This is a genomic window from Actinacidiphila alni, assembly GCF_900112845.1.
GTDB classification, from domain to species: Bacteria; Actinomycetota; Actinomycetes; order Streptomycetales; family Streptomycetaceae; genus Actinacidiphila; species Actinacidiphila alni.
Map to the genome: position 1 here is coordinate 569618 of NZ_FONG01000002.1, position 57671 is coordinate 627288.

40 protein-coding genes (2 of these 40 running past the window's edge) are annotated in these 57671 nt (G+C 70.6%); 27 read left to right on the forward strand and 13 right to left on the reverse strand.

Going from position 1 to position 57671, the window contains the following annotated elements:
- Nucleotides 1-2959 carry the 3' portion of a hypothetical protein gene (locus BM076_RS05395; protein ID WP_143120523.1) on the forward strand. The gene continues 803 nt to the left of window position 1, outside the view, so the window shows 2959 of its 3762 coding nt (coding positions 804-3762); the start codon falls outside the window, past its left edge; the stop codon is at nt 2957-2959.
- A 51-nt stretch (nt 2960-3010) separates the two neighbouring features.
- Here BM076_RS05395 and BM076_RS05400 read toward each other — a convergent pair whose 3' ends face one another.
- Complete coding sequence (locus tag BM076_RS05400; RefSeq protein WP_245795730.1) at nt 3011-3976, reverse strand: hypothetical protein; 966 nt, start codon at nt 3974-3976, stop codon at nt 3011-3013.
- A gap of 275 nt (nt 3977-4251) precedes the next feature.
- Here BM076_RS05400 and BM076_RS05405 point away from each other — a divergent pair, with 275 nt between their 5' ends.
- Together BM076_RS05405 and BM076_RS05410 are read left to right on the forward strand one after the other, a co-directional pair.
- On the forward strand, nt 4252-5892 hold the full coding sequence (locus BM076_RS05405) for a hypothetical protein (protein WP_093712147.1): 1641 nt from the start codon (nt 4252-4254) through the stop codon (nt 5890-5892).
- On the forward strand, nt 5889-8264 hold the full coding sequence (locus tag BM076_RS05410; protein ID WP_093712148.1) for a tetratricopeptide repeat protein: 2376 nt from the start codon (nt 5889-5891) through the stop codon (nt 8262-8264). Before BM076_RS05405 ends, BM076_RS05410 begins: the two co-directional genes overlap by 4 nt.
- A 13-nt stretch (nt 8265-8277) precedes the next feature.
- On the opposite strand, the gene BM076_RS36475 is transcribed toward BM076_RS05410, so the two are convergent.
- On the reverse strand, nt 8278-8676 hold the full coding sequence (locus tag BM076_RS36475) for a hypothetical protein (protein WP_177246331.1): 399 nt from the start codon (nt 8674-8676) through the stop codon (nt 8278-8280).
- Nucleotides 8677-8971: 295 nt separating this feature from the next.
- On the opposite strand from BM076_RS36475, the gene BM076_RS35955 reads away from it, so the two are divergent.
- The 5 genes from BM076_RS35955 to BM076_RS05440 all read left to right on the forward strand — a co-directional run bounded on the left by BM076_RS35955 (nt 8972) and on the right by BM076_RS05440 (nt 18995).
- A complete protein-coding gene (locus BM076_RS35955) occupies nt 8972-9385 on the forward strand; it encodes a hypothetical protein (protein WP_143120524.1) in 414 nt (137 codons plus the stop codon).
- 79 nt (nt 9386-9464) lie between these two features.
- Entirely contained in the window at nt 9465-10058 is a 594-nt protein-coding gene (locus BM076_RS05425) for a snapalysin family zinc-dependent metalloprotease (RefSeq protein WP_093712151.1), read from the forward strand.
- Between the two features lie 35 nt (nt 10059-10093).
- A complete protein-coding gene (locus tag BM076_RS05430; protein ID WP_245795731.1) occupies nt 10094-10495 on the forward strand; it encodes a hypothetical protein in 402 nt (133 codons plus the stop codon).
- A gap of 99 nt (nt 10496-10594) precedes the next feature.
- Nucleotides 10595-11842, forward strand: coding sequence for a chitinase (locus BM076_RS05435; RefSeq protein ID WP_093712152.1), 1248 nt, complete (start codon nt 10595-10597; stop codon nt 11840-11842).
- A gap of 298 nt (nt 11843-12140) precedes the next feature.
- The gene (locus BM076_RS05440; RefSeq protein WP_407640619.1) at nt 12141-18995 is read left to right on the forward strand and encodes a glycoside hydrolase domain-containing protein; all 6855 of its coding nucleotides are present in this window, start codon (nt 12141-12143) and stop codon (nt 18993-18995) included.
- Between the two features lie 83 nt (nt 18996-19078).
- On the opposite strand, the gene BM076_RS35960 is transcribed toward BM076_RS05440, so the two are convergent.
- A complete protein-coding gene (locus tag BM076_RS35960; protein ID WP_143120525.1) occupies nt 19079-19765 on the reverse strand; it encodes a hypothetical protein in 687 nt (228 codons plus the stop codon).
- 83 nt (nt 19766-19848) lie between these two features.
- On the opposite strand from BM076_RS35960, the gene BM076_RS05450 reads away from it, so the two are divergent.
- Nucleotides 19849-20343, forward strand: a complete 495-nt coding sequence (locus BM076_RS05450; protein ID WP_245795732.1) for a MarR family winged helix-turn-helix transcriptional regulator — start codon at nt 19849-19851, stop codon at nt 20341-20343.
- Nucleotides 20344-20387: 44 nt separating this feature from the next.
- On the opposite strand, the gene BM076_RS35965 is transcribed toward BM076_RS05450, so the two are convergent.
- From BM076_RS35965 to BM076_RS05480, 6 genes are all read right to left on the reverse strand, one after another.
- Entirely contained in the window at nt 20388-20840 is a 453-nt protein-coding gene (locus BM076_RS35965; RefSeq protein ID WP_245795733.1) for a hypothetical protein, read from the reverse strand.
- The gene (locus BM076_RS05460) at nt 20824-21315 is read right to left on the reverse strand and encodes an RNA polymerase sigma factor (protein WP_093712154.1); all 492 of its coding nucleotides are present in this window, start codon (nt 21313-21315) and stop codon (nt 20824-20826) included. The genes BM076_RS35965 and BM076_RS05460 overlap by 17 nt, the downstream gene beginning before the upstream one ends.
- 73 nt (nt 21316-21388) lie before the next feature.
- Nucleotides 21389-22015 (reverse strand): class F sortase, encoded by a 627-nt coding sequence (locus BM076_RS05465; RefSeq protein ID WP_093712155.1) that lies wholly within the window; start codon nt 22013-22015, stop codon nt 21389-21391.
- On the reverse strand, nt 22012-22395 hold the full coding sequence (locus tag BM076_RS05470; RefSeq protein WP_093712156.1) for a Tat pathway signal sequence domain protein: 384 nt from the start codon (nt 22393-22395) through the stop codon (nt 22012-22014). Before BM076_RS05470 ends, BM076_RS05465 begins: the two co-directional genes overlap by 4 nt.
- 175 nt (nt 22396-22570) lie before the next feature.
- Entirely contained in the window at nt 22571-25204 is a 2634-nt protein-coding gene (locus BM076_RS05475; protein ID WP_093712157.1) for a valine--tRNA ligase, read from the reverse strand.
- A 111-nt stretch (nt 25205-25315) separates the two neighbouring features.
- Complete coding sequence (locus BM076_RS05480) at nt 25316-27370, reverse strand: phosphocholine-specific phospholipase C (RefSeq protein WP_093712158.1); 2055 nt, start codon at nt 27368-27370, stop codon at nt 25316-25318.
- A gap of 261 nt (nt 27371-27631) precedes the next feature.
- Here BM076_RS05480 and BM076_RS05485 point away from each other — a divergent pair, with 261 nt between their 5' ends.
- The 18 genes from BM076_RS05485 to BM076_RS05575 all read left to right on the forward strand — a co-directional run bounded on the left by BM076_RS05485 (nt 27632) and on the right by BM076_RS05575 (nt 51063).
- Nucleotides 27632-28861: an ROK family transcriptional regulator gene (locus BM076_RS05485; RefSeq protein WP_093712159.1), complete on the forward strand. Its 1230-nt coding sequence runs from the start codon at nt 27632-27634 to the stop codon at nt 28859-28861.
- Between the two features lie 61 nt (nt 28862-28922).
- The gene (locus tag BM076_RS05490) at nt 28923-30557 is read left to right on the forward strand and encodes a beta-N-acetylhexosaminidase (RefSeq protein WP_093712160.1); all 1635 of its coding nucleotides are present in this window, start codon (nt 28923-28925) and stop codon (nt 30555-30557) included.
- 86 nt (nt 30558-30643) lie between these two features.
- Nucleotides 30644-32836: a ricin-type beta-trefoil lectin domain protein gene (locus tag BM076_RS05495; protein WP_093712161.1), complete on the forward strand. Its 2193-nt coding sequence runs from the start codon at nt 30644-30646 to the stop codon at nt 32834-32836.
- Between the two features lie 226 nt (nt 32837-33062).
- Nucleotides 33063-33722, forward strand: coding sequence for a dihydrofolate reductase family protein (locus tag BM076_RS05500; RefSeq protein WP_093712162.1), 660 nt, complete (start codon nt 33063-33065; stop codon nt 33720-33722).
- 235 nt (nt 33723-33957) lie between these two features.
- Nucleotides 33958-36981, forward strand: a complete 3024-nt coding sequence (locus BM076_RS05505; protein WP_245795734.1) for an FG-GAP repeat domain-containing protein — start codon at nt 33958-33960, stop codon at nt 36979-36981.
- A 118-nt stretch (nt 36982-37099) separates the two neighbouring features.
- A complete protein-coding gene (locus BM076_RS05510) occupies nt 37100-37657 on the forward strand; it encodes an RNA polymerase sigma factor (protein WP_093712164.1) in 558 nt (185 codons plus the stop codon).
- On the forward strand, nt 37654-38631 hold the full coding sequence (locus BM076_RS05515; protein ID WP_093712165.1) for a CU044_5270 family protein: 978 nt from the start codon (nt 37654-37656) through the stop codon (nt 38629-38631). The genes BM076_RS05510 and BM076_RS05515 overlap by 4 nt, the downstream gene beginning before the upstream one ends.
- 82 nt (nt 38632-38713) lie before the next feature.
- Nucleotides 38714-39859 carry an SPFH domain-containing protein gene (locus BM076_RS05520; protein ID WP_093712267.1) on the forward strand — a complete coding sequence of 382 codons (1146 nt, stop codon included), beginning with the start codon at nt 38714-38716 and terminating at the stop codon, nt 39857-39859.
- A 64-nt stretch (nt 39860-39923) separates the two neighbouring features.
- On the forward strand, nt 39924-41051 hold the full coding sequence (locus tag BM076_RS05525) for a hypothetical protein (RefSeq protein ID WP_093712166.1): 1128 nt from the start codon (nt 39924-39926) through the stop codon (nt 41049-41051).
- A gap of 152 nt (nt 41052-41203) precedes the next feature.
- On the forward strand, nt 41204-41959 hold the full coding sequence (locus BM076_RS05530) for a Crp/Fnr family transcriptional regulator (RefSeq protein WP_093712167.1): 756 nt from the start codon (nt 41204-41206) through the stop codon (nt 41957-41959).
- A 125-nt stretch (nt 41960-42084) separates the two neighbouring features.
- The gene (locus BM076_RS05535; RefSeq protein ID WP_245795756.1) at nt 42085-42921 is read left to right on the forward strand and encodes a Crp/Fnr family transcriptional regulator; all 837 of its coding nucleotides are present in this window, start codon (nt 42085-42087) and stop codon (nt 42919-42921) included.
- A gap of 57 nt (nt 42922-42978) precedes the next feature.
- On the forward strand, nt 42979-43776 hold the full coding sequence (locus tag BM076_RS05540) for a hypothetical protein (RefSeq protein WP_093712168.1): 798 nt from the start codon (nt 42979-42981) through the stop codon (nt 43774-43776).
- 100 nt (nt 43777-43876) lie between these two features.
- Nucleotides 43877-46066 (forward strand): hypothetical protein, encoded by a 2190-nt coding sequence (locus BM076_RS05545; protein ID WP_093712169.1) that lies wholly within the window; start codon nt 43877-43879, stop codon nt 46064-46066.
- 38 nt (nt 46067-46104) lie between these two features.
- The gene (locus tag BM076_RS05550; protein WP_093712170.1) at nt 46105-47151 is read left to right on the forward strand and encodes a hypothetical protein; all 1047 of its coding nucleotides are present in this window, start codon (nt 46105-46107) and stop codon (nt 47149-47151) included.
- Nucleotides 47152-47236: 85 nt separating this feature from the next.
- Nucleotides 47237-48487, forward strand: a complete 1251-nt coding sequence (locus tag BM076_RS05555; RefSeq protein ID WP_245795735.1) for a DUF4407 domain-containing protein — start codon at nt 47237-47239, stop codon at nt 48485-48487.
- A gap of 90 nt (nt 48488-48577) precedes the next feature.
- Complete coding sequence (locus BM076_RS05560) at nt 48578-49108, forward strand: Pycsar system effector family protein (RefSeq protein WP_093712172.1); 531 nt, start codon at nt 48578-48580, stop codon at nt 49106-49108.
- 330 nt (nt 49109-49438) lie between these two features.
- Nucleotides 49439-49981: a hypothetical protein gene (locus BM076_RS05570; RefSeq protein WP_093712174.1), complete on the forward strand. Its 543-nt coding sequence runs from the start codon at nt 49439-49441 to the stop codon at nt 49979-49981.
- 53 nt (nt 49982-50034) lie between these two features.
- Nucleotides 50035-51063 (forward strand): alpha/beta fold hydrolase, encoded by a 1029-nt coding sequence (locus tag BM076_RS05575; protein WP_177246333.1) that lies wholly within the window; start codon nt 50035-50037, stop codon nt 51061-51063.
- A 153-nt stretch (nt 51064-51216) separates the two neighbouring features.
- Here BM076_RS05575 and BM076_RS05580 read toward each other — a convergent pair whose 3' ends face one another.
- The 4 genes from BM076_RS05580 to BM076_RS05595 form a co-directional block, all read right to left on the reverse strand.
- The gene (locus BM076_RS05580) at nt 51217-51615 is read right to left on the reverse strand and encodes a nuclear transport factor 2 family protein (protein ID WP_218160035.1); all 399 of its coding nucleotides are present in this window, start codon (nt 51613-51615) and stop codon (nt 51217-51219) included.
- 216 nt (nt 51616-51831) lie between these two features.
- Nucleotides 51832-52179 (reverse strand): hypothetical protein, encoded by a 348-nt coding sequence (locus BM076_RS05585; RefSeq protein ID WP_093712176.1) that lies wholly within the window; start codon nt 52177-52179, stop codon nt 51832-51834.
- Nucleotides 52180-52192: 13 nt separating this feature from the next.
- Nucleotides 52193-56899 (reverse strand): DUF6531 domain-containing protein, encoded by a 4707-nt coding sequence (locus tag BM076_RS05590; RefSeq protein WP_143120527.1) that lies wholly within the window; start codon nt 56897-56899, stop codon nt 52193-52195.
- Nucleotides 56900-57576: 677 nt separating this feature from the next.
- On the reverse strand, nt 57577-57671 hold the final stretch of the coding sequence (locus tag BM076_RS05595; RefSeq protein ID WP_245795736.1) for a hypothetical protein. 832 nt of this gene lie beyond the right edge of the window; only the last 95 of its 927 coding nucleotides appear in the window; the start codon falls outside the window, past its right edge; it ends in the stop codon at nt 57577-57579.

Below are 57671 nucleotides of genomic sequence, written 5' to 3' on the forward strand. Positions count from 1 at the left end.
GTCCGATCTCGCCTTCGGCGCCGGGCCGTCGACCGGCTCGCTCGCGGCGGGGGCCGCCGCGTCCTGCTACGCGCTCGGTGACGGCGCCGCCTCCGGTGATCTGCTGCGGCTCGGCGGACTGTCGTACGAGGTGCGGGGCACCGTCTTCGACGCGACCGGCACGCAGGTGTGCGACGTCGGGCAGTACGGCAACACCTGCGCCCTGACCGGCACCGCCCCGTACCGGATGCTCGTGCGCGACACCTACGCGCAGGCCGTCTCCTACGCGGTGACCGTCAGCCGGCTGTCCCACCCGACCGGTTGTGCCACGCTCGCCGCGGCGCCGTTCGGCGATCCGGGCCAAGCGGTCGCGTCCGGCACGGTGCCGATCGACGGCACCGCATGCCGCACCGTGACGCTGCCCGCGGGACCCGTGGCGGTCTCCCTCAAGGGCGGTGACTCCACCGGCGGTTCACTGCTGTGGACGCTCTACACCGCGCAGGGCGACGTCGCGTGCAGCGACCGCGACGACACGACCTGCACCGCGCTTCCCGGCGCCGGCACGTACACCCTGCTGCTGGAGGACACCTCGATCTTCCAGGCCGCGGACTACGCGATCGCGCTCGTCCCGCTCACCGGCACCGACGGCTGCGCGCCGCCCGTCGGTACGTCCTACGACCTTCCCGTGCTGCACGGGACGCTCGGCTCCCCGGTGCAGGTGGACTGCCGGCCCTTCGACGCGGCGCCCGGCGACCGTATCGACCTCGCCGCGAACGCCGACGTCTACGCCGAGATGATCACGACGATCATCGACCCGACGGGCGCGCCCAGCTGTTCGACCGACACCGCCGACGGCAGCAGCCAGGACGGCTGTGTCCTGACCGGCAGCGGCCCGTACCGGGCGATCACCCGCGGCTTCTACGACTTCACCGGCACGTACAGCATGCGGATCGCTCGGCTGTCGAATCCGGCGGGCTGCACACCGCTGGCGCCCCAGGCGTACGGGACGGACCCTGCCGGTTCCCCCAACCCCTGCCGACTGCTCCAGGTACCCGCGGCAGGGACGTACGACGTGGGCGGGACGAGCGTCTACCACCTGGACGGCACCCGTTTCTGCCGGTCCGACTCGTGCACCTTCCCGGCGGCCGGCACCTACGCGATGGTGTTCCGGCCGAGCTTCATCAACGACCAGCCGTTCCAGCCGGTGTTCATCTCGCCCACGCAGACCGCGGGTTGCGTCGCCACGAGCGACACCGGGTTCAGCGGCGGCCCGGTGACCGTCGATCTGACGGAGGCGGGCCGGCGCGACTGCCTGATGCTGCCCACCGCGTCGGGCAACGGCGTGTACCTGGCGGCCACGTCCTCCGACGACGGGCACGTCCCGGCGGAGACGGTCTACGACGCCAAGGGCGTCAAGCAGTGCGACAGCGACTCCTCCTTCAGCGTCTGCAAGCTGACCGGTACGGCTCCTTTCCACCTCGTGCTGACAGCGCCGCGGCCCGGTGCGTTCGGGCTGAGCGTGCAGCGCACCGCCGACGCCACCGGGTGCAAGGCGTGGCCGCAGTCCGCGTTCGGCGGCTCGACCGGAACCCAAGTCGGCCTGACCGCCCGGGTGCAGACCGTCTGCCTCGCCCTTCCGGCGGGCGGCCACTCCACGGCCGAGATGTTCGACTACACGAACACCGCGAACAACGTCAACGCGTCGATCCGGGTGTACGACGCCGCGGGCGACCAGGTGTGCACCACTTCCGGCAGTACCACGACGACCTGCCGCTTCACCGCGGGCATCGGCTACACCGCGGTGCTCGTGGGCGTCAGCGGCGCGGACACCTACCACATCGTGCGCCGCGACATCTCGTCCACGGCCAACTGTGCGGCGCCCTCCTCGCTGACGGTGGGCGGCCCGTCCACGGGCTACACCTTCGGGTCCGCGCTCGACTCCCGCTGCCTGCGCGTCCAGGCCGCGGCCACGGACAAGCTGTGGCTGTCCGTACGGACCCCGACCGCCACCGGCAAGAGCGGGGCGCAACTCTTCGTTGTCGACGCCACCGGCACGATCGTCTGCCGGCAGTACGGCGCCTCCTGCCGGGTCAGCGGCTCGACCTCGTACGTCGTCGGAGTCGTCGCCTTCGGTTACGCGGGCACCCCGATCGCCGCACACGTGGACACCTGGCGGGTCGGCACGGCCGCCGGGTGGGTGCCGCAGTGCACCGCCAACCCCCTGTCCGCCGACGGCATTCCGCTGCGCAGCGGCAGCCTCACCGAGACCGCGACGGCGTACTGCGGCGTGCTGCAGATCAAGGCGCGCCAGTCCGTCGACATCTACGGGGCGCTCGCCGACCCCACCGCCGGCACGCCCGCCCTGGGGATGTACGCCCCCACCCCGTGGGACGGCACGTCCTTCGACTACTCCTACCAGTGCATCGGGGAGAGCGGCAGTTTCCACTACGAGTGCACCGCCGAGGGCAGTGCACCCGCGGCGCAGGTGGCCTTCATCATCAGCCCCGGGGACGCCAGGACGCCGATCGACTACACGATGCAGGGCGTGTGCCACTCGCAGTGCGCGACGCAGACCCCGCCCGCGGAAGTGACCTCGCTGTCGCCCGCCTCAGGACCCGCCGGCGGCGACAATCGCGTCGTGGTCCACGGAGCCCACTTGAACCTCGGCACCCAGGTGAGGCTCGAACGAGGCAGCGTCCGCAGCGACTACCCCGCGACGCCGGTCTCCGTCAGTGCCGACGGCACCGCCCTGACGGTGCTCCTCAGCACCCGCGGCCTCGACCCCGGCGCCTACGACGTCGTGCTCAACGACGTCGGCCACACCGTCGGCACCCCGTCCACCGGCTATCTCCCCGGTGCCTACACCGTCACCAAGGCCGTCCCCCCGCTCTCCGGCGGCCCGGCCCACGTCACCGCCCCGCCCCCGGTCTTCGGCACCCCCGCCGGCCGCACCCCGCCGAAGTGGAAGAAGCCCGCCTGATCCGTGCGGCCGCCTGCCCGGCGAACGTCGGGCAGGCCCCCTGCTCTGGGCTTAACTGCGGTCGAGAAGCAGGCTGCTGCTCTCATCGAGCCACTTGTCACTGATGTTGATGGCGGGAGGGATGACATCGGGATAGCGATCCGCCAGATATTCCTGCCGGGTCGCTTTCCCTGTCCTCCGGTCGGCGACCGTTTTTACGCCGCTCATTTTCATTTTCTTCAGCGTGCCGATCGATTCGCCCGAGATGAGGGCGTTGAACGCCTTGATGGCCTGGGCCGACTGCTGCACGCTGTCCCGGCTCACGACTCCCCGGTTCACGTTGAGCATCGTGTTCGTGTACATGGACCGCGGATCCCGGCCAATAAACTCCTGACTTGCTTCACCGATGTAGTCGAAGAACAGATCAGCGATGCTCTCCGGCCATTCCTCGGTGATGATCTTGTAGGCGACGAGAAGCCCCGTGGCGCTGGAGTGGCATTGCCTCCCCTTGCTGATGAGCGAAAGGATGCGGTCCTCGCCCGCGGGCCACTTCGAGACGAGATTCTGCAACTCCTCGGCCGTGAGGCGGCCTGTGGTCCACCGTGTCCAGTGAAGCCCGGCCGTTCGGTTGGCGAGGATCTTCAGGGCGGCCCCGTAGACATTGGCAACGCTCAGCTTCATTTCGGTGATCTGCGCCACAAAATCTCCAGCGCTGCGGACTCGTCCTCCATCGATGGCCGCGAACGTTTCCGGATCCAAGTTGTACGTAACCTGTGCTGTCACCGTCAGGCCGGTTTCAATGATCGCAGCGGCGCGGTGCTGCCCGTCGATGAGGCAGCCGTGCCAGTCGAGCGCGAACCCCTGATGCGTTGTCCGAAATTGTCCGCCATGCAAAATTGTCTTGAATTTTTCTACATTGGAGCGTTTAAGGGGAACCCGGTTGCACGCCCTCTTCTTCATCCATTCCGTGCATTTGTCCGGGGTGATGTCGATGATTTCGGTGTGAACGAGCGGATGGGAGCTGTCTTCGCTGCTCATCGAGTGGACTCCTTGTACGCAAGTCGGGCGCTGCTGTGCTGTCCCAGGTGTTCGGAAGCTACACGGGTGCGCCCCTGCCCGGAGTGGATGCATCGTTCTTGCCTTGTATTTGATCATTTGAGGGATCGGAAAAACGTCAATGCTGACCATATGACTGTGAATTCCGATCCGCCCCGTCGGGCAGGTCCGCGTGTGGTTGGCTTGCGCTTTGTGCGCCAGTCCGCGTCGGAACGTGAGGGGCTGTTGGCGCCTGCGTCTAGGAGGGGGCAGGGGACATGGGGAAGGCATCGAGGAAGAAGAAGGCGCGGGAAGCGGCCTCAGCCGCCTTGGAGGGAGTCGCGGTCGACAGCGAGGCCAGAGGCCAGGGCGAGGAGGCGATGGTACGGCTGCTGCGCTCCAACCAGCCGGGAAGACTCAGCCTTGCCGGTGCCTATGTCCACGGATACGTGGCGCTGTGGCAGGCGCAGCAAGAGACCGAGCCGTACTGGTTCCAGGAGATCGATCCGCTGGATGCCCTCTTCCTGGGCACGGCCTGGCCGCGGAGGTTTCGGGATGGCATCGAGTTCGCCAATGCGCGTGACGCATGGCTGCGACTTCTGCGTGGCACGGTGCATGAGAAGGGCGTTCAGCGATTCGTTCGTGAGGCTGTCTTGGCGAGCGAGGAGCTGGGGCTTCCGGTGGACGACTATGAGCTGATGCTGGCGCTTATCGGAAGGCTCGAAGCAGCCGGTCTGGACCAGCGCCGTCTGCCCCGGCGGCTGCTTCCTGAAGAATCTCTCCAGGGCTGCCGGGCGGTCTTCGGCCTGTCCGCGGATGTCCAGCTCCCGGAACCGCTCGGCACCGCGAAGAAGCAGATCAGGAGGTTCTGGAACACCACAGCTGAGGAGTCGCGTGTCGACGACACTCCTTGCTCTGTTCTCCGAAGCGGTCTGCATCGGTTCGCAGAGTTGGGGTTGCCGACGGAAGAGATGTCCGTGTTGTTGCTGCCGGCCCTCTATGCGGCGCTTCTTGCGAAGCCCGCCGAGCATTTGGCCGAAGATCTGAGCGACCATGCCGTGGCCTGGGCCCTTGCACAGGACGAGGCTTCCACGCTTGTTCCTGTGCTTGACATCCTCCTCGCGGCTCCTGCGCTGGAGCTGTCCACCACGGACGCTCTCGGGCGGCTCTTCGCCGTGCCTGCGTTCACGGAGCCCATCCCCTCGTCAGCACTGTTGTGGACCAGCTCGCCCGGTCTCGCGCTGCCACGTCTTGCCTTCGAGCTCGGCATTCCGAAGGTATCGACGCTCGACACGGAAATCACTCCGGATCTTCTCGACTGGGTGGGGACACGCAACAGAATGCATCTGAGCGCCGCTGCCCGTGAGGATGCTGATCCTCTGGACGAGCCGGATGAGCCCGAGAGTGCGATCAGCACGCCCGAGGAGACGAGCGGCGGATGGGAGGAGCGGCGTGAGGCCGTACGCCGGGCCGTAGAGGACAAGGTCCGCAAGAAGGCAACGGAAACAACCGCTGCGTACAAGCAGTCCGACAGCGGCGTCGAGCGCGTCTGGAACGCCGACGGCAGCTCCGTCGTTCGATTCTCGCCGGACACTGCACAGGGAAGAGAGACGCAGGAAGCCTTGATGGCCCAACTCGTCGCCTTCCGTGAGAAGTTCGGGCGTGAGCCGGAGCCGCATGATCCTCTCTTCTTCGATCCTGACGAAGACGTCCCCGTCCCGCTTACCAAGGAGTTTTTCGACAATGCCCTGCTGGAAATGGCGGAACGTGCGGCCGAGACCGGTATCGACCCCGCGCTGATCCTTGCGAGCCGCGACGTTGGATACATGGTCACAGAAGAGAACCAGAGCATGTTCACTATGGCCGAAGTCTTCACCTTCAGCAGGGCCGTTGCCCGGCATCGGAAGGCTGCGGGATGAGTGGCATCACCGTGAACCAGATCAATGGCGGGGTCTTTATCGGCTTCGTTGTCCAGGGGCAGAACATCACCCTGACGCTCCCCGACCGCCCGGATCCTGCACTCGCCGGACTGCCCCGGCGATCGGCGACCTTCGCGGGGCGGCGTGCGGAATTGGAACAAACCCTGGCCGCCCTGGCACCGGACGCACCCGAGGAGACACCGGCCACCGTTGCCGTGTCCGGACTCGCCGGCGTAGGCAAGACCGAACTGATCCTGCAGGCAGCCCACCGAGCGTCGCGTGAGGCGGGGTGGTTTCCCGGCGGAGTCCTCTTTGTTGACATGCACGGCTATGACGAGGGTCGTCAGGTGTCGCCGAAACGGGCTCTCCGCACTCTCCTCCGGGCGCTTGGTATCCCTCCGGAACACGTTCCTCAGCGGACGGAGGACCGGGCGCTCGTCTACCGCTCCGTGCTTACCGCACTTGCGGATGCGGGGCGACGGGTCCTGGTCGTCCTGGACGACGTCCCGGCCACAGACAAGTTGCATCACCTCCTGCCGGGCGACAGTAGTACGGGCACGCTCATCTCCTCGCGGCACTCTCTCGCGGAACTGGACGCCCTGGTGTTGAGCCTGCGGGAGCTGTCGGTGGACGAGGGAAGAGAACTGCTGGGCGCTGCCCTGCGCATAGCGCTGCCCGAGGACACGAGAGCCACACAAGAGACGGATCAAGTCGGCCGGGTCGTGTCCCTGTGCGGGGGTCTGCCACTGGCTTTGCGGATCCTGGCGTCACTGCTTGTGGACGTGCCGACGCGACCTGTGTCCGAGCTACGGCAGGATCTCGAGGATGCACACTCCAGGCTCTCCGTGCTGAGCCGCGAGAAACGCGCTGTGGAGGCGGCCTTCGAACTGTCCTACCGAAGGCTCACCAAGGACCAGGCCAAGTTCTTCCGGCTGATGTCCTTGCACCCAGGACCGGACTTCTCCACCGAAGCGGCCGTCCAGTTGTACGGAGAGAGCCCGGAGGAGGCCGAGCGGATCTTGCTTGACCTGGCCCGCCGGCATCTGGTCGAGCCGCGGGAACCGTACGGCCGCTGGCGTCAGCACAATCTTGTACGTCTGTACTCACGTCAACGGCTCAAAGAAGGCGACGACTCCTGGGGCGAATCCCTTATGCGTCTCCTTGCTCACTTCTACGGGACGGCAACGCTGGCGTGCGAAACACTGTTCCGGCCGGGGGCCTCGGATCCGGCGGTGGACGTCCGATTCGCCGACCGGACAGCGGCGCTGTGCTGGCTGGAGGAGGAACGTGACACGCTCGTCGCCGCTGCCGTCTGGGCGCACGCAGCCGAAGACGACCTGACCTGCGCCGCTCTGGCCGTACCCGTCTCGCAGTTCCTCGCGGAGATGCGGTATTTGGAGGATGCCAGAGCTGTGCTGGAGACGGGCATCAGGTCGAGCCGAAGAGCCAAGGATGATTTCCGTGAAGCCGCCCTGCTGAGCTCTCTCGGCATCGTGCTCCGAGATATGCGCAAGTTGCGGAAGTCTGTACGCTGTCACAACAAGTCGATCAAGATCTGCAAAAGGATGGACGATCGGCGAGCCCTGGCCGGCGCCCTTAACAACCTCGGCCTTTCGCTTCATGAAAGGCGCAAGTTTCAGCAGGCCGTGGTGTCTCATGCCGAGGCCGCACGGCTGTTCAAGCAGGTTGGAGAGCAGCTCGGGGTAGCAAGCGCCCTGATTAATTCGAGCGAGACCCTTATCGAGCTGGATCAGTTCGAGCAAGCGGCCCAGGTCCTCCGCAAGGCCGTCAAGATATTCCAGAAGCATGGTGACCTCCGTGGTTACGCCAAGGCGCTGGGCACTCTGGCAAAAGTGACACGTAACGACGGAATGGCCGAACAGGCGGTCGAGCTGCACAAGCGTGCGCTTGCGGTGTCGGACGGCCTTCTCATGCCTCACGAGCGGGCAGTGGAACTGGCCAACCTCGCGGGGTCGTTTGTCGCAGCTGGAGACTTCGGCGCTGCCCTGACCGCGCAGCAGGAGGCGCTGGATATTTTCCGGGACTTGACGGACCGCCGTGGCGAGGCGATGACTTTGGGAAATATGGCTGTTGTCCGGCAGAAGCAGCGCAGATGGAACAGGGCTGTGCGACTGCACACGCTCGCTCTGGAAGCTTTTCTCGAGAGCAATGATGATCACAGCACGGCGAGTGAGCTCAGCAACCTCGCTCACGCGCTCCTCCAAGTCGGCCGCAACGCCGAGGCCCTGGAGAATTTCGAGCTTGCTGTCGATCTTTATCATCATATCGGCGATGAGAAGCGGGCTGCCGACACGTCCGAGCTGATCGACCAGGTGCGACGCCGGATCGGAGTCGGTCTGCGGTCCGCGTAGGCCAGGGAAGCCACTAGGTGATGGGCAGGTAGCAGTGGTCGAGATCGCAGTTGGTTGCGTACTTGGGTGGCTGTTCCGCAAGGTCCGACGAGTCGGGGAACAGGCTGACGCCGAGGTCGATCGTTCGCTTGACGTCGGAATGAGCAGGGTGCACGAGTTGGTCAGTCGGAAGCTGGGAGAGGAGCCTGCGCTGTTGCGAGCGGAAGAGGAACGGGATGCGGGGCGTGACAGCCCCTCTTCGCGGACCCGCCAGCGCTTGGAACTGGCCTTGGAAGATGCAGTGGAGCATGACGCAGAGTTCGCCAGGGCGCTTCGCGAGATTCTGGACGACCTCCCTGGGGCGGCGGAGGTGACCAGCGACCGAGTCCACAATGAGATCAGTGGCGGCACCTTTTTCGGTCGGGTCGTGCAAACCGGAACGTACAGGAGCCCTGAATCGGGCTGAGCGGGCCGGTGGGCTTGTGATCGCGAGCGCCTATCCGCGGATGCGGTTCAGGACGTGGTGCATGACGTGGGTGGGGAGGGAGGGGGTGGAGGCGGCCGGGGCGGCGGTCGCCCGGTCGTGCGGGAGGTACGGAAATCAGCCGGCGGACCTCGGGCTCCTCGTCCCGGCCGAGCGGCGTCACGAGGTCCGGGGGCAGCGCGCGGACGGGGGAGGGGGCGTATGGGGCTCGGCTACAGCTACGAGATCGTCGTACCCGCGGGCGGTGTCGGCAAGGCGCTGGCCCAAGTGGCGGCGTCGGCGCGCGCCGGCCGACGGGCTCGACGTCGATCCGCTCGGTCGCGTCGCGATCGGATACGTCTACCTGACCGTGGAGTTCGCGCGCCCGTCGGCTCCGGGCTTCGCCTCGCTGGACTTCATGGCGGCGACCACGCGGATGAGCCTGCTCTTCGAGCGCTCGGCGAGCGTCCGCGAGGTGTTCACCGGCCTCACGGCGGCGAGCGGCGGGGTGTGCTGCCTGCTCGACAAGGAGTGCGTGGAGTACAGGGTGTACCGGCTGAACGGCGAGGCGGTACGGGAGACCGTTCCCGGCCCGCGGTTCGCGGATATGGATGAGCTGGCGGCCGTATGGCGGCGACCGGACGCGCACGGCCGGGGTACGCACCGGCCGCTGCCGTAGCGGGTCTTGTGGGCACGTCGCTGCGCGTGGTGCTCTTGTGACGCACGGGGCAACGGAAGCGAAGGAGGTGCACGGATCCATGATCAAGCGCATAGTCGCCGTGGCGGCGCTGCTGCCGGCCGCGCTGGGTGTCACGTCCGGGGTCGCGTCGGCGCAGGCCGCGCCGAAGGCGCCGTCGGCCGTGGTCACGCTGACCTACGACGCACGGCAGGCGGGTACGTGGTCGGCCGCGATCACGCGGGGCGTCGCGAACTGGAACAGCGCCGTCCACAACGTCCGGCTCCAGCCGGTGAGTTCGGGCGGCAGGGCGGACTTCGTCTACACCGCGACCAGCGGCTGGCCGCAGACGACCCTCGGCCCGATCGTCCCCGGCGGACGTCGCGGCCAGGTCCAGCTCGGCCAGGAGGCGGTCGACGAGGGGTACGACGTGACCCGTATCGCGGCCCACGAGACCGGCCACATCCTCGGCCTCCTCGACGATTACAGCGGCCCCTGCTCCGAGTTGATGTCCGGCCACGGCCCCGGCACCGCCTGCACCAACGCCGTCCCGAACGCCGCAGAGGCCGCGGAGGTCGACGCCAACTACGCCAACGGCGCGGCGGCGGCCCGGCCGCACCACGAGCAGATCGTGATCGACATCTGGTCCCCGGAGAACGTGGCGCGTTCGCGCTGAGCGTTCCCCGCGTCGACGGCGTACCGCTGATCGAGTTGATCGAGTTGATCGAGTCGATCGACAGCTTCGAGATCGCCGCGCGGATGCGGCCGGCGGGCGAGGCGTACGGCGGCCTGTCCCGGACCACTACCGGTTCGGGCCGCCGGACGGCTGCTGGACGGCTGCTGGACGACCACTTTCCCGGGCGGCCCTCCGTGGCGGTGGACCATGGGACGGCTCTGCTCGCGTGCGAGTGCGGCGAGTTGGGGTGCCGGCCGCTCATGGCCCGGGTCACGGTGACGCCCGGCCCGGTGACCTGGGACTCCTTCGGGCAGCCGCACCGCACGCGGCGCGATTGCACGGCGTTCGGGCCGTTCCGGTTCGACCACGAACAGTACGAGGCCGCGCCGCGGGCACTGGTCGCCGAGGCGGATCCCGAACCGGGAAATTTGGTCTAGTCCTCTTGACGCGGCGCGCCGCGCGCGGTTTGGTACGTACCAACTCGGGCCCGAGAGAAGCACAGCTCCCCCCACCACTCCACGCCGAGGGGCTTTTCCATGCGCCTTGCGAAATGGGCGGCTTCGGCCGCCGCGCTCACGCTCGCGACCGCCGGTGCGGTCGTCGCCATGGCCGCCGACGGCAATGCCGCGTCGACCGATGTCTATGCAGTGGCCCCGTACGTCGACATGTCGAACAGCCAGGAGGGCCTGCTCGACACCGCGATCACCGGGCACGGCCTCAAGTCGTACACGGCGGCCTTCGTCCTCGGTTCGGGCTGCAACCAGATCTGGGGCGACACGCTCCCGGTCGGGAACGACTCCTTCACCGACCCGCTGATCGCGAAGGCGAAGGCCGAGGGCGCCTCGCTGATCATCTCCTCCGGCGGCGCCGCCGGCCTGCCGCTGGCGTGGACGTGCTCCAACCAGAGCGCGATCGAGGCCGGTTACCAGGCCCTGATCAACGACTACGGCGTCACGCAGCTGGACTTCGACATCGAGGGCGCCGCCGTCGCCGACACCGCCGCCGCGACGCGGCAGATGCAGGCGATGAAGGACCTGAAGGCGTCCAACCCGAATCTGAAGTTCTCGGTCACGCTGCCGGTGCTGGCGAGCGGGCTCACCAACGACGGCGTCAACATCGTCAAGGCCGCCAAGACCGTGGGCGTCAAGATCGACGTGGTCAACATCATGACCATGGACTTCTACTCGGGCACCGGCACCGAGATGGGCCAGGGCTCGGTCTCCGCCGCGCAGGCCACGATGGCGCAGATGCAGGCGGTGGACTCCGGCTACGGCTACGGCAACCTCGGCATCACGCCGATGATCGGCAAGAACGACGACGGTTCGACGTTCACGCTCGCCGACGCCCAGACCGTGGTCAACTTCGCCTCGCAGCACGGCGTCGGGCGGCTGGCCTTCTGGGCGGTCACCCGCGACCAGCAGTGCGGCGGCGGCGCCAACTCGCTGTCCACGTGCAGCCAGATCAGCCAGAGCCAACTGGCCTTCACCGACGCCTTCCTGGCGTACGCGGGCGGCTCCGGCGGTACGTCAGGCGGGACCACGAACGGTGGCACCACCACCGGCGGTACGACCACGGGCGGCACCACCACCGGCGGTACGACGAACGGCGGCACCACCGGCGGCACCAGCTGCACCACCGCCTCCTGGAGCTCCTCGGCCGTCTACGTCGGCGGCAACACCGTCTCCTGGAAGGGCCACAACTGGAAGGCCAAGTGGTGGACGCAGGGCGAGGAGCCCGGCACCACCGGCGAGTGGGGCGTCTGGCAGGACCTCGGCGCCTGCTGATCCCTTGCTGATCCCTTCCTGAACGTGCGCTGATCACGAGCTGATCCGGCTCACCCCGCGGCCGGGCTCCCCCCAAGGAGCCCGGCCGCGGCCCGTTCCGCCCCCTGTTGTGCGGATTCCGTTCGCCCCTCGTACGCCTTCTCCGTGTCTGATGGTGGACGTCTGTGACTGCGGCGGTGATACTGCCGCTAGTCCACTGCCGTTCCGCTTCCGCACCGTCCGGCGCTGATCTTGACAACGTTGTCCAGAGATCGCGCGCCGGACGCGTACGGGAGTGCCATGCCGCCGGAGAGGTCACGTGCCCACCAGATCCGCATACCCACCGCCCGGCGCGCTGCCGCCCGGGACCGCCCGCCGCCGGCCGCGACCGCTGCGGACCACCGTCGCCGCGCTGCTCGCCGGCACCCTCGGCCTGGCCGCCCTCGCGGGCACGGCCGTCGCGGCGCCCGGCGCCGACTCGGCGAAGTCCGGCGGCAGTTCCAGCGGTACGGACTACACCAAGCTGGTCGACCCGTTCGTGTCGACGGCCGGCGACGACGGCAACGACCTGCCGGGCGCCGAGGCTCCGCACAGCCTGGCCAAGGTCAATCCGATGACCACGCCGAACCGCAACCACGCGGGCTACGACTACAACGAGGACCACATCGCGGGCTTCACCGCCACCGACCTCGACGGCGTCGGCGGTTCGGGCGGCGGCGGCGACCTGCTGGTGGTCCCGACGTCCGTGACGTACGACAAGCGGCCCGCGCCGGGCACGTACGCGCACAGCTACAGCCACGACGACGAGGACGCCTCGCCCGGTTACTACCGGGTCGGCCTCGGAAACGTCTCCGGCAGCGCGTCCGCCGTGACGCAGGGGCCGGGCACGATCGACGCCGAGACGACGGCGACGACGCGCACCGCGCTGGAGCGCTACCGCTTCCCGGCCGGTTCGAGCCCCGAACTCGTCCTGGACCTCGCGAACAACTTCACCAGCCGCACCCGCTCCACGCTGAAGGCGACGACGCTCCCGGACGGCACGACGTCGATCACCGGACTGATCGCGGGCTCCTTCAACGGGGCCTCGTACCAGATGTATTACGCGGCCACCACGAACGTGCCCGTCACGTCGCTGAAGAGCTGGGGCGCGAACGGCACGCTGAGCGACGCCACGTCGCAGGACGCCGCCGACACCGGCGCGGTGCTCGGCTTCGACAAGGCGGCGGGCGGCGACATCGAGCTGCGCGTCACGCTGTCGCCGATCAGCGCGGAACAGGCCGTCACCGACCAGAAGAACGAGGTCGGCAGCCTCACCTTCGACCAGGCGCGGGCCCGTACCAAGGCGGAGTGGAACAGCTCGCTCGGCGCGGTCGACGTGCACGCCTCGGCGGCGGCCGACCCGAAGTCGACGCTGACCAAGGAGTTCTACACGCACCTGTACCGGATGTACGCGCTGCCGGTGAACGCCACCAGCACCAGCGGGACTTACCGGGGCGCGGACGGCGCGGTGCACCGTACGAACGGCTTCACGTACTACGACGGCTGGTCCACCTGGGACGACTTCCGCAAGTATTCGGTGGAGGCGTACATCGACCCGGCCACGTACCGGGACATGGTGCAGTCGCTGATCGAGCTGTTCGCCGACGCGCACGCGGCGGGCAAGAGCCTGGGCAGCCTCACCCACTCGGTGCCGACGGTCCGTTGGGAACGCTCGGCGGTGGTGATCGCGGACGCGGTGTCGAAGGGCTACAAGAACTTCGACCGGCTGGACGAGGCGTATCCCGCGCTGCTGTCCTACGCCGGGTACTACACGGGCGCGCAGTTGCGGCAGGGCTACGTCTCAGGCGACCCGGGCACGACCGTGCAGCGCGGCTACGACCAGTGGGCGCTGTCGGTGATCGCGGGCGCGCTCGGCAAGGACGCGGACGCCGCCAAGCTGCGTACGCAGTCCACGATGGCGATCGACAACCTGGTCAAGTCCGGTGCCTGGACGGCGTCGGACGGCACGAAGGTCGGCCTGCTGACGCCGCGCGCGACCGGCGGCGACTGGCAGGCCGCGGACTACGAGAAGTTCGAGGCGGCCGGCCTCTACCAGGGCACGCTGTGGCAGTACCACTGGTACGACGCCTACGACATGGGCGGCCTGATCAAGGCGATGGGCGGCGCGAAGGCCGGAAAGGCCGCCGTGGAGCACATGTTCGGCGAGGACTCCGCCACGAACGACGGCTCCACGATGCTGCACTCCAACGCCAACGAGATCGACCTCCAGGCGCCGTACCTCTTCAACTACGTGGGCGAGCCGAGCCTGACGCAGAAGTGGGTCCGGCAGATCTACACCGGCAGCACCTGGAACCGCTACATCGCGACCGGCTCCACCAATGAAGCCCCCAGCGGCGGCGGCGAGTTCACCCCGCCGGTGAACACCCAGGTCTACAAGCTCGCCCCGGACGGCTTCCTGCCGACGATGGACAACGACGCGGGCACCATGTCCACGATGTTCGTCGCCGCGGCCCTCGGCCTGTTCCCGGTGACCGCGGGCTCCAGCCAGTTCCAGATCGGCAGCCCCTTCTTCGACTCCACGACGATCACCTACGCGAACGGCAGCCGCTTCACGGTCAAGGCCGACGGCGTCTCCGCCAGCAAGTTCTACGTGCAGGGCGCGACCCTCAACGGCAAGCGCTTCGACAACACCTGGCTGGACTATTCGCAGATCATCGCGGGCGGCACCCTGGACTTCACGATGGGCGCGAAGCCCTCGCAGTGGGGCGCCCGCACCCAGCCCGCGTATTCGCTCGACACCGACAACGGCGGTACGGGCGGCGGCAGTCACGGCGGTACGGTCGTCTCCGCGCGGCCCGCGAGCGTCGCGACCGGCACGGACGGCTCCGTCCACGGCAGCGTCCAGCTCACCCTGAACGGACCGGCGGACTTCGCCGCCCGCAAGGGCACCAGCCTCACCGGCACCGGGGCGGCGACCGTCACGGGACTGCCCGCCGGGGTCCGCGCCGATCTGCGCGTCGCCGGCCGGCAGACCGCGACGCTGAGCCTTTCCGGCACGGCGAAGACCGACGCGCGGTACACCATCGCCTTCCGCGACACGGCCTTCGCGCACGGCACGCGCGCCTCGACCGTGACCGGCACCGGAGTCTCCGCGACCGACCCGCTGCTGCTGTCGGCCGCGGCGGTCTACCGGGCGGGCCTGAGCACGCTGGTGGACCAGGCGTCCCTGGTGCGCAGCGGCAATTACTCCGACGGCTCCTGGCAGGTGTTCACCGCGGCGCTGGAGCACGCCAGGACTGTGCTCGCGGACACCGCGTCCGGGACCGGCACCCTGATGGCCGCGCAGGACAACCTGGAGTCGGCCGTCGCGGCGCTCACCATCGACGAGGGCGGCTACGCCGTCCTCCAGGCCGAGAGCCCGGACCAGAAGGAGGGCCCGAGCCTGGTCAGCGAGGCGTACTACTCCGACGGCGACCTCGGCGGTGTCACCGAGGGCGCCTGGGAGCGGTACAACAAGCTGGACTTCGGCGGCGTCGCGCCGCGCAGCGTCTCCGTGCGGTACGCCAACTCGCAGGCCACGACGGCGAAGCCGAGCAGCGTCGACATCCACGCGGGCGGCGCGGACGGCCCGGTCGTCGCCGCCGTGTCCCTGCCGGGCACGGGCAGTTGGCAGAACTACACCACCGTCCAGGCCGACATCACCGACCCGGACGTGCTGCTGTCCGCGGGGAGCGCGACCTTCGTCTTCCACGCCCCGGCCGGCCAGCAGTGGGTGGCGAACTTCGACCGCTACCAGTTCTCGCCGAACCCGGTCACGTCCTCGCCCGTCACCACGCTCGCCACGCTGGGCGCGACCAACACCACGGCGACCGGCGACGGTTCGCTGCCGCTGAAGGTCTCCGGCGGCATCTTCGAGAACGTCACCAACGGCGCCTGGGCGCAGTGGAAGGGCACCGACCTGGGTGACGGCGCGGACACCGTGACCGTCAGCTACGACAAGCCGCAGTCGCGGGCCGCCTCGGACTCGCGGATCGAGCTGCACCTCGGCTCGAAGGACGGCGCGAAGACCGTCACCGTCCCGCTGGACTACACCGGTTCCGGCTGGGGCACGGTCGCCTCGACGTCCGTGCGGCTCGACCCGGGTGTCTTCGCCGGCGTCCAGGACGTGTACGCCGACTTCGTCTCCGGCACGCAGACGTCCGACCAGCCGTACGTGGCCAACGTCTACTCGCTGACCCTGACCAGGGCCGCCGACACCCCGGCCGGCTTCGACGCCACCGCGTGGAAGTCCAACAGCGGCGGCGGCCTCAAGAGCGAACCGGTCGGCTGGACCGACGCGGGCACCACCACCGACCTCGGCGGCACGTACGACGGGGCGTGGCTCGACTACGGCGACATCGACTTCGGCAGCTCGCCGAAGACCACCGTCACCCTGACGTACGTCAACAACGCGGCGCGCTGCGGCACCGGTTCGGCCGTCCAGCTCTACCTGGACTCCTTCGACGCCGCGAACCCCGGCACGCCGTACGCGACGATCCCGCTGCCCGTCACCGGCAGCGCCTGGTCGTCCGGCGGCACGACGAGCCTGACGCTGCCGAAGGCGATCACGGGCACGCACGGCGTCCACCTGCGGCTGACCACCACCCCGGACTCCTCGCACCCGTACGTCGCGAACCTGGGCCGGATCACCTTCAGCCATGTGGACGCGCCGGCCGCCACGGACACGACGGCGCTGCGCAAGGCCATCGAGCAGTACGCGGGCCTGTCCGACGACGCGGCGCGCTACGACACCATCGACTTCGGGGTGTTCCAGCGCGAACTGGCCGCCGCACGCGCCCTCGTGGACGCGGACGGCGTCACCCAGCTGGAGGTCGACAACCAGACCCGCAGCCTGACGCTCGCCGCCAACCAGCTGATCCCGCTGCCGCGGCTGACGCTGGAGAGCCTGGTCGCGACCGCGTCCGCGCTCGACAACGCGCGCTACACGGACGCCAGTTGGTCCGCCTTCACCTCCGCGCTCGCCGCCGCGAAGGCCGCGGTCGCGGACACCGGAAGCACGGACGCGGTGCTCACCGCGCGGTACGACGCCCTGAAGCGGGCGGTCGCCGGGCTGCGGACGAAGCCGAAGACGGTGCCGGACGTGCCCGGCGCGGTGTCGGCGACGTCCTCCGGTACGAGCGTGACCGTCGCCTGGGCCGCGCCCGCGGACGACGGCGGTTCGCCCGTCACCGGCTACAAGGTCAGCCTCAGCGACGGGCAGCAGGTCACGGTCGCCGACGCGGGCAGCCGCGCCACGACCTTCACCCGGCTGCCGGCCGGCCGCTCGTACACCGCGCGCGTCCAGGCGGTGAACGCCGTCGGCACGTCACGGCAGAGCCCCGCCACCGCGCCCGTGGTGACCGGCGGCGGCAGGCCGCAGCACCCGCACACCACCGGGGTCGTCACCCACGGCAAGCAGGTCCGCGTGACCTGGCAGCCGGCCGGCGACGGCGGCTTCCCGGTGATCGGCTACACCGTGGCCCTGGACGACGGCACCACCGTCCACGTCCCCGGTACGGCGACCTCCGCGCTGCTGACCGCGAGGAGCGGGGCGAAGGCGCACACGGCGGGCGTGACGGCGGTGACGCTCGCGGGCACGTCGGCGGACACGGCGTCCTCGGCCCCGGTCGCGACGGCCGCCTCCGACACGTACACCCCGACCCCGTTCCCCGACGACACGCTCAACGCCGCGTACAGCTCGGACAAGTGGCCGGCCACCGGTGACGGCACCGACTACTTCAACGACCTGCTCAGCGGTTTCGACCACCTCGGCAGCGACATCCTGGCGCCCAACTCCAAGGTCGCCAACGGCACCGCTCTCACCGCCGAGAACGACCTGATCGACGTGAGCATCAACAACGCGGCCACGCAGAAGGAGGTGGACCGCGCCGAGGTCGACGCGACCCACAGCGCCACCGTCACCATGGCCGACGGCCTCGGCTCGCGGCTCGGCCAGATCTACGCCGACGCCCTGAACAGCGGCCAACTGCCCAAGACCAACGCCCTGTTCGGCCGGGTCACCAAGAGCCTGGACACCCACGACGCGGCCAAGGACCACTTCGGCTACCTGCGGCCGTACGTACGGCTCGGCTTCGTCGGCGACGGCGGCGACATCTACGAGTCGCAGGACGGCTCGTACAGCGGTCTGGCCGGCAGCGGTTCGTACCCCAGCGGTCACACCTACGGCGGCTACGAGGCGGGCACGATCCTCGCCACGCTGCTGCCGGAGCTGGCGCCGTCGATCCTGGCGCGCACCTCGGAATACGGCAACAACCGCCTGATCCTCGGCTTCCACTACCCGCTGGACGTCATGGGCGGCCGGATCAGCGGCCAGGCCACCGTCGCGCACCGCTGGGCGGACCCCGACTTCGCCGGGCTGCTGATGCAGGCGCACACCGAGATCGAGAACGTGCTGCTCCAGCAGTGCGAGAAGGAGGGCTACGGCGACACGCTCACGGCCTGCGCGGGCGACCCCTACGCCGGGCTCAGCACGGCGCAGGACGTCGACCTGTACACGCAGCGGCTCAGCTACGGCTTCTCGCGGGTCGGCAAGGCCGGGCAGGATCTCACGGCGCCCGCGGACGCCGCGGCCCTGCTGACCACCGCCTTCCCCGACCTCACGGCCGAGCAGCGCACCCAGGTCATCGAGCAGACCGCCACCGACTCCGGCTACCCGCTGGACCTCACCGGCGGTTCCGCGGACGGCGGCGCGAGCTGGGAGCGGGTCAATCTCGCGGCGGCGATGGCGGCGCACGTCGTCGTCAACGCCGACGGGTCGGTGACGGTGACCAACATCGCCGACGCGACCAGGGCGAGCGTCGCCGACGCCGACGCGATCACCGTCGGCGGGGTGCGGATCGACGGCTTCGACCCGGCGGTCTCCACGTACGTCGTCGACTGGCCGACGAACACCAGGCTCCCGTCGCTGACCGCCGTCCCGGCCGTGGCCGGAGCGCGGGTGAAGGTCACCGACGGCAGTACGGTGCTCGGTTCGTCGGGGCCGCGGTCCCGGTTCCCGACGCGCACGATCACCATCACCTCGGCCAACGGTTCGGTCACGCGTACGTACTCCGTCGGCTTCCACCTCACCAGCCCGAACCACGGGCCGAGTTGGGGAGGCGGCAAGGGGCACTGACGCCTGACGCCCGACTGTCCCCGGCCCCTCCGGCCCGGCCGCGCGCTCCCTCGCGCGGTAGGGCCCGGAGGGGCCCTTTCACGTCAGCCGTGGTCGTGGGTGGCCACCGGCCGGACCGGGGGGAGCGCGGGCGGTCCGCCGGCGGTACCGGCCGTGGCCAGGCGCCGTATCGACTCCGGGATCGCGCCGACGGTGAAGGCGTGGACGGCGGGTCCGACGCGCACGGTGACGAAGGACGCCTCCGCCGGCACCTCGGCGGGCAGCGCGAACGCGTGCTCCCCGGCGGCGAGAGGGCCGTCGCCCGCGGTCACGCGCAGGGAGGTGCTGGTGGGCTCGGGCGGGGCGAAGGAACTGATCCACCAGGCGTCCACGGTGACGTCGGCGGGTTCGCGGAGGGTGAGGCGCACCGTACGCGTCGCGGCGTCGTACCGCGCGTCGTCGGGTGTGCCCGGGGCGCTCGACGCGGCGCCCTCGACCTGGGCGGCGACGAGGCCGGGGATGCCGGCGAGGCCCTGGACGAAGACGACGCGGCCGTTGGACCGGGAGATCTCGTCCATGAGCTGCTGCTTGGCGGGCGGCGGGACCATGCCGCCGAAGACGACGATGTCGAGGGCGGTGCTGTCGTACGCCGTCAGGACGTCGGCGAACAGGTTGGTCGCGTCGGCGCGGAAGCCCTTGCCGCGCAGGAGGTCCGCGGCGCCGGTGATCACGCCGGGACTCCTCCCGACGATCAGGACGCGCGGGTTCGCGGGCATGGTCGGCTGGTCCATTGGTCGGTCTCCCGTCCGGAATGAATGTTGGTGCGACCAACATAGCAAGTGTTGGCCGCACCAACAATTGATATCGTCTGTCCATGCCGAAGAGCCACCCGCCGCAGCACCCCATGAGCCCCCCTGGGGGCCGCGCGCCCGCCCGCCTCGAAGACCGCACGACCTGGCTGATCAGCCGCGCCTTCGCCCGTTCCTCCGGGCTGCTCGCCGCCGCGTTCGAGTCGTCCGGGCGGGGCCTGCGCGGCTACCACTACCGCCTCCTGGCAGCCCTCGACGAAAGCGGCCCCGCCAGCCAGGCCGACCTCGGCCGCGCGACCGGGATCGACCGCAGCGACGTCACGGCGGCCCTGTCCGACCTGGAGTCCCACGGCCTCGTCGAACGCTCCGTCGACCCCGACCACCGGCGCCGCAAGATCGTCACCATCACCGCGCCCGGCGCCGCCCGGCTGACGGAACTCGACGCCGTCGTGGACGCCGTCCAGGACCGCCTCCTGGCCCCCCTGACCGCCGCCCAACGCCGCCAGTTCCTCGCCCTGTTGACGAAACTCCTCCCGGCGGACGACGCCCCGCCGTCATAACGGCGCCCCGCTCCCCGTGGCGCGCCGAACGCGACGCGGGGCCGTCAACGGGCGGGGAGGGACGAGGGTGTTGTGGGGAGCGGGTCGAGGGGGGCCGTGGCCGGGGAGGACGGCGGGGTGGCCCATTGGGAGGGGGAGGCCGTGGGGGAAGCGGACTGATTCGTGGGGGTCGCCGTGGGGGCGGGGGAGACGTCGGCCGGGGGAGAGGTCGTGGTCGGGGGCGGCGGTGGTGGGGCCGCGGGCATCGTGGGGGCGGGTGGGCCGGACGGGCGCAGGGGGAGGGCGATCAGGGCGGCCGCCGCGGCGGCCAGGGTGACGCCGACCGTGATGCGCAGCCGGCGGCGACGGGCGGCGCCACGGCGGATCCGCTCGTAGCGGCCGGGGGGCAGACCGAGGAGGCCGGGGGCGGGCCGGAGGATGACGGTGAGCGGGTCGTCGGGATCGACGAAGTCCTCGCCGTCGAAGTCCTGACCGTCGTCGTCAGACCGTGTGATCAAGGCTTCTCCTCAGATGGGCGCGGAGCAGTTCCCTGGCCGTGTGCAGGTCGGACATCACGGTGCCCTTTCTGCGGCCGGTGAGCAGGGATATCTCGTGGACCGACAGGTCGGCGTAGTAGTGCAGCAGGATCGGTACGCGCAGCCGTTCCGGCAACGACTGCACCAGCATCCGCAGCGAGGGGTCGGCCGGTTCGGGCGGCGGCCGGACGGCGGCTTCCGCGGTGGCCCGGCGGACGGCCCGGCGTTCGCGCTCCAGCCTGCGCCAGTGGTCCCGTACGAGATTGGTGGCGGTGACATAGAGGAAGCCGCGTGGCTCGGCCACGGCCGTCCAGCGCGCCCAGAGCCGGGTGAAGGCTTCCGAGGCGATCTCGTGCGCCGTTTCGTCGTCGTCGACCAGCCGGCGGCACCAGCCGGCCAGGCGCGGGTAGAAGGCGACGAACAGCTCGGACGCTGCCTTCTCGCGGGACCGTTTCAACGCTCTCCATGTCGGGGTCGCACAGGTGCGGGCGGTCCGGAGCCCGGATTCCGGGCCCCGGGCGGGGTGCGCGTCAGGAGCCCGCCGGGGCCAGCTCGGCGAAGACGATCACGTTGTCGAGGTAGCCGGACCCCGAGCGCGGGCCGCCGCAGGTGATCAGCCGCAGTTCGGGCCGGTCCACGTCCCCGTAGACCGCCGCCGTCGGGAAGTCCGACTTGGCGACCGTGCGGACGCCGGTGACGGTGAACTCCGGTTGTGAGCCGTTCTCCAGGCGCGCCACGATCCGGTCGCCCGGCCGCAGCCGGGCGAGGTGGCGGAAGACGCCGTCGCCGTAGGCGCCGACCGTGACGTGGGCGAGGATCACCGACGGGCCGGTCTGGCCGGGCGTCGGCGAGTACCGGTACCAGCCGGCCTCGTCGTGCGCCGCGATCGGCGGGACCTCGACGGTGCCGTCCGCCGCCAGCCCCAGCTGCATGACCGGGGTGTCGACCCCGATCGCCGGGATCCGGAGCCCGACCGGGATCGAACGCGCCAGCGCCCGTACGGGGTTGGCCGGTGGCCGCGAACTCCCCGTCGTATGAAGGGGAGTTGTCGTGGGTCCGCCGGTCCCGGAGGGGTGCGCCGCGCGGGCGCCGCCGCAGCCGGTGAGCAGCGCGCCCGCGGCCGCGGCGGTGAACGCCCGCCTGGACAGCGGTGTCACGCCCCGGTCGCCCGCCTGCGCCGTACGACGAGGACGGCGCCGCCGCCGAGGGCGAGCGCGGCGGCCGCGCCCGCGCCGATCAGCCCGCCGTCGGCACCTGAGGAGTGCGACGACACCGGCGCCACACCGGTGTTGGGCGCCCCCTGCGGCACCGCGGCGACCTGCCCGGGCGCCGTGGACTCGGCCGGCGCCGCGGTGCCGGGAGCGTCGGAGGGTACGGCGGTGGGCGCGGCGCCCGGAGCCTGCGAAGGCGCGGTCGACGCGGTCTGCGAGACGGTCGGCGACGGCGTCGGGGACGCCCCGTCGGCGAACGCGGGCACGCTGCCCGCCAGCACGGCGGTGCACGCCAGTGCCACGGCGCTCAGGACAGTACGGCGCATGGGTCGCTCACTTTCGTCGGTCCGCCCGCCCGGTCACGCGCCGGGCTGTGGAATGCGGATCGACTGAAAAGACGGAGCGACGGAGGAACGGATTGTAAAGACCGGGCAAAGTCGCCGGGAGGCGGTCCGGAGCGGGACCGGCGGGCGGCCGTCCGCCGCCCGCCTCCGCTGGGGGCTACTCCTGCGGAAGCCCGCTCAACTGGGCCCGGATACGGGCGATGTCGGCCTCCGCCGTCGCCAGCCGGCCGCGGATCTTCTCGACGACCTGGTCCGGTGCCTTGGCCAGGAACGCCTCATTGCCGAGCTTCTTCCCGGCGTCGGACTTCTCCTTCTCTGCGGCGGCCAGGTCCTTGGTGAGCCGCTTGCGTTCGGCGGCCACGTCGATCGTGCCGGACAGGTCGAGGGCGACGGTGACACCGGCGACCGGCAGCGAGGCGGTGGCGGAGAAGCCGTCGCCCTCGGGCTGGAGGCGCAGGAGTTGGCGGACGGCGGCCTCGTGCGGCGCCAGCGCGGTGCCGGCCGCGTCGAAGCGGGCCGGGACCTTCTGGCCGGGCTGGAGGCCCTGGTCGGAGCGGAAGCGGCGGACCTCGGTGACGACCTGCCGGACGAGCGCGATCTCCGCCTCGGCGGCCGCGTCCCGGAAACCGCTGTCGCGCGGCCAGTCCGCGACGACCAGCGATTCGCCGCCGGTCAGCGTCGTCCACAGCGTCTCGGTGACGAAGGGCACGACCGGGTGCAGCAGCCGCAGGGTGACGTCGAGGACCTCGCCGAGGACGCGGGCCGAGACCGCGGCCTGCTCGCCGCCGGCGAAGAACGTCGTCTTGGACAGCTCCACGTACCAGTCGAAGACCTCGTCCCACGCGAAGTGGTAGAGCGCGTCGCTGAGCTTCGCGAACTGGTAGTCGTCGTAGTACGCGTCCGCCTCGGCGACGACCGTGTTCAGCCGCGACAGGATCCAGCGGTCGGCCGCCGACAGCCGTTCCACCGGCGGGAATTCGCCCTCGACGGTGGCGCCGTTCATCAGCGCGAAGCGCGTCGCGTTCCAGATCTTGTTGGCGAAATTGCGGGACGCCTGGACCCAGTCCTCGCCGATCGGCACATCGGTACCGGGGTTGGCGCCGCGCGCGAGCGTGAAGCGGACGGCGTCGGAACCGTAGGCGTCCATCCAGTCCAGCGGATTCACGGTGTTGCCGAAGGACTTCGACATCTTCTTGCCGAACTCGTCGCGCACCATGCCGTGCAGGGCGATCGTGCGGAAGGGCGGGACGCCGTCCATCGCGTAGAGGCCGAACATCATCATCCGGGCGATCCAGAAGAACATCAGGTCGTAGCCGGTGACGAGCACGGAGTTCGGGTAGAACTTCTCCAGATCCGCGGTCTGTTCGGGCCAGCCGAGCGTGGAGAACGGCCACAGGCCGGAGGAGAACCAGGTGTCCAGGACATCCGTGTCCTGCGCCCAGCCCTCGCCGCCCGGCGGTTCCTCGTCGGGTCCGACGCAGACGGTCTCGCCGTCCGGGCCGTGCCAGACGGGGATGCGGTGGCCCCACCACAACTGCCGTGAGATGCACCAGTCGTGCATGTTGTCGACCCAGTCGAAGTAGCGCTGCGCCATGTCGGCCGGGTGGATCGCGACGCGGCCGTCCCGTACGGCGTCGCCCGCGGCCTTCGCCAGGGACTCGACCTTGACCCACCATTGCAGCGACAGCCGCGGCTCCAGCGTGGTCCTGCACCGCGAGCAGTGGCCGACGGAGTGCGCGTACGGGCGCTTCTCGGCGACGATCCGGCCCTCGGCGCGCAGCGCGGCGACGATCGCGGAGCGCGCCTCGAAACGGTCGAGGCCCTGGAAGGGGCCGTGCGCGGTGATGACGCCGCGTTCGTCCAGGACGCCGATCGACTCCAGGCCGTGCCGCTGCCCGATGGCGAAGTCGTTGGGGTCGTGGGCCGGTGTCACCTTGACGGCGCCGGTGCCGAACTCCGGGTCCACATGGGCGTCCGCGACGACCGGAATGCTGCGGTCGGTCAGCGGCAGCCTGATCCGCTTGCCGACCAGGTGGGCGTAGCGCGCGTCGTCCGGGTGGACGGCCACGGCGGTGTCGCCGAGCATCGTCTCGGCGCGGGTCGTCGCGACGACCACCGTCTCGTCCCCGTCGCCGTACCTCAGCGACACCAACTCGCCGTCGTCGTCCTGGTAGTCCACCTCGATGTCGGAGATGGCCGTCAGACAGCGCGGGCACCAGTTGATGATCCGCTCGGCCCGGTAGATCAGGCCGTCGTCGAACATCTTCTTGAAGACGGTCTGCACGGCCCGCGACAGGCCCTCGTCCATGGTGAAGCGGTCGCGGTTCCAGGCCACGCCGTCGCCCAGGCGCCGCATCTGGCCCGCGATCTGCCCGCCGGATTCCGCCTTCCACTGCCAGACCCGCTCGACGAACGCCTCGCGGCCCAGGTCGTGGCGGGACGTGCCCTCCTTGGCCAGTTCGCGCTCGACGACGTTCTGCGTGGCGATGCCGGCGTGGTCCATGCCGGGCTGCCACAGCGTCTCGTACCCCTGCATCCGCTTGCGCCGGGTGAGCGCGTCGATGAGGGTGTGCTCGAAGGCGTGGCCGAGGTGGAGCGAGCCCGTGACGTTCGGCGGCGGGATGACGATCGCGTACGCGGGCCTGCCGCTCTTGGCGTCCGCCTCGAAGTAGCCGCGCTCCACCCAGCGCTCGTACAGCGGTACCTCTACCTCGGCCGGAACGTACTGGGTCGGCAGTTCGGGGGTACGCGTCGGCCCGCTGTCGGGGCGCTGGGGGGTGTTGTCGGTCACAGAGGGCATTCTACGGTCGCGGCTCCGGCGGAACGGGCTCCGGCGGAACGGGCTCCCGCGGAACGGGCCCCGGCGGGACGGGCCGCCGGGAGCGCGGAGCCGGGTGACCGCTCAGCCGCTGACGCTGGGCGCGCCCGTCTCCACATGGCCGGTGAAGCGCTGCGACCAGGTGGTGTCGGCCGTGGTGCTGACGGTCAGGTCGTACCAACCGCCGTTGTACAGCACGGCGTTGAAGTAGTCGGTGACGGAACCGCCGGCCGGGACCGTGTAGTGCCAGGGGCCGTCGCTCCGGTACTGGCCGGCGGTGATGGTGACGGGGAGGGCCGCGGTGCCCGCGTTGGCCAGGACGAAGCGGACGGCGAGGGTGCCGGAGCCGGGGTCGACGGCGTAACGGACGGTGACGGTCAGGTCCTTGCCGGGCTTGCCGGTGTCGCCCTGGAAGCGGCGCAGGAAGCGGTTGGGGCCGACGACGGACAGGTCGTAGGCGCCCGCGCCGTAGCCCGTGCCGACGTTGAAGAAGTCCTCGGCCGTGCTGCCCGCGTCGAGCGTGTACTGCCAGGGGCCGCCGCCGCGGTGCGCGTTGGCGTACGCGGCCAAGTGGGTCGCCGCCGTACCGGAGTTGGCGAAGGACAGCCACACCTTCTGGACGCCGCCGGAGCCGTACTCGATCCGGTTCAGGTCGGCGACCGGCTGGTACGGCAGGGCGCGCGCGTGCCGTGTGCCGGACTCCTGGGCGGGCAGCGCGTTGGCGACCGGGGCGGGGTTGGGCAGCCCGGCACAGGTGACCAGGGCGATACCGGTGGAGGTGTCGGGCAGCGCGGGCAGCCCGAAGACGGGGTGCGCGAAGTCGAAGACCCCGGTCAGGTCGCCGCAGACCTTGCGCCGCCAGGCGCTGATGTTGGGGCACGCGGCGGGCTTGCCGATCGCCGCCGTCCACTTCTCCAGGAAGCGCAGGACGGAGGTGTGGTCGGCGGTCTGCGAATTCACCCAACCGCCCCTGCTCCACGGCGAGATGGCGATCATCGGGACGCGGAAGCCAAGGCCGGTGTTGGTGCCGCCGAGGAATTCCCCGTCGGTGCCCGCGGGTGCGGCGGGCGGCGGGACATGGTCGAAGAAGCCGTCATTTTCGTCGTAGTTGAGGAAGACGATGGTCGAGTCGAAGACGGCGGGGTCGGCGTTGAGTGCCTGGAGCACCAGGTGGACGAAGTGGGCGCCGTTGGCCGGGGTGGCGTAAGGGTGCTCGGAATAGTCCTGGTTGGGCACGATCCAGGAGACCTGCGGCAGCGTGCCCGCCCGGACGTCGGCCGCGATGGCGTCGGCGATGTCGGCGGCGACGTCCCCGGGCTTGGTGGTGCCCTTCGGCACCGTGCTCATGCCCTTGGTGCGCAAGGGACTTCCGGCGGGCGCGGAGGTGAACTGCTTGAAGTACGCGAGGCCGTTGTCGCCGTAGTTGTCGCTCGCCTGGTACACCTTCCAGCTCACGCCCGCGCTCTCCAGCGCCTCCGCGTACGTCTGCCAGGTCAGGCCCGATTCGTCGCCGCCGTCCTTCGACGCGTCGGAGATCTTCCCGCTCCACAGGAAGGTGCGGTTCGGGCCCGTGGCGGTCAGTCCGGACGCGTGATAGGCGTCGCAGACGGTCCAGTTGTCGGCCAGCGCGAAGTGGAACGGGATGTCGTCGCGGGTGAGGTGGCCGAGCGTGCGGACATTGCCCTTGGCGGCCACCCACGAGTCGAGCCGGCCGCCGTTCCACGCCTGGTGCTGGGTGGACCAGCTGTGGTCGAGGTCGCCGTTGCACTGCGCGAGGCGCTCGGGGTCCGCGCCGCCGGCCGGCTCCGTCGCGCTGAACTGCCAGGGGTACTGCCGCCCTGAGCCGTTGGGCTGGTTGAACACGCTGTAGCCGCCGGGGAGTTGGATCGCGGCGCGGTCGGCGAAGCCGCGTACGCCCTTCAGCGTCCCGAAGTAGTGGTCGAAGCTGCGGTTCTCCTGCATGAGGATCACGATGTGCCGGGCGTCGGCGAGGGTGCCGGTGGCGGCGGGCGCGGCCTCCGGAGCGGGCCGTACGGCGTCCGCGGCGGCGGAGTCCTGGACGCCCGCGGCACCCACGGCGCCGACCGCGGCGGCACCCGCCGACAGCGACACGAACTTGCGGCGGCTCAGCTCGGTCATGTGATCGTCCTCGTCTCCGGGGCTGCTGCATGACGTGACGCGGCGTGCTCGAAAATGGTTGGCTCCGAGCAGGTACGCGCAGGGCGCGAGCAAATTTCGCACCGTGGCGGGTCCGCGTCAAGAGGGCGTGGGGTGAGGTGTGCGGGCCGCGTCCGGCCCCTTGACAGGAGCGCCGCCCCGCTCCGACTATCTCAACCGTCTTAAGTAAAGCGTCTTAAGGTAATCACCGTCCGGACCCGCGACGAGAGAGCGCCGATCCCCGTGACCGACCCGACCCGACCGCCCGCCTCCGCGCACCGCCCCCACCGGGGCCTGCTGCGGCTCCCGCCCGCCGCCGAGCGGCGCCCCGCGCCGCGCACCAAGGCGCACACCGCCGACAGCCGGGTCCGCAACCGCGCCCTCGTCCTTGCGACCCTCTACCAGCAGGGCGCCATGACCCGCTCCGACCTCGTACGGAATTCCGGTCTCACGGCCCCGACCGTTTCCGCGCTCGTCACCGACCTCATGACCGGCGGACTCGTCGACGACATCGGGCCGCGCGAGGGCACTCGGCTGGGGAAGCCGGCGAGCCTGGTGCGGATCGCCGACGACACCGCCGGCGTCGTGGCCCTGGACCTGTCGCACAGCGACCGCTTCACCGGCGCGGTGGTCAATCTGCGCGGCCGGGTCATGGCCCGCGCCGAGGTCCCGATCGGCGACGCGCTCGGCGACGAGGCCGCCGCGCTCGCCATGCGGCTGCTCGATGAGCTGATGGCGCGGGCGCCGCGCACCGTCGTCGGCGTCGGCGTCGGCACCCCCGGCATCGTGGACGACACGGGCGTGATCCGGCACGCCGCCCATCTGGGCTGGTCGGACCTGCCGCTGGCCCGCCGGATCACCGAACGCTTCGGCGCCCCCGCGCACATCGGCAACGACATCAACATGGCCGCGCTCGCCGTCCTGCGGGCCCGCGACACCCGGACGCAGAATCTGATGGTCGTCGCGATCGAGCACGGCGTCGGCGCCGGCCTGGTGGTCGGCGGCCGGCTGGTCGAGGGCGGGCAGTTCGCGGCCGGGGAGATCGGGCACGTCACCGTGGGCGGCGGGGACGGCGACGCGTATGAGGACGGCTACGGCTACGGCGCCGGCGGACCGTGCGTCTGCGGGCGGCGCGGCTGCCTCGACCAGGCGATCTCGGCCGTCCACCTGCGCGCGCGGCTGGACGCGGCGGGCGCGGACGGCCGGGCTGCGGTCCTCGCCGCCGCCGGCCGGGCGCTGGGCACCGTCCTCGCCCCGATCGTCAGCGTCCTCAACCTCAACGAGGTGGTCCTGACCGGGCCTTCCGACCTGGTGGACGGCGCACTGCCCGCGGCGGCCGCCGAGACCGTACGGGCCAGGACGCTCGAACCCATCAGCGCGTCGCTGACCGTCCGCTCCCTGGCCGACGACGCCGATCTGGTCCTGACCGGCGCCGCCTGCCGGGTGCTCGCCGTCGAACTCGGCGTCTTCTGAACGCAGTTCACCACATTCCTGCCTGCCCGACCGCGTTCCCGACCCCTGGGGTGACCTCCGCATGCTGCTGCCCGCACCCGTGTCGAGCCGTACGGCCGGCGCCGCCTTCCGCCTCGACGCGGACACCGCTGTTACCGCGCCACCGCAACTCGCCGACGAGGCGCGGTGGTTGCAGGCCGCACTTCGCCCGGCCACGGGTCTGCCGCTGCCCGTACGGTCCGACGTCGACGCCGAAGCCGGCGTCTCGGACAACACCGTCGCCCTGTCACTGCGCGACGGCCTCGGGCCCGAGGCGTACGAGCTGACCGTCGGCCCCGCGGGCGTCACGATCGCGGGCGGCGACCCGGCGGGCGTCTTCTACGGCTGCCAGACGCTGCGCCAGCTGCTGCCACCGGACGTCTTCCGCCGTGCCCCGGTGCCGGGCGCGGTCTGGACGGTGCCGGGCGGTACCGTCCGGGACGCGCCGCGCTTCCGCTGGCGCGGCGCGATGCTCGACGTGGCACGGCACTTCATGCCCAAGCACGACGTGCTGCGCTTCCTCGACCTGCTGGCGATGCACCGGCTCAACACGTTCCATCTGCACCTCACCGACGACCAGGGCTGGCGGCTGGAGATCGCGCGGTATCCGCGGCTGACCGAGGTCGGCTCGTGGCGGCGCGAGTCGCAGCGCGGCGCCGCCCGGGACGCGCCCGGCGACGGACGGCCGCACGGCGGCTTCTACACCCGCGCCGACATCCACGAAATCGTCGGCTACGCACGGCAGTTGCACATCACCGTCGTCCCGGAGATCGACCTGCCCGGGCACAGCCAGGCGGCGATCGCCGCGTATCCGGAGCTGGGCGTCACCGGCGAGCCGCTGGAGGTACGGACCCGCTGGGGCGTCAACCGTCATCTGCTCAACGCCGAGGACAGCACCGTCGCGTTCTTCCGCCACGTCCTGGACGAGGTGATGGAGCTGTTCCCCGGCCCGTACGTGGGCATCGGCGGCGACGAGTGTCCCAAGGACGAGTGGCGCGACGACCCGCGGACGCAGGAGCTGATCAGGCGGCGCGGGCTGGCCGGCGAGAAGGGCCTCCAAGCGTGGTTCCTGCGGCAGTTGAGCGACCACCTGACGGCGCGCGGGTGCCGCCCGTTCGGCTGGGACGAGATCCTGGAGGGCGACGTGCCGGCCGGGACGGTGGTCGCGTCCTGGCGCGGCATGACCGGCGCGGTGACCGCGGCCCGCCGGGGCCACGACGTGGTCTCCTGCCCCGACGACCAGGTGTATCTGGACTACCGGCAGTCCGAACTCCCCGACGAGCCGATCCCGTTCGCCGTGCCGCTGACCCTGGAGAACGCGTACGCCTTCGACCCGGTGCCGGCCGGGCTCACGCCGCCGGAGGCCGCCCGGATCCTCGGCGGGCAGGCCAACATCTGGACCGAGCACATGGATTCGCCGCGCACGGTCGACTACTTCGCCTTCCCGCGGCTGTGCGCCGTCGCCGAGGCGCTGTGGAGCGCCGGGCCCCGCGACGTCGCCGCGTTCCGCGACCGGTTGCGTACGCATCTGCTCAGGCTCGACGCCCTGGGCGTCGAATACCGGCGCGAGAGCGGGCCGTTGCCCTGGCAGACCCGGCCGGGCGTCGCGGGCCGCCCCGCCACCCGTACGCAGTGGGCCGCCCATATCGACGGCCTCGTGGCGGACATCCGCTCCTGACGATCCGCTTCCGAAGATCCGTTCCCGACGATCCGCGCTTCCCGTACCCCGCACCCCCACGCCCCCAGCACGTGACCGGAGGAATCATGCACCGGATACCCGCGGCACGCCGTGCCGCCCTCGCGGGCGCTCTCGCGCTCGTCCTGCCGCTCGGCGCCGCCGCGCTCGACCCCCCGCCCGCCGCCGCGGCACCCGTCAGCGGCACGGCCGCCGCCGGCACCGTCACCACCGGCGGAAAGTGCCTGGACGACGCCGACTTCGGCACCGCCAACGGAACCGTCGTCCAGGTCTTCACCTGCAACGGCTCGTCCGCCCAGGCATGGGCGTGGCAGCCCGACGGCACGGTGCGGGTCTACGGCAAGTGCCTCGACGTCACCGGCGCGTCCAACGCCAACGGCGCGCTCGTCCAGCTCTACGACTGCGTGTCCGGCGTACCGCAGCAGAAGTTCGCGCACCTGCCCGACGGCACGATCTACAGCGCCAAGTCCGGCAAGTGCCTTGCCGTGCAGGGTGCCACGGTGAACAACGCCCGGATCGGGCTCGCCCCGTGCGACCCCGCCAACACCGCGCAGCAGTGGACCGCAGCCACCGCGCCGCCGCCCGCGTACACCGTCTCGGCGGGCCCGGCCGTCTCGTGGGGGAACGCGGACGACACCCCGGCGTCGGTCTACCTCGACAAGAACGGGCAGTTCTACTACCAGCAGGCGCACTCCCTGTATGGCCCGACCGACTCCCGGCAGTGGAAGTTCTTCACCGGCACGCACGCGACCTTCGACACCGCCTACGCGGCCGGATCGATCAACAGCGCCGTCAACCCGGCCAATCCGGCCGACCGCAACGACGACACCACCTGGCGCTGCGACAACAGCCCGACCGGCGTGGTGAGTTCGTACGCCCCGTCACGGCAGGGCTTCTCCGAGCGCAACTACTGCGACCTGAGCGGGGTGTGGGTCGACCCCGACACCGGCGACTGGCACGGCCTGGTCCACAACGAATTCACCCCCGACACCTTCTCCAGCGGCCTGCACTACGACGGCATCGACACCGCCGTCTCCAAGGACCAGGGCCGGACCTGGACGATCACCGGCCGGGCGATCACCTCGCCGTACAGCACCGCCCGCGACGACTCCGCCCAGTTCCCGCAGCAGAGCTGGTACTACGGCGACGGCGACCAGCGGCTGTTCACCGACTACGCCTCCGGGTACTTCTACGTCTTCTACGCCAGCCGCACCCTGAGCAAGGGCCCCGGCGGCCAGGTGTGGGAGCAGCACGTGGCGCGCGCCCCCATCTCCGGGAAGATGGCGGCCGGTTCGTGGCAGAAGTGGTACGACGGCTCCTGGCAGTCCCCGGGTGTCGGCGGCGCCGAGAGCGACATCATTCCGGCGGACGGCGGTGGCAGCGGATACATCGCCCCCGGCGACGACTACCACCCGACCAACGCCGGCAGCACGGCGGCGCAGGTCGGCGCGGGCACCTCGCCCGACAACTCGCAGCTCGCCGTCATGAACATCGCCTGGGACTCCTACCTCGGCAAGTACATCGGCACCCCGCAGAATTCCGTCGCCCAGAACGCGGGCACCAAGACGCCGCTGCACTTCTACGCCACCGACGACCTCGCCACCCAGAAGTGGACCGACCTCGGGCTGCTCGACAGTGACCCCAACGGCGCCTGGTACCGCTGGTTCCTGGACTCCGGGAGCCTGACCGGCTCCACCGTGCTGGGCCGGACCTTCCGCTCCTACTGCTCCTTCGAGTGCTCCACGTACACCGGCGAGTACCACAACGTGACGATCGCCCCCACGTCCCCGGCCGGACTGCCGACCCCGCCGGTCAGCGCGACCGCCACCTACCGGATCACTGCGGGCAACGGGCAGTACCTCACCCTGCGCGGCGACGCGGTCGCCGTCGGCACGGGCACGGCGGCCGACCGGCGGTGGAGGTTCACCGCGACCGGTGACGGCTTCTTCACCGTCACCGACGCCTCCTCCGGCCGCCCGCTGACTGTGGACGCCGGCACGGACGCGGGCCGCGCCTGGGGCGCCGCCGTCACCCTCGGCGCCTCCGGTACGACGGCCGGCGTCGGCGGTCAGTGGTCGGTCCAGCGCGTCACGGCGTCCGGCCCGGCCGCGTACCGCCTGGTCAATCGCTACAGCGGCCTGGCCCTCAGCCTCAGCGGCACCGCCGCCACCTCCCCGCAGCGCACCTGGGACCCCACCGGCACCGCGCCCGGCGGCGACACCCGTACGGTCGCCGCCCAGACCCTGGCCTTCACCGGGTAACGCCGCAGGTCGGCGGCCGATCGGGTGCTCCTGGAAAAGACCGGAAAAAAGTCGGGCGCCACTGTCGATCGCGGCACCTCCCGTTCGACGCACTCGTGTAGGACGGCTTCCCGTACCGGAGGCGTACGGGAAGCCGTCCGGCCCGTACGGAAAGCCGTACGGGCCGGACGGCCCGTACGGAAAGCCGTGCCGGCGGAAGCCGACAGGACCTGACGAGGGAGACCCGATGAGCGCGACCAACGGCCAATTGCTGCGCGTGCAGAATTTCATGGTGTCGAGCGACGGCATCGGCGCCGGGGAGGACCAGAGCCTGGAACACCCCTTCGGCCACGCCATCGACCCGGGCAAGTTCTTCGCCTGGGCCGGCGCCACGGCGAGCTGGCCCAACCGCACCGACCCCGGCGGCAGCCGCGGCCTGGACGACTACTTCACCCGCGACTTCAGCCACAACATCGGCGCCGAGATCATGGGACGCAACAAGTTCGGTCCGCAGCGCGGCCCGTGGCAGGACGACGAGTGGCGCGGCTGGTGGGGTGACGAACCGCCGTTCCACACACCGGTGTTCGTCCTCACCCACCACCCGCGTCCCTCGTTCACCCTCTCCGACACCACCTTCCACTTCGTGGACGGCGAGCCCGCCGACGTCCTCGCCCGGGCACGCGAGGCCGCCCAGGGCAAGGACGTCAGGCTCGGCGGCGGCGTCACCACCGTCCGCGCCTACCTCGACGCCGGCCTCATCGACGCCCTCCACGTCGCCGTCTCCCCGCAGAAGCTCGGCACCGGCCTGCGCCTGTGGGACTCCCCGGACGACCTCCGCGACCGCTACCACCTCGACGTCGTCCCCAGCCCGAGCGGCGTCACGCACCACATCTTCTGGCGCAAATGATGTGAGCTGCCTGTACGATCACCGCGTTCCGGGGGGAACGCGGCGCGGCGGGGGGTCTGCCGCACCGGCCGCATGTCCCCCCGCGGTCTCGGGGAGGGACTCGTTCATGCGCCGTCGTCATGCTTCCGTGCGCGCTCGTGAAGCCGCAGGTGGTGAGGCCGCCCGCGGTCGTACGTCCGGGCGCGTACGCGGAAGGTCCCGCGCACGTCTCGCTGTCGCCGTCGCGACGGCCGTGATGTCGGCGACGGCGGGCCTCGGCCTGTCGGCACCGTCGGCCGGCGCGGCGGACGCGCCGCAGGAGACGGTCGTGCCGGCCGGGCTGAGCAGCGTCCCCCTCAGCGCGTCCCTGTTCACCGACGGGGCCGGCGCGCAAGGCGTGTTCCAGAGGGTCCAGGGCGTCCTGGTCTGGACCCGCTACGCGGACGGCCGCTCCGTCCGCGTACCGGATCAGGACGCCGACCCGTACGCCCCGTCCGGGCTGCACGACGACGCCCTGGCCCACGTCCGGGCCGACGGCGGGATCGACGTGTGGAACGCGGTCGACGGCACGACGCGTACGCTCCGGGTCCCGCAGGACCAGACCGTGGCGAACGTCGAGGGGACGACGGCCCTCACGTTCACCACCGTCACCGCCGCGGACGGGACGACCGGCCACGTCTACCACCTGCTGACCCCAGGACCCGGGGACACCACCCGCGACGTGACCGTCACCGGCGCGCCCGACGGGATGACGATCCAGCAGCCGATCCGTGCCGCGGACGACACCTCCCTGGTGCTCGTCGCCAAACTGGCGGACGGCACCGGCCACATGGTGGCCGTCGACCGGGAGACCGGCCGGGTGCAGGGCTGGACCCCCGCGCTGGCCACCTCGTACATCAACGTCAGCCTCTCGGCGCGGAATCTTGTCGTGTGGTCGGCGAAGTACACGAAGATCCTGGTGTTCCCCCGCTCCGACCTGTCGGCGGCCCCGCGGGAAACGGTCCTGGACGGCGCCGACGCCGCGAACGTCACGGCGGGGCTGACCCTCGTCGGCGACTGGGTGGTCCGCCGGCCCGGCGCCGGCAAGGCGGTCGTGGCGGAGCCGCTGTCCGGCGGCCCGTCCGTCACGCTGGCCACCTCGGACGTCGCGATCTCCTCGTCGTCGCACGACACCGCGGTGGTCAAGGGCAGTACGACGGCCGGTGGCGACGTGGACATCCTGCGCATCGCACCGGGCCCCGACGCGGACGGCCGGCCCGTCGTCACCCGGCTCACGCAGCTGTCCCGGCTGCCCGTCCCGGTCCAGGGGCTGTCCCTGGACCAGGGGCGGCTCGTCGTGTCCGACGCGAGCAGCGGCCGGCGCGACACGTATGTGCGGACCGTCGCGGCCACCGGGACACCGGAGTTCGGCGACCGGTCCGCCTTCACGGACAGCTTCGCCCGGCCGTCCGACAAGTGCCCGGTCCAGGACGCCGGTTGCTCGGCCATCGAGGGCACGGCCGACGGACGCGTCGCCTGGGTTGAACGGGAGAGCTTCGGGGACTCCGTCGTGGTCAACGGACCGGGGCCGGATCTGGACACGCTCTCGGTGCCCGCCGGAGGCCGGATCGCCGATGTGTCCGGCACGTACCTGATCTATGCGGTCGGCGGCCTCCTTTACGTGCACCGCCTCGGGGACGGCGTCGCCCCCACGACCTTCCCCGCCCGTGCGAGCGCCATCTGGGGCGACGTGCTGCTCACCGCGGGCAGCGCCCCGGGGAGCATCACCGGCTTCAACCTCACGACGCGCAAGCCCGCCGCGACGCTCACCACCGACGCCGGCTGCGTCCCCACCGAGCTCCAGGCGAACGGCCGCTGGCTGTACTGGAGTTGCGGCCCCGAGGGGCCGGCGGGCGTGTACGACCGCACGGCGAAGAAGTCGGTGCCTGTGCCGTCGGACGAGGCCCGGCTCGGCGACGGATTCGTCGTCACGCACGACCGGGCGGCGGGCACGCTCACGCTCACCACCGTCACGGGCGGCAAGGCCGTCGGCCGGGTGATCGGCGACCTGCCCGACACCGGGGTCTCGCAGCGCGACGTGCGCTGGACCGTCGACGAGTCCGGGCCGAACGCCGCTTACGTGGACGCCGAGAACCGGGTGCACCTCGTACCGTCCGGCGCGCCCGCGCAGCCCCTGCGGCTGCTCGCACCGGCCGACAGCTTCGACTCGGTCGACGCCCACGCGCCGGACACGGTACCGGTGACCCTCACCCGCGTCCTGCTGTCCAAGCCCGCCGCGGACTGGACCCTCACGGTGCGGAACGCCCAGGGAAAGGTCGTCGACACCCGGCACGGCGGCGCGGCCCGCGGCGAGGTGCGGATCGACTGGCGCGGCGTCGACCCCGCGCTCCCCGGCGTGCGGCACTTCCCCAACGGCCGCTACGTCTGGTCCCTGTCCTTCACCCCGGCCGACGGCCAGGGCGCGCCGCTGGCCGTCACCGGCTCCGTACGGCTCATGGGCGCACCCACCTGGCGCGACCTGGTGGGGGAGGACGGGTACGGCGACCTGCTCGGTCTTGACGGCACCGGACGCGTGTTCTCCTACCAGAGCACCGGCACCGGGGGCCTCGGGCCGAAGCAGGCCTCGGACGGCGGCACCTTCCCCACGACCTCGCTGCTCGTCCCGTTCGGGGACACCGACGGCGACGGGTGCGACGACGTCCTCGTCCGCGTGGGCGACGAACTGCGGGCCTACCGGGAAGGATGCAACTCCATGGTGTCGGCGTCCTCCCCGCACGTGTCGATCGGCAAGGGCTGGGGGCAGTACAACGTCCTCACCTCGCCCGGCGACCTCAACGGAGACGGCCACCTGGACCTGATCGCCCGTCAGACCAGCACCGGTGACATCTACTTCTACGCCGGCACCGCCACCCAGCAGCTCAAGCCGCGCGTGCGCATCGGCGTCGACTGGAAGCTCTACTCCCGGATCATCGGCGCGGGCGACCTCAACGGCGACGGCCGCGGCGATCTCCTCGGCCTCGACACCTCCGGCGGCCTCTGGCGCTACTACGCCCGCCCCGACGGCACCGTCACCCCCCGCGTCCGCATCGCCACCAACTGGGGCAAGACCTACACCGCCGTCCTCGGCACCGGCGACCTCACCGGCGACGCCCGCCCCGACCTCGTCGCCCGCGACACCACCGGCAGACTCTTCCGCCTCAACAGCACGTCGACCGGCACCTTCGCGGCGCCGGTGCTGATCGGGACGGGAGGCTGGAATACGTACAAGGGGCTGTTCTGACAGCTCTGACGGTTCTGGCGGGGGCGTGCCGCCCACTTCGCCCCTCCTGACCTGCGCGGTGTTAGATCCGCTCCCCGGCCGACACATACAGGTCAAGGACGCGGGACGGGGAGAGGCGTTGGAGACCGAGGACGAGTTCGGGCTGATCTACGAGCGGTGCTACGCCGATGTCTACCGGTACGTGGCACGGCGCGCGGGGGCGGGGGACGCGGCCGATCTGACCGCCGACGTGTTCACCGTCGCGTGGCGGCGGTTCGCGGTGCTCCCGCGGGACAGGCCGCTGCCCTGGCTCTACACGACGGCACGGAATGTGCTGGCGAACCATGTGCGGGCCCGCGCCAAGGAGGCGGACGCTTCCGGCCGGGCCGCGCGGGCCGCCGCTGCGGACTCCGCCGGCACGGCGGAGCCGGACGTCGCGGATCGGGTGTCAGGACGGGCTGCGGTACGGCAGGCGTGGCAGGGCCTGTCCGAGCGTGACCGCGAGGTGCTGGCGCTGATCGGCTGGGAGGGCCTCTCCGTCAAGGACGCGGCCCGCGCGGCCGGTTGCTCGCCCGCGGCCTTCTCCGTACGGCTGATGCGGGCCCGCGCCCGGCTGCGGCGCCGGCTCGCCGGGGCCGACCAGGACCGCGGGTCCACGAGTGATGTCTTCGCACGGGAATCGGGAGTCACGCCATGAACCTCGCCTCATCGACGCGGAAGACGATGCGCCCCGCCGATCCCGCGGCGCACCTCGATCTCCCGGACCGCGCGGTCATCGACGCGGCCTACCGGCGGATCGTGGCCACCGCTCCGGAACCGGCACCGGCCATCGCGTTGCCCAGGACGTACCGCCGCCGGCTCGCCCTCGGGCTGGCCGCCGCGGGCGTCGCGGGAGTGGTCACGGCCGTCGTCGTGATCCCCTCCTCCGGCGGCACCGCCTACGCCGCCACCCCGCCGCCCCTGCGCTATCAACTCCCGTCCCCCGGAACGGCGGACGCGGCGGCGGAACTGAACCGCCTCGCCCGTATCGCCGCCGCCCGGCCCGCCCCGCGGGGAGACGTCGCGCACATCCACTTGCGCCAATGGGCGCTCTCCACGAGCGTCGACGGCGCCGGCGGCACGGACACCGTCACGTCGAAGGTGATCACCGAGGACATCGACTGGTTCAAACGCCCCTCGGGCGTCACCGTGACGCGGCGGCTGCTCGACGGAAAGTCGCGCCCCGAGAGCGGATCCGACCCGGCCACCGCCTTTGAGGACCGGCAAGTGCCGTCCACGCCCGAGGCGTTGAGGACATGGCTCGGCGCCGATCAGCCCGGCGTCGGCATCGGCGACGCGGCCGGTATGAACGACGCCGTCGTCGACCTGATGATCAGTCATGTCCTCACGCCGCGGCAGCAGTCGGCGCTCCTCCGCACAATCGCCACCACCCCCGGCCTGCGCTACCGGGGCACCGTGCGGGACCGCGCGGGCCGCGACGGCGAGGCGTTCACGGCGGAGAGCGCCGCGAACGGCCTCCCGACCCGCTTCACCTTCATCGTGGACCCGGCGACGGGAAGCCTCCTCGGCCAGGAGTCCATGCTCACGAAGACCGCCGGAAGCCTGAACGTCCGCATCCCGTCCGTCATCGCATATCAGGTCTATCTGACCTCCGAACGCCGTAGCGAGTAGGGTATTCGGGCCCGGGCGTGCCCGGGTGTGTGGAGAAATGTGGGCGGGCGAGGCGCGTGAAGCGCGGGACGGGGGGATCGGCGTGGGTCTTTTCGATGCGATCCGGGGCGAGTTCATCGACATCGTGGAGTGGACCGACGACAGTCGGGACACCATCGTGTGGCGGTTCCCGCGACACGACAACGAGATCAAGATGGGCGCCAAGCTCGTCGTCCGCGAGTCCCAGACCGCGGTGTTCGTCAACGAGGGCCAGATCGCCGACGTCTTCACGCCCGGCACGTACACCCTCCAGACGCAGAACATGCCGATTTTGTCCACGCTGAAGGGCTGGAAGTACGGCTTCGACTCGCCGTTCAAGGCCGAGGTGTACTTCGTCACCACCCGCCAGTTCACGGACATGAAGTGGGGCACGGCGAACCCCGTGATCGTGCGGGACGCCGAGTTCGGGATGGTACGGCTGCGGGCCTTCGGTTCGTTCGCCGCGAAGGTCGTGGACCCGGCCGCGCTGCTGCGCGAACTGGCGGGCACCGACCCGCAGTTCCGTACCGAGGAAGTGCAGGAGTATCTGCGGCAGCTCATCGTCGGGCGGCTGTCCAACGCGCTGGCCACCTCGGGCGTGCCGATGCTGGACCTGGCCACGCAGCAGGACGCGATCGGCGCGCGGCTTGGCGTGGTGCTCAGCCAGGAGCTGGCGCCGGTCGGCATCAGTGTGCCGAAGTTCGTGATCGAGAACATCTCGTTGCCGCCGGAGGTCGAGGAGGCCATCGACACCCGGTCGCGGATGGGGATCGCGGGCAATCTCGACCAGTTCACGCAGTTCCAGGCGGCGAACGCGATCGGCGAGGCGGCCCGTAATCAGGGCGGCGCGGGCGAGGGCGTGGGCCTGGGCATCGGCATGGCGATGGGCCAGCGGATCGCCGCGGGCCTCACACCGCAGGCTCCGGCCCCGGCCTCGGGTCAGGCTCCCGCTCCCGCCGCCCCGGCCGCACCCGCCGCGGCCACCCCGCCGCCGCTGCCGCAGGCCGCGCAGTGGTTCATCGGGGTCGGCGGCGCCCAGCAGGGCCCGTACGACGCCGCCGCGCTGTCCGGCCTGGTCGGCGCGGGCACCCTGACCCGCGAGACGCTGGTCTGGAAGGACGGGATGGCCGGGTGGCTGCCCGCCGCCCAAGTCCCGGAAGTGGGCGGGCTGTTCGGCGCGGTGCCGCCGCCGCTGCCCCCGCAGGCATAGGCGTTCTTGTCGCGCACCCCGAACCCGTACCCCCGGACCGACGAGAACGCTGGGAGACCACAGCATGAGCACGCAGGAGCAGGACCCGGAGAGCGTCTCCGGCAGAACGGACGCGGGCGGCCAGTCGTACCCGTGCGGGGCGTGCGGCGCCACCGTGGAGTTCGCACCGGGCGCGGGCGCGCTCAAGTGCCCGTACTGCGGCCACGAACAAGCGCTCACCGCCGTACCGCGCCAGGTGCGCGAGCACGCGATCGAGGAGCTGGCGACGCTCCCGGCCAAGCCGCGCGCCACGGTGTCGGGCGCGGCCCGCGCCTTCGTCTGCCCGGGCTGCGGGGCCCGTACGGAGACCGACGACCTCTCGGCGCGCTGCCAGTTCTGCGCGACCTCCCTGGTCGCCGACCCCGAACTGACCGAACGCGTGGTGCCCGAGGCGGTCGTACCGTTCGGCCTGGACCGCGGCGCCGCCCGCGACAAGCTGGGGGAGTGGACGTCGTCGCGCTGGTTCGCGCCGAACAGCCTGAAGAAGGTCACCGCGGCCGAGACGTTCAAGGGCAGCTACCTGCCGCACTGGACGTACGACGCGGCGACCACCACGCACTACGAGGGCCAGCGCGGCGAGTACTACTACACCACCGAGACCTACACCACGACGGAGAACGGCCAGCAGGTCACCAAGACCCGCCAGGTCCGCCACACCCGCTGGCACCACGCCTCCGGCACCGTACAGCGCGCCTTCGACGACATCCTCGTGGCCGGCACCGGCCACGTCGCCGCCGAGCAGCTCGACAAACTCACCCCGTGGCCACTGGCCGAGGCCCAGCCCTACCAGGCCGAATACCTCGCCGGCTTCCAGACCGTCCGCTACGACGTCGAGCCCGAACAGGGCCTGGACATCGCCAAACAGCGCATGGCACCGGTCATCGAGTCCGACTGCCGCGCCGACATCGGCGGCGACGAGCAGCGCGTCACCTCCACCGACACCGCCTACGCCGACGTCACCTTCAAACTCCTCCTCCTCCCGGTCTGGTTCCTCACCTACCTCCACGCCGGCAAGAGCTGGCAGGTCATGGTGAACGCCCGCACCGGCGAGGTGATCGGCGAACGCCCGTACAGCGCCGCGAAGATCACCGCCGCCATCGTGGCCCTGGTCGCGGTGATCGCGGTGATCGTGGCAGTGGTGGCACTGAAGTAGCCGAAGCTACGACCCGCCCCGCCGGCCGAAATCGTTGGCCAAGAGGCGCTCTTTCCCGACTCGTACCGGTCCGTCACACTCGCGTCAGCGAATGGCTCTCTACAAGGGACGCCGAGGGGCGGCGTACGCAGGCGGTGGCACGGCCGGGGGGTGTGGCTTCCACGAAGCACGACGAGAGCGGTGGCGACGCGGCCACGACCATGCGCAGAGTGTGGTCGCTGCGGTCCGGATGGGCGAACGGCAGCTTTCTGGCGAGGCTGGACGACAGCGTCCTCGCCGCGCTGACCGGAATATCCGAACTGGTCCGGTTCGAGCGCGACGATGTGTTGACGCACCAGAATCAGAGCGGCACGGATGTCTTCTTACTGTTGACCTCCTACGTCAAGGTCACCACGGTGCTTCCCAACCGCACCCGCGCCCTGCTGGCCGTCCGGGCCGGAGGCGATCTCATCGGTGAACTGGCCGCCCTGGACGGTGGGGTGAGGACCGCGACCGTGATCGCGTGCGGGGCCGAACCGGTGGAGGCGCTCCGCGTCGACGGCGAGCGCTTCGTCGACGTCCTGTCGTCGTCGCCGGGAGCGCTGCGCATGCTGTCGGAGTCGGTCGCCCGGAAGCTTCGCAGCGCCACGCAGCGGCGTATCGATCACCAGAGCGGTCCGCCGCACGTCCGTCTGGCCCGTGTCCTGGTGGAGATGGCCGACGACCACGGTGCCACTCCCTACGGCAAGGCCGTGGTGATCAAGATCGACGTCACCCGCCTGGAGTGGGGCAGCCTCATAGGGGTCAGCAAGAGGACCGCGGAGCGGGCGATCGCGTCATTACGACAGGCGGGCCTGATCGGGTCGGGGACGAAGCGCATCACCATCCATGACCTGCCAAGACTGCGAGCACTCGCCTACCCCGAGTGACCCGGGCCGCCAATTGGCGGGCGTTTGGGGCCAGTTCGCGTCGGCTGCCGATACTGCTCGCCCCAACCCTCATGGAGCCGGGCACACGGTGCCGGCTCGTACGTCCCAGGGAGCGCTCCGTGGTCATGCAGCCCGGTACGTCAGACCCTTCTCCAATACCTTCGGATTCCTCGAAAAGCCCCCGGCGCGCCCGCTCGGTCATGGCGGTCGGCGCGGCGAAGGGCGGGCGGCACGAGTGGCCGTCCACCTCACTTCTGGGCAGGCTGTCCGGAGCGGCGGGCGCCGACCTGCTGGAGCAGGGCACCGCGATGGTCTACCCCAAGCACCGGACGCTGTTGCGCGAAGGCGACGGGGGGCGACACCTCTTGCTGCTCACCCGCGGAGTCGTGAAGGTGACGTCCCGTCACGAGGCCGGGGTGGACATGCTCCTCGGCATACGGGTGGCCGGTGATGTCGTCGGAGAGATGGCCGCGTTCGAGGACAGGCCACGCTGCGGCACCGTCGTCGCCTGTGGAGAGGTGACCGCGCGCGTCATCCCGCTGCCGGACCTGGAACGCTTCCTGGCGCGGCGCCCCGAAGCGATGAAGCCGCTGATGGCGATGCTCAGCGCACGTCTTCGCACATCGAACCAGCGGCGCATCGAGTCACGCCTCTACGAGGCTCCGGTGCGCCTGGCCCGGATCCTGCTGGAGCTGGTGCGGACGCACGGCCTGCCGATACCCGGTCACGGCGAGCGGCGGCAGGAGATCGGCGTGACGATCAGCCAGCCCGAACTGGCCTCCCTGTGCGGCCTGGCGCTGCCCACGGCGGAGAAAGTGCTGGCGACGCTGTCCACGACGGGGCTCGTCGAGCGCAGCTACCGCCGTATCACCGTCTGTGACGTGCCGGGTCTGATGACCTTCGCCAAAGTCTTTCCGGAGAGCCCGTATTGGGACGGATTCCCTCCGCCGCCCGCTACCTAGTGTCGCCGTACCGCGCGCGGTCCCGTGCGCGGTACGACTCGATGAGAGGACGCTCAGGTGGCCGTATGGTCGGGGTTCCACCCCTGTACAGCCCTGGCAGCCGATGTCGGCGGATACGGGCGCAGCGACGATCGCAGGCAGTCCGAGATCCACCACGACCTTCCCCGTCTGATGTCCCGCGCGGCTGTCGGCGCGGGACTCGACCGGTCGCAGTGGCACATCCAGCCCAAGGGCGACGAAGAACTGGCCGTCTACCCGATGGACGGCAGTGAGCCCCGGCTCGTCGACGACTTCGTACGGCACCTGGCGTGGGAACTGCGGGAGTACAACGCCGCCCGCGTACCGGCGCTGCGGATGCGACTGCGGCTGGCCGTGGATCACGGGCCGGTCGAACTCGCGGCCAACGGGTTCGCCGGCGGGACCGTGGTCGCCGTCTCCCGGCTGCTCGGCTCCGAGCACCTCTACGAGGCGCTGCGCGTCCACGAGCGGGCCGATCTCGCGGTGCTGCTCTCGGACCACGTCTACCGTTCGACGGTCGGCAGCGGCCACACCACTTTGACGGCCGCGGACTTCCGCGAGGTCGATGTGCGGATCAAGGAGTACGCGGCTGCCGCGTGGCTCCGGGTGCCGGGGTACGAGCAGGCGTCCGCGGGCCGTTCGCCGGAATCGCGCGAGCAGGACACGGACACGGACGCGGCGGACCCGGACACGGACGCGGCGGACCCGGAGGAGAACCGGAAGGGTGCCGGGACGGCCGGACACCTCTACCGCGCCGCCCGGATGAACGTGAATCACTTCGCGGGCCCGGTGGACCTGCGCGGTGGTGTGGTCGGCTTCGGTGATTCCCGTGACTGACCCGTCCGCGTCCGCATCCGCATCCGGGCCTGCGTCCGCGTCTGCGTCTGCGTCCTCGTCCGAGGGCGGAGCGGCCGCGGCCGGCGCCGGGGATTCCCCGATGCCGGGCGCAGGCGTCCCGTCCGATGCGGAGTCGGCGGCGGAGGGCGCCGCGGCGCCAGGACGTGACCCCGAGGCCGGGGACTCCGATGAACGGCGGCTCCCGGGCGAGGATCTGTCGGGCAGCGAAGGCGACGACGCGGGTTACTCGGACCTCAACCGCGCATTGGGACAGCAGGTCCACAACCACTTCCACGGGTCGGTCGACGCGACCGGGGCGGCCTTCGGATTCGGTGTGCCGCGCGCACCCGGACTGGCGCCGGGCCTGGTGCGCAGCGACGACGTCGTCCAGACCCTGCGGTACTACGTGTACGCAGAACCGGCGTTCACCGACGCGCACACCACGCTGATGCGCCACCATGTGGTCGTCCTGACGGGCCGGGAGGACACCGGCCGCAGGTCGGGCGCCTTCGCCCTGCTGCGAGAGGTGACCGGCTCTGTCACCGGCATCCGCAGCCTGTCCCCGGCCGACGCGCTCGCCGCGCTGGCCGCCGGCGGTTCGCTCAAGGAACGTCAGGCCTACGTGATCCTCGACTACGTCGGCGAGACCAACGCCATGGCCGTGCAGTCCTACGAAATGGGGCGGCTGGCCGAGGAGTTGCGGAAGAAGCACAGCTACTTGGTGATCACGGCGACCGAGGGCAGTCTGCGCCGGTTCGCCTTCGAGGACTACTGCGCCCCTTGGTGCGCACCCGATCCGCTGGAGGTGTTCCGCCGCGCCACCGGCGTCGACGTACAGGCGTCGCAGGCGGCACCGGCCGCACCGGCGGCGGAACCCCTCGTGGAACTCCTGGGACGCGTGGCCGAGCAACGCCGTCCCGCCGATGTCGTCGCGGCGGCGGACGCCTTCCGCGACAGCGGTGCCGAGGCGGCCCTGAAGGTGCTCAGCGGCAGCGAGGCGAAGGCCGTCGCGGACTGGTTCCGCAGGAGTGACGGGCCGTCGGCGGACGATCTGCTGCCGATGGCCGCGCTGGCCTTTCTGCAGGGGCTGCCCGAGCGCACCTACGAAGAGCACCTCGCGGGACTGGTGCGGCATGTCCGTGAGTGGGAGCTCAGCGGCGAGTCCGGTCCTGACGACGCCGATCCCGCACCCGCAGCGGCCGGACCAGGGCGTGCGGTGTTCCTGCGGAGCCGGGCCCAGTGGCGGAGCCGGGCGGCGGACCTGGTGCGGGTCGAGAAGTGGGCGGAGCCCGGACAGAGCGACGAGCGCAGCGAACGCAGGATGGTCTTCACCTCGGCGGCCGTGCGCGAGCTGGTCATCCGGGAATTGCACGAGCTGTACGGATACGAGTTGTGGTATCCGTTGCGGCTCTGGCTGCAGAATCTGTCCGAGCTTCGTGACCTCGAGGTGCGGTCCGAGGTGGCGCGCGGTGTCGCGCTGCTCGCCCGGCATGCCCTGGCCGAGGTCGACGCGTCCATGCTCCAGGTGTGGGCCGCGGGACTGGCCAACCAGCGGGTCACCGCCGCGCTCACCCTGCAGTGCATGGCCGAGGACGACCGGCTGGCAGGGGCCGCCTACAACGTGGCCGTGGGGTGGGCCGTCAACAAGGGCCAGCCCAGGGCGATCACCATGGCCATGGCCCTCGCCGGAACTCTCGGGTCGCTCTACAGACTCGATGTCCTCAACCAGCTGTGGGGCCTCACCGGCCGGGGAGAGCGACTGGCCTTCGCCGCGCGGAACTCCCTCGTGCTTCTGCTGCAGACCGCTGAGCGGGATCCCGAGCGCGCGCTGTTCACCCTGCGGTATCTGCGGACCTGCCTGGCGACCACCCGCAGGGGATCGTCCGAGCATTCCCGCGCCGTGGCGAACGCCTGCCGGGTGCTGGCCGCGGGCCGCCTCGCCGACCAACCCGGCACTCTGGCCGGGGCATTGATCCAGTCCGACCCGCTCGTCGCCCGTCAGATGGGCATGCTGTGGGCCCAACTGCTGCTGGGACGCAGCAGACGCGATGTCATCGAGGCGCTGTGCGGGACTCTGCTCGCCGTCCGCGATCAGCCGCCGGCCACGGAGGCGGTGCGTGTCCTCGGCGAGTCGATGCGTGCCGAGCTGACCGGGGCCCAATGGCAGGCGTTGCGGACACGGCTGCCGGCCGCACTGCGGCGCCCCGGGCTGAACACACCCGGCACCCATCGGCTGGCCCGGATCCTGCTCGGCACGCTGCGCGTGCAGGCGGACCCGCTCGCCCTCTGAACCACATCCCATCACCACGTACGAGGAGTTCGAAGAAGATGGCCTATCCCGTTGTGTCGGAACACGTACTCGACCCGGTCACAGGACAGCTGTTCAAGCGCCGCCGCCGCGAGAACATGCCGCCGCTGCTGCCCGGCACGGTCTACGTCCTGCAGGTCGGCGGCCACTATCGCCAGTACCCCGAGGGCTTGGTGTTCGACCCCGGTCACGACGACGTACTGGACGCGTCTTCCGTCAGCCTGGTCGACACCAGGGTGCGGGTCGTCGAGGTCCGGCGGACGTTGCACTCGGTGAGCGAGGCCGACGAGTTCACCATCGGTGTCTCCTTCTCCTGCCAGGTGACCGATCCGGAACTGGTCGCCCGGCAGGGCGTCGTCGACGTCACCGCCCCGTTGCGCGCCTATCTGGCGGGAGAGGACGAACTCCCGCGCACCGCGGCGGAGTTCCGTATCGAAGAGATCAACGCCGTCCGCGAGTCCGTGGCACGGCGGATGACCGCCTACACCACGGTCGCGCCGCCACGGGTGGCGGGCATGCAGGTGGAATTCGTCGGGACCGAGGTCTACGTGGCCGAGGACCTGCGCGGCTGGGAGCAGACGCTGCGTCAGCAGCGCCGGGACCAGGAACTGCAGCAGGGCAAACAGGACTTCGAGACACGTCAGACCCAGCAGATGGCCGAACTGCTGTCCCTGGGACCGCTGTACGCCGAAGTCCTGCACATGGTGCGTGACGGCGCCGACATGGCCGACGTGGTCAGGCGGATGAACGAGGCCACCGCGCTGGAGCAGTCACGCCGTGCCACGACCGAGGACGCGGCGGCGACGCACGCCCGCGACATGGAGAAGTCGGTCGTCGACCTGATCCGGGTCCTGCTGGCACGGCCGGACGGGGACGCCGTCTTCTCGGAGGAGCTGATCGACGTCCTGATCCGGCTCCGGAATCCGGCCGGCGAGAGCGGGCCCGCCTTGACCGCCGGTTCGCCGAAGTCCGGTGCGCGGCCGCAGTCCACGGTCGGTGAGGGGCGGCGCAAGCCGTACGCCGCCGGGGACGGCTTCGTCAGAGAGGAGGACGACCTTGTCGAATGACACCGCCGTACGGCCGGCACCTGCCGCGACGCCCCAAGCGGGCCCCCCGCCACGACGGCCGGCCCCGCGCGACCACGGACGGTTGTTGCGCGTTCTGACCGGGGTCGACGAGGAACTGCTCGCCGAAGTACGCCACGAGCGCAGCAAGTTCACCTCACTCGGGGGCGTCGTGCTCGGTACCGCCGTCGTGGCGGCGTTCTCGATGTGGAACTTCGCCACGGAGGCGCTGGGGCGAGTGTCGCTCTTCGCGGCGCTGCCCACGGTCATCTGGTTCCTGTTCATCCTCAACCTCGACCGCTGGCTGATCACTCCCGTACCCGGTACGCGGCGCAGGATCGGGCCGGTCGTCCTTCGGCTGCTGGTGGCCCTGATGCTCGGCGTGATCGTGGCCGAGCCGCTCGTCCTGCGCATCTTCGCCACCGCCATCGAGGAACACATAGCCCAAGAGCGTGCCGACGACCTCGACGTACTGCGCGGCAGACTGGAGGTGTGCACGACGGAGACGTCCGGCGCGGGCGGTGCGCTTCCCGCGAACTGCCCGGGCAGGAAGTACGTGGTGACGTTCGGAGCCACCTCTGCCGCGAAAACCGGACAGCTGAAGACGCTGCGTGCGGATGCCGCCGCTCTGCAGCAGCGTGTCAACCAGGAAAATCACGATCTGGCCACCCTGGACGCCCAGGTGCGCGACGAATGCCGGCAACTGATTCGCGACGCCGCCAGCGGCCTGCTGGAGCGCACTTCGGAATGCCAGCGGCTGCGCGCCCAGGAGCGTGATTTCCGCAAAACGCATGCCATCGGTGCCGAGGAGTCACGGTTGGCCGGCATGAACCGGAACATCTCCGTGCTGGACAACGAGGTGACGGCCGCGCGCGGGAGTTATGAGAAGTCCCGCGCGGCCGCCATCGATCAGCGGCTCGCGAAAGAGCGGGAACAGCAGAAGTCCCCCGGCGTCCTGGAGCGCATGCAGGCCCTGGACGATCTGGCCACGGGCAAGGCCGTGCTGTTCTGCGGGATATGGCTGGTCCGAGCCCTGTTCGTGTTTCTCGACGTCCTCCCGGTCCTGGCGAAATTCCTCGGAGGGGAGAGCACGTACGAGCGGATGCTGACCTCGGAGAGCAACTGCGCCGTCAGGATGCACGCCGAACGAGTCCGGCTGGCCGAACTGCGGGCCGCGGCGGACACCGAGATCGCCCAGCACGCCATCAATCAGGAGATCGAGCGGAGCCGGGCGGAATCCGAGGCCGCCCACAGGGAGGTCGTGGCCCGAACCAACATCCGCACTCGTCAGGCGATCAACGCGCTGGAGGAGGAGCTGCGCCGCGCCTCGGTGCGCTGACCGCCGGGAACCGCGGCCGGTCCTGCCGGGCGGCACATGACGTCGCCCGGCAGCCGACGCGCAGGTACGGACCACGCAGAGGGGGATGTGATGACCGACCGGCACCGGGCACGCAATGGAGCACGTGACGCGGATACCGAACTGCTGAGGGTTCTGACCGCCGAGACCAGGGAGGAACTGTCCAGAGCCGACGGCAAGGCCGGACTGGTGCTGTCGTGCCTGGGCGCCGCGCTCGCCGCCCTTCTCGGAGTGCTGAGCACCGGAAAGGCCGCGCCGGGGAGCTACTCGTTACTGCCGCAGGTGCTCTTCTGGTCCGGCTGCGCCTTCTGGGTCGCGGCCCTTCTCCTTCTCGGCCTGGCCATCCTCCCGCGCCCCGGTCGTACCGGACTGTCGACGGGCCACTACTTCGCCGAGATCGACAGCATCCCGTCGACAGGATCACTGCACGAGACGCTTCGCCGCACCGACTTGAGGGAACGCGATCTCCGCCAGATCCTGCGCCTGTCCCGGATCGTCGTGATCAAATACCGCTGCGTCCGTTACGGGATGCTCTGCTCTGTGGCCTTCCTCCTCTTCACTGCCACCGGCCTCACTCTCGGCGTGGCCGGCTGGCCGCGGTGACGGACGCGTCATCCGGGTTCGGGTATCCGCTGGATCACCGTCGGCCGGGACGCTGCCGGCCCGAGGTCCTTCATGGTCGAGCGGCTCGGCTTCATCACCTGCCGGACGGTGCGCGGACCGGCTTCGAGGGGCCCGAGTTCCGCATTCCAGAGGCGAGCCGCAGCCTCGTCGGCTGCCACGACGTCCGGCGGCGGCATCTCGGAGCGCATCACCGTTGACTTCGCGGGCGGCGACGGACCGATGCGTCCGTCGTGGGGGGGCGTGGACTTCAACCCGGGTTGCACCCCTGGGTTGAAGGACTCGGGGCCGCATCGGCGGATGCTCGGAGACATGACAACGACCGACTGGCTCATCGACATCGCCCTCCTCCTCATCGTGCTCCGCCAACTGCGTGAGGAGCGGCTGACGCCCCGCACCGTCCTGCTCCCGCTCGGCATGATCGCCTGGGCCGCGAGCAACTACCTCACCGACATCCCGACCGCCGGCAACGACGTACAGCTGGCCGCGGTCTTCGCCGCCACCGGCGTCGCCTTCGGCCTGGCTGGCGGCCTGCTCACCCGCGTCCGGCAGGCGGACGGCCACGTACTGATCAAGGCGTCCCGCGGCGCGGCCGCACTCTGGATCGTCAGCATGGGCTTCCGCCTGGGCTTCGCGGTGTGGTCCACGCACCCCTCCGGCGCCGCGCACCTGACCGGCTTCTCCGCCGCGCACCACATCACCAGCGGCCAGGCGTGGGTCGTCGCGCTGCTGCTGATGGCGGTCGGCGAGGTCGTCGTACGCCTGGGCACGATCGTCGTCCGCGGCCGGCTGCTCCAGGCACGGGGCGACCGTACGGCGCGGCAGCCGGCCCACCGCCTGGGCGCCTACGTCTGAGCCGCGCAGCGGCTCGCCACCCCCACCCGCGCATGATCCGTACGGAGGTCCCCATGTCCGCGTCGCACCGCACACCGCGCGCCCGCACCCTGTCCCGGCTGGCCGTCGCCGTCGCCACGGTGGCCCTCGGAGCGGTCGCCTGCTCGTCCGGCGGCGGGCCCGAGACCAGCACGTCGAGCACTACGTCGAGCGGCAGCCCGGGCCCGCGGGCCACGACGGCGTCGGCCGTCGTCGCGAAGTCCGTCCCGAGCGGTCCTGCCGCCTTCCTCGGGCCGGTGCGCCGTATCCCGGCCAACGGCATCACGATCGGCTACCGCCAGTTCGGGTCCGGCCCCGACCTCGTCATGGTCATGGGCGACACCGGCGCCATGAGCGACTGGACGGTCGACCTGCTGAGCCGGCTTTCCCGGCACTACCGCGTCACGATCTTCGACAACCGCGGCGTCGGCTACACGACCGACGACACCTCGGTCCCCGACACCATCCCGCTCATGGCGGACGACACCGTCGCCCTGATCAAGGCGCTCGGCCTGCGGCACCCCGCACTGCTCGGCTGGTCCATGGGCGGCGAGATCGGCCTGACCGTCGCCGCCCTCCACCCGGGCGCGATCAGCGCACTCGTGAGCACCGGCGGCGACCTCGGCGGCCGCCACGCCGTCAACACACCGCCCGCCGTGGCCAAGGAACTCAACGACCCCAAGACCACGGGTCCCCAGATGCTCGACATGCTCTTCCCCGCCGACGCCACCGCCGCCCGCGCCGCCTACATCCACCAACTCGGCCTGATCCCGCCGGAGAAGGTCAGCGACGCGACACTGCTGCGCCAATACCGGGCCGGCCAGGCCTACAGCTCCTTCGAGGACACCTGGAACGAACTGCCCGCCAGCACCATCCCGATGCTCATCACCAACGGCGCCCTCGACAAGGTCACCCCACCCGCGAACGCGAGCATCATCACCCACCGCGCCAAGCACGCCGAACTCGTCATGTTCCCCGACGCCGGCCACGCCATGCCCGTCCAGGACGCCGCCCGCTTCACCTCCCTGGTGACCCGCTTCACCCAGGCGCCGGGCACCGCATAACGACCCGGCGTAGCCCGCGGAGGCCGCCGCGTCGCCCGCGCAAGGCTCGTCACGCACAGTGGAGCGTGACGCCGACCCGCCAGGCACCTACGTCAGCAACGTCGAGGAAACAGCGGCTCCGGCCGGCTGTGTGCCTGGCCGAACCGTGTGTCGTCACCCGAGATCCGTGACGGCGCTGGCGTGCGCGGCAAGGACCCGCCAGCTGCCATCAGCGTGTACCCAGGTGCGGGTGTAGCGAAGGCGCGCTGTGAACGGATGTCCTCCGGCGGTGCCTTCGAGCCCGGCCAGTACGCGGGTGACGCCTGTGGAGTCCACCACGGTGACGTGCAGTTCCTGCTGCTCGAAAATGTCGACGGCCAGGGTCCGGGACCTGTGCGCTCCCAGATCCTCCTCCTTCGTCATGGTGCTGCCGTCAGGCCCTGTGTAGACGACACGGTCGTCTAGAAGCAGGTCCAACGCCCGCACATCACCTGATCGAATCGCGTCCTGCAACCTCTGCTCGGCATCATGGAGCGCGGCCTCAAGCGCCACCTGATCCATCCCCATCCCCATCCCGATCCTCCTTGCCTTGTCGGCCCGCGAATCCTCAGCCGAACGCGCCGGCACCCACCTCGCCGGATTCCTGCGGAGAATACGAGATTCGACGTGGCTCCACGGCTTGCTGGACGCTCGTGGGCCGGGGGCGAACGCCACCCGAACTGCAACCTTCGGGGGGTGCCGTACGGCCGTCTTTCCAGCTCGACCACTTGACCGTGCCCGGGCGTCGGCTCAGCGGTCGAAGGTCTGCGGCAGGTCCCCGGCCTCCCAGAGCCGGTCGAGCCTGGGGAAGAGCGATTCCAGGTCGTTGAGGAGAGCGTCGCGCTCGGCCTGCGGGAGCCGGAGCAGCGGGTCGTCGAAGCCCGGTCCGGCGTCGGGCCCCGTCCATCCTTTGTGGCGTCGGCACGACGCGCACCACATGTAGGTGATGCGCACGGTACGGTGCGGGCCCTCGCGCCGGTAGACGTACGTGCGCACCGCGACGGCTCCGCACGCCGGACAGCGACGCTCGCCGGGCTCATCGATGAACCGTGGGCCTGCCAGCAGCTGCTGGACCTGGTCCGCGTCGAATTCCCGCACGGCTCGCCTCTCCTCAGCCCGTCCTGGACTTGAACAGCGACAGCATACGCTGGCCGTATTCCTCCGCCGCGTCCTCCGTACCTCCCCAGATGTGGCTGGGGGCGACCGTCTCGCCCCACAGCGGTTTCGAGTTGAGGGAGAGCCGGAATTGCTGGTGGTGGTAGATCTCGTGGAACACGGTGGCGACACCTTCGTCCATGCTGCGCAGGCCGAGGTCGGAGATCTGGATCAACGGAAGCCCACGAGGACCGAGTTGCGGCAGTCCTGATGCCAGGTGCGGGCTGTTGCCGAAACCGAGTCCGGTCGGTGTGTGGATCTCGGGCACATGCACGATGTCGTAGCGGCTGACGGACATGTCCGCGCGCCCCAGCGCCATACGCAGCTGACGGATGCTGACGGGTGCGCCGAGCTGTCCGCCGGGCAGACCCTGGGACGGGCCGCGGAACACATTGATCAGTGAGGAGCAGGGCGACAGGCCGAGTGGATCGGCCAGCACCGCGGGGTTGACGACATCCGCGTAATCGTCCGGACCCGGCGCTAGCCCGAGCGGATCCGCGCTCAGATAGCGTCCGGTCTCGGGGTCGAAGTAGCGGTGGTAGTTGTAGTCGAGCCCGGTCTCGTCGTCGTGGTAGCGGCCCGGGCTGCGCAGCGGGCAGTCGGCCTCCTCCGCCGCGTCCGTTCCCGGCCCCGTGGACCGATTCGCCTTGTCCGGCGCGATCGCCTCCGGCGGTGCGGCCTCCGGCAGCCATGGACGACCGCGCCGTCGCCAGGCAACGGTGCCGTCCGTGGAGACGAGTTCGGCGGGTGCACCGGCCAGGTCCGTGACCACGGCGAAGAAGCGGCGGTCGACCTCCTCCTGCGACAGGTCCGCCGTGGCGGCACCCGTGCGCCGGCTGTGCACCTGTGTGACCGGGCGGGGGCCTTCCCCCAGCAGACAGTCCCAGGTGATGACCGCCTCGTCGAGCCGCGGCGGTGCGGCGTCCGCCGCCGCGACCGCTGCCAGAGCTTCCGTCGGAACCCGCTCCCGGACCTGCTCCGCGAGAACCTCTCCGTCCCAGGCGAACCGGACGCCCACGACCGGGCTGCCGTCCGCCGCCAGCAGCTTCTTGGCCGTGCGGCGTCCCAGCGCGTCGTACGCGTACGACGCGACGCTTCCGTCAGGGTTCGTGACCGACCGGAGCCGATCCGCCGCGTCCCATGCGAAGGTCCACCGCAATCGGCCGCCGGAGAGCAGCTTGCGGGTCTTGGTGACGACCCGGCCGCGGTCGTCGTACGTGTAGTCCACGCGACCGGACCGCAGCACCTTGGACCCCGACATCTCCGGTACGGGGAACAACTCGGCACCCGGCCCGCCACCCCGGGGATCATCGGCCTCGACGTGCGTGATCCGGCCGACGGCATCGAGCGTGAACCTATGGGTGCCGCCGATGAGTTCGGTGATCTCCGTCGGATAGCCGTCGGGCCGGAACCGGTAGCGGCGCTCTTGGAGCACGCGGCCCCTCGTGCCGTTCGCGGCAGAAAGTTCGGTAGGGGACGCGTCCCCGAAGGGGCGGACGGCCACGAGTGATTGCTCCGTCAAGCGACCTACCGGATCCCAGCTCTGGCGCAGCCTGGCCGACTGCCCCAACTGCCGCTCGTTTTCGTGGCCGTCACGGTCGTAGCCGAAGGTGAGGAGATTGTTGTCCACCCGCAGGCGCACCGGCCGGTTGTCGGCGTCGTAGTCCCAGACGCTCTCGACACCCGAGGGCGTCCGCCGTGAGATTCGGCGGCCCATCGCGTCGTAGCGGCTTGTGACGGTCAGTCCGTCGCAGCTTTCGGCAACGAGACGGCCGCCCCGGTCGTACGTGAACTCGACGACGGCGGAGGGGTTTTCGGCGCGGAGCATGCGACCGGTGGCCGAATACGCGAAGATCGCTTCACCGTCGGGCGTGATCATCCGGGTCACCCGGCCGCCGGAGTCCCGCTCGTACTCGGTCGTGCTTCCGTGGGCGTCGGTCACACCGACGAGCTGCCGCGCGGCGTCGTAACGATAGGCACGCGTACGCCCGTTGAAGTCGGTCTCGTCGACCAGGTTGCCCACCGCGTCATAGGTGTAGGACCAGGTCCGGTCGTGATCGTCGCGTACTTCGGTCAGCCGCAACTCGGTGTCGTAGCTGTAACGCAGCCGTGTGCCGTCGGGCGCCGTCCGGTCAGCAGGCAGGCCGAAGTGCGTGACCGTGAAGCGGTGCAGTCCGCCCGCCGGGTCGCGGTAGGCGACGAGATCGCCCTCGGTGTTGTACTCCCACTTCTCCGCCGAGCCGTCCGGCCGGCTCCGCCGCAGCGGTCGCCCCTCGGGCGACCATTCGGTCCGCACCGACTGGCCGGCGCGATCGGTGACCTCCGCCACGCGGCCGAAGGCGTCACGGACGAAGGCCGATTCCTCGCCGCTGTGAGCCACGACCGACACCGGAAGACCGGCCGCATCCGTCCGGATCCGACGCGTCGCGCCGAACGCGTCGGTGACCGACGTCAGCGCACCCCGGTCGTTGTACGCGTAAGCCGTCGTCGCCTCGGCCGCGTCCGTTGTGCCGAGCAGGTTGCCGCGGTCGTCGAATCGCTGGGTGACCTGCGCGCCGTCCGGATCGACGGCCCGCACGGGAAGACCGAGGTCGTTGTACTCGATCCGGGCGACCGAGCCGTCCGGATACGTGATCCCGGTGCAGTGGCCTCGGTCGTCGTACGTGTAGCGCGTCGTGCGCCCCAGCGGATCCGTGCGGCTCAGCAGCCTGTCGTAGCGGTCCCACGCCGAAACCGTTGAGTGCCCGAAATGGTCGGTCAGCCGGATGAGTTGGCGGGCCGCGTTGAACTCGTAGGTCGTCGTGGCGCCGACCGAGTCGGTCGCCACCGTCGTCCCGGTCGCGGTGTCGTAGGCGTAGTCATAGGCGAGGACGCCGTCGGACCCCCTGGCGCGGACGCAACGGCCCTGATCATCGTAAATGTACTCGTACCGCGTTCCGTTGCGATCCCGCCAGCGGACGATGCGGCCTTGGTCGTCGTAGCCGAGCGTCAAGGGAGCACCGGAGGAATCGGTGACGGTCGCCAGGTGTCTGCCGCCCTCCTCGGTGTACCCGTATCCGAGGAGGCGTGGTCTGCCCTCGGCGGAGTCCAGGTGCAGGGCGGTGATCCGGCCTTCGGCGGTGGTCACGGCGACGCGGTATCCGCCGCTGTGAGCGACCTCGACAGGCGCGCCGCTCTCGTCATACGTGATCACGATCCGGTTGGAGTTGCGGTCAGTGATCTCCGTCAGGACGAGCGCGCCTTGCGGCGAAGGGCGGAAGCGCAGGGTCTGCCCGGCGTCGGGCTGTGCGACGGTCATGGCCCCGCCGGGTGTGCCGTCCCAGCCGAGCGGCCAGCGCGGGCCTTCCACCGGCATGACCGGCCGGTCCGCCTCGGGCACCGGATAGTGCAGCACCATGCCGTCGGCGGTGGTGAACCGTACGCCCTGGTCGTCGATCCACAGCCGCTGGTCGAGGGTGGAGGCCCAGGACGGGCCGAACCAGCGTCCGCCGCGGAAGCCGGTGCGGTGGGTGCGTTCCAGCACCAGCGGCAGCACGCCCGGCAGTTCGACGTCGGTGGCGCCCATGACCATCTCGCCGGTGGCCATGTCGATCGGGTCACCGGAGGTGAACAGGCTCTTGATGGTGCGTCCCGCGTCCCGTATCGCGCCTGCGCCTTTGCGGATGCTGTTGGCGATGTTCTCCAGGGCTTTGCCGGATTTGAGGAGGGCGGGCAGCTCGCGGGCCATCTTCAGCAGGCCGCCGGCGGTGGTCAGGCCCTTGAACATCGGGATGCAGTCCAGGGCCGCGAACAGCACGTCCCACAGGCTGGCTTTGCCTTGCAGGTACTTCATGACCGTGTCGGCCAGGACGAGGACAGCTGCGGCCAGGACGAGCCAGGCCAGGGGGCCGCCGATGATGAGGACGACGATGCCGAGGACGGCGACGATGACCTTGCAGACGGCGATGATGTCGTCCCAGTGGTCCGCGACCCAGTCGACCGCCTTCTCCCACCAGTGCTTGTTCTTGATGCCCGCGTCGGATGCTTCATGGAGGGCGTGCTGGGCCGTCGAAGCGGCGTCATCCCTGAGCTGGGCGGCGTCGGCGGCCAGTTGCTTGGCCGCGTCGAGTTTGGCCTGGGCGTTGTGGACGGCCGTGGACGCGGTGGTGTGCGCGTTGTTCGCGTCCGTGGCATTACGGGCCGCGGCCCGCACCTCCTCCGCCGACGGCGGCGGCACGTTCGGCTTGGGGTCGTCCTGGTAGGACTTGGACTTGTCCTGGGCGCGCTTCACCCACGCGTCGGCGTTGGTGAGCTGGGCCTGCGCGGAGTCCAACTCCTGCCGTGCGGTGCGCCCCTGGGCCAGGGCCCGGTCGGCGTCGGCCTGCGCCGTCTCCAGCTTCGGCCAGTAGTCGTCCAGGGCGCCGGACGCCAGCCGGTAGGAACGCTCCAACTTGTCCAGACGGCCCGGGAGCTCACCGAACTGGCTGCGGTAGGCGTCACCGGAAAGGCCCGCCCACTCCTGGACGGCCGTGTCACCGTTGAGTCCCTTCACCGACCGCAGCGCCGAGGCGACGTCATCGGCGAAATCCCCCAGCTTCCGGGCGAGTTCCTTCACCTCGAACGGATCACCCGGCACCGGATCCCGGTCCAGATCCAGCACATCCCAATCCGTCGGCCTGCCCATGACCGCTGCCTCCCCCGATTCAGCCCGCGTGGTCCCGCCCATCCTGGCAGGGCACACCGACACCGGGAAGGACGCCCACCCGCCGTTCGCGACACCCGCACTCTCACCGGTTCCGCACCATCGTCTCCGCTCAGCACATCACCCGAACCGGCGCCCCTGTGAAGGAGCGCAGTCGCGTTGACGTCGATCCTCTTCCGTCCTGCTTGCATGCGTGCCGCGTGTATGAGCGCGGACAGGGCGAGCACGTCCCGTACGGCACCGTCGCGCGATGCCGGCGCGGGACCGTCCCAGGAGTGGCGGTCCCTCCGGGACGGCCGCCGGCCTTCTGGCCGGCTTCGCTCCCACCCCCGCCGACGACGTCATCCGTTCAAGGGCTGGGCGAGTTCCTCCGCCGTCATGCGCGCGGCCACGTCTGCTGCATCCCCCTCAAAACTCAGGCCCTCGCTGACCAGCACGTCCATTGCGGGCTCAGTGCGCTGGGAGTCCGTCCAGCGGAAGCCGGAACTGACGCGTCCCTTCACCGTTAGCACCCGCCAGGCATGCGGACACTGCCCGCATGTGGAGAGGTGACGGCCGACAGGTACGGCGTGGCTCCCGATGGCGGCGGCCACGTCGCCGTAGGTCGTCCAGCGGTCGGGAGGTACGGCGGCCAGCAGAGTGTGGAGGTCCGTCCAGTCCTAGCCGGCGGCACTGATACCCCGTACTTGTTCGGCGAGTTGCGTCAGGTCTCTGTTCGCCAGGGCGGCCCATTCGCCGGGGTCGACGTCGTCCG

Coding starts and splice junctions, on each gene's coding strand:
- BM076_RS05400 (WP_245795730.1), bottom strand. CDS start 3,976: ATGAGCAGCGAAGACAGCTCCCATCCGCTCGTTCACACCGAAATCATC.
- BM076_RS05405 (WP_093712147.1), top strand. CDS start 4,252: ATGGGGAAGGCATCGAGGAAGAAGAAGGCGCGGGAAGCGGCCTCAGCC.
- BM076_RS05410 (WP_093712148.1), top strand. CDS start 5,889: ATGAGTGGCATCACCGTGAACCAGATCAATGGCGGGGTCTTTATCGGC.
- BM076_RS05425 (WP_093712151.1), top strand. CDS start 9,465: ATGATCAAGCGCATAGTCGCCGTGGCGGCGCTGCTGCCGGCCGCGCTG.
- BM076_RS05435 (WP_093712152.1), top strand. CDS start 10,595: ATGCGCCTTGCGAAATGGGCGGCTTCGGCCGCCGCGCTCACGCTCGCG.
- BM076_RS35960 (WP_143120525.1), bottom strand. CDS start 19,765: ATGGACCAGCCGACCATGCCCGCGAACCCGCGCGTCCTGATCGTCGGG.
- BM076_RS05450 (WP_245795732.1), top strand. CDS start 19,849: ATGCCGAAGAGCCACCCGCCGCAGCACCCCATGAGCCCCCCTGGGGGC.
- BM076_RS05470 (WP_093712156.1), bottom strand. CDS start 22,395: ATGCGCCGTACTGTCCTGAGCGCCGTGGCACTGGCGTGCACCGCCGTG.
- BM076_RS05480 (WP_093712158.1), bottom strand. CDS start 27,370: ATGACCGAGCTGAGCCGCCGCAAGTTCGTGTCGCTGTCGGCGGGTGCC.
- BM076_RS05490 (WP_093712160.1), top strand. CDS start 28,923: ATGCTGCTGCCCGCACCCGTGTCGAGCCGTACGGCCGGCGCCGCCTTC.
- BM076_RS05495 (WP_093712161.1), top strand. CDS start 30,644: ATGCACCGGATACCCGCGGCACGCCGTGCCGCCCTCGCGGGCGCTCTC.
- BM076_RS05500 (WP_093712162.1), top strand. CDS start 33,063: ATGAGCGCGACCAACGGCCAATTGCTGCGCGTGCAGAATTTCATGGTG.
- BM076_RS05505 (WP_245795734.1), top strand. CDS start 33,958: ATGTCGGCGACGGCGGGCCTCGGCCTGTCGGCACCGTCGGCCGGCGCG.
- BM076_RS05515 (WP_093712165.1), top strand. CDS start 37,654: ATGAACCTCGCCTCATCGACGCGGAAGACGATGCGCCCCGCCGATCCC.
- BM076_RS05525 (WP_093712166.1), top strand. CDS start 39,924: ATGAGCACGCAGGAGCAGGACCCGGAGAGCGTCTCCGGCAGAACGGAC.
- BM076_RS05535 (WP_245795756.1), top strand. CDS start 42,085: ATGCAGCCCGGTACGTCAGACCCTTCTCCAATACCTTCGGATTCCTCG.
- BM076_RS05545 (WP_093712169.1), top strand. CDS start 43,877: ATGCCGGGCGCAGGCGTCCCGTCCGATGCGGAGTCGGCGGCGGAGGGC.
- BM076_RS05550 (WP_093712170.1), top strand. CDS start 46,105: ATGGCCTATCCCGTTGTGTCGGAACACGTACTCGACCCGGTCACAGGA.
- BM076_RS05560 (WP_093712172.1), top strand. CDS start 48,578: ATGACCGACCGGCACCGGGCACGCAATGGAGCACGTGACGCGGATACC.
- BM076_RS05570 (WP_093712174.1), top strand. CDS start 49,439: ATGACAACGACCGACTGGCTCATCGACATCGCCCTCCTCCTCATCGTG.
- BM076_RS05575 (WP_177246333.1), top strand. CDS start 50,035: ATGTCCGCGTCGCACCGCACACCGCGCGCCCGCACCCTGTCCCGGCTG.
- BM076_RS05580 (WP_218160035.1), bottom strand. CDS start 51,615: ATGGGGATGGGGATGGATCAGGTGGCGCTTGAGGCCGCGCTCCATGAT.
- BM076_RS05590 (WP_143120527.1), bottom strand. CDS start 56,899: ATGGGCAGGCCGACGGATTGGGATGTGCTGGATCTGGACCGGGATCCG.